The following is a 54,573-nucleotide window of genomic DNA, read 5'->3' as shown; positions in this document are numbered from 1 at the left end:
CTGGGGGGAGCCTGCGGCAGCGCCCGTGAGGGGCGCGGGGAACGCGCGAGCGGCCAAGGCTCAAGGGCACCGAACCCGAGCGGGCCCGCAACGCGGGACACTACTCGCATGCGCCGCAGACTGATCAACAGCACCCTCGCCGTCGTCCTCGTGGTGATCGCCGTCTTCGGCGTGAGCCTCGTCATCGTCGAGACGAGGACGATCAGCAGCAGCGCCCAGGAGCGCGTGGACTCCGAGGCCCTGCGCCTCGCCAGCATCGTCGACAGCCGGCTGATCAGCGAGGAGCGGATCACCGGCGACATCCTGCGCGACCAGGTCGCCACCGACCGCTACGCCCGCATCGAGTTCCCCGGCCGGGACGCCATCGAGATCGGCACCCGCCCGACCGGCGAGGTCATCAGCGCCACCCGCCCCGGCGAGCAGGGCGAGCGAGTCACCGTCCAGGAGCCGAAGGCCGCAGTCACCCGCGAGGTCGGCCGCACCCTGCTGATCATCGCCGCCGTCGCGCTGCTCGCCATCGTCGCCGCCGTACTCCTCGCCGTACGCCAGGCCAACCGCCTCGCCTCGCCGCTCACCGACCTCGCGGAGACCGCCGAACGCCTCGGCTCCGGCGACCCCCGCCCCCGGCACAAGCGGTACGGCGTCCCCGAGCTCGACCGCGTCGCCGACGTCCTGGACTCATCGGCCGAGCGCATCGGACGCATGCTGACCGCCGAGCGGCGCCTGGCCGCCGACGCCTCGCACCAGCTGCGCACACCGCTCACCGCGCTCTCCATGCGCCTGGAGGAGATCACGGTCACCGAGGAGCTGGACACGGTGAAGGAGGAGGCGACGATCGCGCTGGCCCAGGTGGAGCGGCTGACCGACGTCGTGGAGCGGCTGCTCACCAACTCCCGTGACCCGCGCACCGGTTCGGCCGTCGCCTTCGACCTGGACGAGGTCGTCAAGCAGCAACTGGAGGAGTGGCGCCCGGCCTACCGCAGCGCGGGCCGCGCCATCGTCAGCTCGGGCAAGCGGCACCTGGAGGCCGTGGGCACGCCGGGCGCGGTGGCGCAGGTGCTCGCCGCGCTGATCGAGAACTCCCTGATGCACGGTGGCGGCACGGTCGCACTGCGTACCCGCGTCACCGGCAATCAGGCGGTCATCGAGGTCACGGACGAGGGCCCCGGCGTCCCCGCCGACCTCGGTGCGCGGATCTTCGAGCGGACCATCAGCGGCCGGAACTCGACGGGAATCGGCCTCGCGGTGGCCCGGGATCTGGCCGAGGCGGACGGCGGCCGTCTGGAGATGCTGCAGACGCAGCCGCCCGTCTTCGGCCTGTTCCTGTCGCGTACGCCGCTGTCGAAGGAGACGGACCACGAGCCGGAGGACAACCCGGTGCGCTAGCCGGTCGGCAGCCAGCAGCCAGCAGCCAGCAGCCAGCAGCCAGCAGCCGGCAGCCGGCAGCCAGCAGCCAGCGGCCACTCAGCCACCCGCCCGCCCCGACCCCCGTCCGGCGCCTCAGCTCGCGCGTCGTACGACCGGCGGTTCGCCCGTCTGCTCGTCCTCCAGGAACGATTCCGCATGCGCGACGGTCTCGCGGGCGGGCAGCGCCTTGAACACCCAGGAGCGGTAGGACCAGAAGCGGAAGAGCGTCGCGATGCCCATGCCGAGGAACTTGAAGAAGTTCGCCTGCAGCTTGCCGTCCCAGCCGAACCAGTACGTCGCCGCGTAGAGCACGCCGTTCTCGATGACGAGGCCGACCACGCTGAACAGCAGGAACAGCGTGAGTTCCTTGGTGCGGCCGCTCTTGTCACGGTCCCGGTACGTGAAGTAGCGGAACCCCACGTAGTTGAAGACGATGGCGACGACCGTGGCGATCACGCTCGCCCGCACCACGTGCAGGTCCGTCATGTGCCGCACGAGGTTGAAGACCCCGAAGTTCACCAGAGTTCCGACCGCCCCCACGGCTCCGAACTTGGCGATCTCGCGCGTGAGGCTGTCCAGCCGCACCCGCAGTGCGCCCCGTTCCGTCATGGTGGTCGCCCCAGCCCCCGTCGATTCGTACCGGTCGGTTCGTACCGGTTGTTTACGCGCCGACGGATTGGTGTTTCGGTCGTGTCGACCCAGCCATGCTAACCAGCGGCTCTCTCCGGCGCGCGCGGGCGCCCGGACACTGTGGCGCCGCTGTGACAGGAGCGGCCCAGGGGGCGCTGGTATCCGGCCGTTCCCGGGTGGCCGGTACCGGCCGATACCCTGGGGGTGTGACGTTCCCGGTAGTCGGCATGGTCGGCGGCGGTCAGCTCGCCCGCATGACCCACGAGGCGGGCATCCCCCTCGGCCTGAAATTCAAGCTCCTCAGTGACACCCCGCAGGATTCCGCGGCCCAGGTCGTCGGCGATGTCGTCATCGGCGACTATCGCGACCTGGACACGCTGCGTGACTTCGCGCGGGGCTGCGACGTGATCACCTTCGATCACGAACACGTACCCATCGAGCATCTACGGGCCCTGGAGGCGGACGGCATCCCCGTGCGCCCGGGGCCCGACGCGTTGGTGCACGCCCAGGACAAGGGCGTGATGCGCGAGAAGCTCACGGAGATCGGCGTGCCCTGCCCGCGCCATCGGATCGTGAGGGACCCGGCCGACGTGGCCGCCTTCGCGGCCGAGGGCGCGGCGGACGGCGGCGACGGCTTCCCCGTGATCCTCAAGACGGTGCGGGGCGGCTATGACGGGAAGGGGGTGTGGTTCGTACGTTCCGTCGAGGACGCCGAAGACCCCTTCAGGGCCGGTGTCCCCGTGCTCGCCGAGGAGAAGGTCGACTTCGTGCGCGAACTGGCGGCGAACGTCGTCCGCTCGCCGCACGGCCAGGCCGTCGCGTACCCCGTCGTCGAGTCCCAGCAGGTCGACGGCGTCTGCGACACGGTGATCGCCCCCGCCCCCGGCCTCTCCGAGGAACTGGCGGGCCAGGCGCAGGAGTTGGCGCTGAACGTGGCCAACGAACTCGGTGTGGTCGGCCACCTCGCGGTTGAGCTCTTCGAGACGCGCGACGGCCGCATCCTCGTCAACGAACTGGCGATGCGCCCGCACAACTCCGGCCACTGGACGCAGGACGGCGCGATCACCTCGCAGTTCGCCAACCACGTCCGCGCCGTCCTCGACCTGCCGCTCGGCGACCCGCGCCCGCGCGCCAGGTGGACCGTGATGGCCAACGTCCTCGGCGGGGACTACCCCGACATGTACGCCGCGTACCTGCACTGCATGGCGCGCGACCCGCAGTTGAAGATCCACATGTACGGCAAGGACGTGAAGCCCGGCCGCAAGGTCGGTCACGTGAACACCTACGGCGACGATCTGGACGAGGTCCTCGACCGCGCCCGCCACGCAGCCGGCTACCTCAGAGGAACGATCACCGAATGACCTCCCCCGTTATTGGCATCGTCATGGGGTCCGACTCGGACTGGCCCGTCATGGAGGCCGCCGCCCAGGCCCTCGCCGAGTTCGAGATCCCCTTCGAGGTCGACGTCGTCTCCGCGCACCGCATGCCGCACGAGATGATCGCGTACGGCGAGCAGGCCGCCGAGCGCGGCCTCAAGGCGATCATCGCGGGCGCGGGCGGCGCCGCGCACCTGCCCGGCATGCTCGCGTCGGTGACCCCGCTGCCGGTGATCGGCGTGCCGGTCCCGCTGAAGTACCTGGACGGCATGGACAGCCTGCTCTCCATCGTGCAGATGCCGGCGGGCGTCCCGGTGGCGACGGTCTCGGTCGGCGGCGCGCGCAACGCGGGCCTGCTCGCGGCCCGCATGCTCGCCGCGCACGACCCCGAACTCCTCGCCCGCATGCGGGAGTTCCAGCAGGAGCTGAACGACCAGGCGACGGAGAAGGGCAAGCGGCTGCGCGCCAAGGTCGACGGCGCGAAAGCCGGATTCGGCTTCGGTTCCGGCTTCGGTTCCGGCTTCGGTTCGGGAAAGTGAGCGCATGACGTCACTCGACGAAGCCCGCGCCCTCCTCGCCGACTTCCCGGTGGTCGACGGCCACAACGACCTGCCGTGGGCGTTGCGCGAGAAGGCGGGCTACGACATCGACCGCCTCGACATAGCCGCCGACCAGACGGGCCGCCTGCACACGGACATCGCCCGGCTGCGCGCGGGCGGCGTCGGCGCGCAGTTCTGGTCGGTGTACGTACGCACCGACCTGACCGGCGACTCCGCGGTGAGCGCGACCCTCGAACAGATCGACTGCGTCGAGCGGCTGCTCGCCCGCCACCCCGCCGACCTGGCCCGCGCCCTGACAGCGGCGGACATGGAGGAGGCCCGCTCCCAGGGGCGCGTCGCCTCCCTGATGGGCGCCGAGGGCGGCCACTCCATCAACAACTCCCTCGCCACGCTGCGGGCCCTGCACACCCTCGGCGTCCGCTACATGACGCTCACGCACAACGACAACATCGCGTGGGCGGACTCGGCGACGGACGAGCCGGGCGTCGGCGGCCTCTCGCCCTTCGGCCACGAGGTCGTACGTGAGATGAACCGCGTCGGCATGCTGGTGGACCTCTCCCACGTGGCGGCGACGACGATGCGGGCGGCCCTGGACACCTCGGTGGCCCCGGTGATCTTCTCGCACTCCTCGTCGCGGGCGGTGTGCGACCACCCGCGCAACATCCCCGACGACGTCCTGGAACGCCTCCCCGCCAACGGCGGCGTGGCGATGGCGACCTTCGTCCCGAAGTTCGTCCTCCAGGCGGCGGTCGACTGGACGCTGGCGGCCGACGAGAGCATGCGGGCCCACGGCTTCCACCACCTCGACACGACCCCCGAGGCCATGAAGGTCCACGAGGCGTTCGAGCGGTCGACCCCGCGCCCGATCGCCACCGCGGCCACGGTCGCCGACCACCTGGACCACATGCGTGAGGTGGCGGGCATCGACCACATCGGCATCGGCGGCGACTACGACGGCACGGCGTTCACCCCGTCCGGCCTGGACGACGTGGCGGGCTACCCCAACCTGATCGCGGAACTCCTCGACCGCGGCTGGTCGAAGCCCGACCTCGCGAAGCTGACGTGGCAGAACGCGGTACGGGTCCTCGGCGCGGCGGAAGACGTGGCGCGGGACCTCCAGTCCCGCAGGGGCCCGTCGATCGCGACTCTCGCCCAGCTGGACGGCTAGCCGCTCCCGCACACACGGATGGGGTGCTGCCGGCCCGGGCAGCACCCCACCGACGTAAGAACACCTACCTGACAGCTACGGCAGGTTCCTCGCCACGACGATCCGCGGTTTCCTGTTCCGGCAAGCGTGATCGCTTGACCGCATCCCGGTTCGCCTCCGAGTCCGACCGTGACAGCACGCGGCTGGCGCTGCTGGTCCACTCCGCTGCGGAACGGCTGGGCTGGGGCGGAGACGTGTCCCACGGCTTCTACCTGGAGCGGCCCGCATTCCTGTCCGTAGCCCTGGTGACGTGCTCCCCGAACCGTGCCGCACCGGACGTTGCCTGCGAAGTCGCCTGACAGAGTCGACGCGAACGGCCCCCGGCAGAGTGCCGGGGGCCGTTGCGTTCATGCAGGTGAGACCAGTTCAGTTACGGCAGGTTCCGCGCCATCACGATCCGCTGGACCTGGTTCGTGCCTTCGTAGATCTGCGTGCTTTACGGCATGTAACGCCCTGACCTGCATGAACACCCCTCCTGCGGAGGGCATCCCCCAGCATTTCCCCATGATCATCAGGGAGTCACCGGGCCTGGCCGCTTCGGACCGTCTGGTCGTGCGTTGGGCACGTGGCCAAGCAGTGTGGGCCCTAACTGACCAGACTCTCTGCGATGGCCTCGAAGATGTCCGCGTCGGTTTCCTGCTGCCACTTCGGGAGATCGGCCCAGTCAGCGACGTATCCCGGCTTCGGGTCCTCAAAGTGCTTGAACATCTGCGCAGTCCAGCAAGTCGCCACGAACCGGCTCTTTTGCTCCCGAGAGAGCCTGGACGCGTGACCACCGCTGATCTCGACGAACTGGCGGACCTGCTCATACACGGCGTCTGCGGCTTCGCGTTCCCATTGGGGCGTGTCATCCCAGGGGGTGACGTACCCGGCTTTGGGCTCTCCCGGGAAGTGTCGGTGAACTCCTGCGATCCACGCTTCCCGGAACAGTCGTGCACCTGCGATCTGCGACATGCCATCCCTCTCGTTACGGCGTGCTCAGCATGGCGATGGCCGCCCCCAGCTCCGCCACACGATGGTCGTTGCTCAGGGGGCCGAACTTCTCGCACAGGGCTTGGAGTCTACGGGCGACGTATCCGGAGGCTGAGGCTTGGGCCAGGCCGAGAGCTTCCCGGCCGTACGTGACGAGCTGCTCGGGGTCGCGTCGCTTTGCACCGATAGCCGCAAGGTCGGTTAGCACTGCCCCCCTTCGGCGGTATGAGTGTCCTGCTGCCAGAGCGGTCTGGTTCAGCGCCCGCTTGAGGGTCTCTTCCGCCAAGTCGAGGCGGCCAAGCTGGACGTATCGGGCCCCACGCTCTTCACCCAGCCGGTCGCCGTCGAACCGAAGCCAGCCACCGTTCGTGCAGTCTGTGGTGAGGTGCTGAACTTCCTCAGCTCGGTCCAGTGCCCGTTCGCATGCTGACAAGTCGCCGAGTCCAGCATGCGCTTCGGCCTGTACTGATGCGACCCAGTACCGGGTAGCTAGGCCGCTATCACCCCGATCTGCGACGCGTTCAGCGGCTTCGAGGATTTGGGCGGCTTCTTGGCAGCGGCGCTCGGACATGTCCACATAGGCGTGCCGAACGAGGGCGCAGGCCCACATGTCATACGCCCTAGCGTCCTTGCTGACGGAAGCTGCCAGCGAGTACGCGGCGGCTGCGTCGGTGTACCGATTGGCGTCGAAGGAGACTTCACCAGCCAGTTGGAACAGGTCGGCCGCCGCATTCAGGAGCGGGCGGAAGTTGCCCTGAGTCCCCGCAGCCAGGGCTTCGTTCAGAGTCGTGAGCTGGTCACGGACGATGGGATAGACGGCGCCCTTGGATCGGGTCATCTGATAGACCTGCCAAAGGTGGCTGTTCATCCGCGCGAAGTCTGCCGGCGCGCCCCGGCAGACCCCCTCGGTAAGGGCTTCTGCCTCATCGAGTGGCAGGGCAGTCAAGACCCCACTGACGGTGAGGATGCGGAGGAACTCGCGGCGGATCATTTCGTCGGGGTCTCCCGCGCCTGTCTGGTCACTGGACTGACGTTCGGCAGCTTCCTGGTCCGTGGCTCGTGGCGGCGCCAGGAGGGCGTCAAGCTCGGTGAGGCTGACTTCGAGGGCGGCGGCCAATCCTCGTCGCTGGGGTGGCCGAGGTTTGATTTTGCCACCTTCCCAGCGTCCGACCGTCGTGCGGTCCACGCCGAGCAGCTCGGCCAATTCCTCCTGACTGTAGCCCAAGGCCTTGCGCCGTTCCGCCAGTCCCATGACGGCCCCTTCCTGTGCCCTGGACCTGCTGCATTCGCGTGCATGGAACTGCCTCAAGAGTGCCGCATTGATGCCGTGGAGCGCTTGAACTCCCTGCGCTTTCCTTGGGGTTGCCGCAAATGAACGCGGTGGCGAACCTGCTGAAGGGTGCGGACATGACTGCGGAGTGGGAGCCGGGTGCTGCGGTGTTCGACAAAGGCAGCCAGATGGTCGGAGTCGTCCACGAGCAGCGCGGCACCAAGCTGACCTTGAAACGACCATCGGGCCTTCGCTGGCATACCCGCGCCGTGGCTGTCCGAGCAGCCAGTGACAGAGAGCTGATCCAACTTCGAGCCTTGGTCAGGCACCACCGCAATGTGCGCGGCCTCACCTCGCCCGGTGTCAGTCGGTGAGCCGATTACGGGGCTGGAAGGTCAGCCGCGACGGGTCTTTCTGGGGGCGCAATCCTGGCCCTGCTGACGTGGGGTACAGCCGTGGTGCTCCTGGTCATGGCGGCTGCCGGGAAGCTCACCTCAGCGCATCCATGAGTTCCCGCTCCCCGCTGGCCAGTCAGGCTACCCAGCGGGGAGCGGGTCAAGTCCCCGGCCGGTCACACGCCACCGTGAAGCGGAGTCGGCCGTCCGGGGCAGCAAGTGCAGTGCACCACTCCACAGCAGGAGGAGACGCACGATGAGCGCAGCAGTCCAGACGCGGACCCGCGATCCGCGCATCATCCTCAACGCAGTGCAGGAGCGCGTTGCGCATCTCGTCGCGGACGTAGGTGTGGCCGACCTGTGGGAGCGGGAAGTGGCGCTCCTGCTCCGGGACAGCGTGGCCGTGCCGAGCCTTGCTGAGCGCATCCTCGGTCAGGGCATCGCGTACCTGATCACCGCCATGGAATGCCCCGGTGTGGACATGGGCGTCGGCAAGACCGTGGACGTAGGTGTCCATCAGCTCATCCTCGACACGCCCCTCTACTTCGCGCTGTGCGAGGAGTACAACGGCGGGCGGTACAAGCACCATGCCCCGCTGATCGAGCGTCGCCGGGACGGCACCGTAATGCGCACGGCCGAGCTGCTGCGCAAGAACGGCTTCGCCGTCGATGACGAGCTGTGGGCGGTGGACGAGTCCGACTGCTCACCGTGTGACAACAAGGTCCCCGACAGCCACTGACCCGGGACTAGAGTGCCCTCGCCCCCGACTTCGCACGAGGGGCGGGGGCACCCTCTTGCCCGCTCCGACACAGAGGAAGCCCCGTTGCCCGCACGACACGACATCGACAGCGAACGCGAACTTTGGGACACCTTCGCGCAGAGCACCAAGGACAAGGTCCTCGAATCCGACCCTGTTTTCTGCTGGACGCAGTACTCCGGGCACGGGCCCGGCCCCGAACTTCTGGGCGATCCGGCAACCGTGCTGGAAATCGGATGCGGCACGGGACGAGCGCTCGCCTACCTCGCACAGAACGGTGTGAAGGCAACCGGTGTGGACCTCTCACCCGTCATGGTCGCGAACATCACGGAACGGTGGGGCCCGTTGGGAGCGCGGTTCGTCTGCGCTGAGGTACTGGACCACTTGAGCAGCGCAACGGAGACGTACGACGCCGTGTACTCAATCTTCGGGGCCGTGTGGTTCACCGATCCGGCCAAGCTGCTTCCTTTGATTGCTGAGCGGCTGAACCCTGGCGGTGTGCTCACGTTCTCTCACCCCCCGGCCATCCCTGGCGCGTACGGCCCGCAGGGTATGTACAAGGGCGGGTTCGCGGGCAAGGCCATGTACACCTACCGATACGGCTACACACCCCGGAAGTGGGCAAGCCTCCTGCTCAAAGCTGGATTCAGGGAAGCGGACGTACAGATCCTGGACGCTCCGGAACCCGATCACATCGGAACTCTGATCGCCCATGCCCAGGTGGCCTGAGCATCGAAGCAAAGCAAGAACGCCCCGGCCCATTCGGCCCGGGGCGCTTCTGGCGCGGTTCACGTCGCGGTCCGGAGCGGCCGGCGTGGGTTCCCGAGAATGGGCGCCCGGTGCCTGGAGGTGCGTGGAACTGTCATCGCGCAGTGTGCACCGGGTATCTGTACGCCTCGTACTTCTACCGCCAGATTTGGCTCGTGGCCCTGACCAAGGGAGGGGTGGCGTACTGCAAGCCGCACTCCATGCGGCACTACTACGGATCACGGCTTCTGTACGCGGGCGTCCCCGAGAACGACGTTGCCGACTGGATGGGCCACAGCAGCACGGACGTACTGCGCGAGCACTATCACTACATCTTCGAAGGGGCCGAGCAGCGCGGGCGGGCAGCCATCGCGACGATGCTGACGCCAGGTGCAGACGACCCCACCGCGCGAACCGAAGTCGCCTGAAAAGAGCACACACGAACGGCCCCCGGCGTCACGCCGGGGGCCGTGGTGTTTGTGCAGGTCGGAGGCAGTTTCCCGCGCGGCGTCAGCCCAGGATTTCCCCAGCATGACGCCCATGACCGGCCCGAAAAGGGCCCGAACGGACCGGAAGCCGATCACGGGCCGCGAGCCATCGAAAGTGGCCGCTGACCTGCGAAAACCTTGCTACGGCAGGTTCCGCGCCATCACGATCCGCTGGACCTGGTTCGTGCCTTCGTAGATCTGCGTGATCTTCGCGTCGCGCATCATGCGCTCGACGGGGTAGTCCCGGGTGTAGCCGTAGCCACCGAGCAGCTGGACGGCGTCCGTCGTGACCTCCATCGCGACGTCCGACGCGAAGCACTTGGCGGCCGCGCCTTGGAAGGTGAGGTCCTTGTCGCCGCGCTCGGACTTGGCCGCGGCGGCGTAGGTGAGCTGACGGGCGGCCTCGATCTTCATCGCCATGTCGGCGAGCATGAACTGGACGCCCTGGAAGTCGGCGATCGGCTTGCCGAACTGCTTGCGCTCCTTGACGTACCCCTTGGCGTAGTCGAGGGCGCCCTGCGCGATGCCGAGGGCCTGCGCCGCGATGGTGATGCGGGTGTGGTCCAGGGTCTTCATGGCGGTCGCGAAGCCCGTGCCCTCCTCGCCGATCATGCGGTCGGCGGGGATGCGGACGTTGTCGAGGTAGACCTCGCGGGTGGGGGAGCCCTTGATGCCGAGCTTCCGCTCCGGGGCGCCGAAGGACACGCCCTCGTCGCCCTTCTCGACGACGAAGGCGCTGATGCCCTTGGAGCGCTTCTCCGGGTCCGTCACGGCCATCACCGTGTAGTACTCCGAGACGCCCGCGTTGGTGATCCAGCGCTTCACGCCGTTGAGCACCCAGAAGTCTCCGTCGCGGACCGCGCGCGTCTTCATGCCCGCCGCGTCCGAACCGGCGTCCGGCTCGGAGAGGCAGTACGAGAACATGCCCTCGCCGCCCGCGAGCGGCGTCATGTACTTCTTCTTCAGCTCCTCGGAGCCGGAGAGGATGACGGGCAGCGAGCCGAGCTTGTTGACGGCGGGGATCAGCGAGGAGCTGGCGCAGACGCGGGCCACTTCCTCGATGACGATGACGGTCGCCAGGGCGTCGGCGCCCGCGCCGCCGTAGCTCTCCGGCACGTGCACCGCGTGCAGGTCGTTCGCCACCAGCGCGTCGAGGGCCTCCTGCGGGAAGCGGGCCTCCTCGTCCACCGCGGCGGCGAACGGCGCGATCTTCGCCTCGGCCAGCGAACGGATCGCGTCGCGGAGCATGTCGTGCTCCTCGGACGGGCGGTACAGGTCGAAATCAGCCGATCCGGCCAAGGTCTCTCACGCTCCAAGGACGCTAATTACCGTTAAGTAACCCGAATTTTAGTGGTGCGTCCGCCGGACGGATACGTGAGCTTGCCGACAGCGCCGAACGTGCCCGGTGAGCGCCCCGCGAAGGCCCGACTATGCTCGGTCGCGCACCGCAGCCCGCAGACCTCTGGAGCACCGCATGGCCCTCAAGATCACCGTGATCGGTACCGGCTATCTCGGGGCCACACACGCCGCGGCCATGGCCGAGCTCGGCTTCGAGGTGCTGGGTCTTGACGTCGTGCCCGAGAAGGTCGAGATGCTCCAGCGGGGCGAGGTCCCCATGTACGAGCCCGGCCTGGAGGAACTCCTGCGCAAGCACGTCGCGGGCATCGAGGGTTCCAGCGGGCGCCTGCGCTTCACGATGGACTTCGCCGAGGCCGCCGACTTCGGCGACGTCCACTTCCTCTGTGTGAACACCCCGCAGAAGCACGGGGAGTACGCGTGCGACATGTCGTACGTCGACTCCGCCCTCGACTCGCTGGCCAAGCACCTCACCCGGCCCGCGCTGGTCGTCGGCAAGTCCACGGTGCCGGTCGGCAGCGCGGACCGCCTCGCGGCGCGCCTCGCCGAACTGGCCCCGGCGGGCGACGAGGTCGAGCTGGCCTGGAACCCCGAGTTCCTGCGGGAGGGCTTCGCCGTGCAGGACACGCTGCACCCCGACCGCATCGTCGTCGGCGTACGCGGCGAGCGCGCCGAGAAGCTGCTCCGCGAGGTCTACGCGACGCCGCTCGGGGAGGGGTCGCCCTTCGTCGTCACCGACTTCCCGACCGCGGAACTGGTGAAGACCTCCGCCAACTCCTTCCTCGCCACGAAGATCTCCTTCATCAACGCCATGGCCGAGGTCTGCGAGGCCGCAGGCGGCGACGTCGTGAAGCTGGCGGAGGCCCTCGGCCACGACGACCGGATCGGGAAGAAATTCCTGCGGGCCGGCATCGGCTTCGGCGGCGGCTGCCTGCCGAAGGACATCCGCGCGTTCATGGCCCGTGCGGGCGAACTGGGCGCCGACCAGGCCCTCACCTTCCTGCGCGAGATCGACTCCATCAACATGCGGCGGCGCGGCCAGATGGTCGAGATGGCCCGCGAGGCGCTGGGCGGCGGCTCGTTCCTCGGCAAGCGGGTCGCGGTGCTCGGGGCGACGTTCAAGCCGGACTCGGACGACGTACGCGACTCCCCGGCGCTCAACGTCGCGGGTCAGATCCACCTCCAGGGCGGCCAGGTCACGGTGTACGACCCCAAGGGCATGGTGAACGCCCGCCGCCTCTTCCCCACCCTCGGCTACGCGGACACGGCCCTCGACGCGGTCCGGGGCGCGGACGTCGTCCTCCACCTCACCGAATGGCGGGAATTCCGCGACCTGGACCCCGCGGACCTGGCCGCGGTGGCGGCAACCCCCACCATCCTGGACGGCCGCAACGCCCTGGACCCCACGGCCTGGCGCACCGCGGGCTGGACCTACCGGGCCATGGGCCGCCCGTCGGCCTGACCCACCGCCCGAAGAGGCGCGGGGAACCGCGCGAAGAGGCGCGAAGAGGCGCGAAGCGGCGCGAAAAATCGCGCGGAAACCGAGCCGGTCGAGGATCATGAAGCAATAGTCGGAGATCAAGGCTTCCGTCGATTGGAGGTCGAGGCTTCCATCAGGCAATCCTCACGGGAGAACAGATGCCCCTCGCCGCCTTCCGCGCCGTCGTCCTTGATTGCCCCGACCCCCACGCCCTCGCGGAGTTCTACGCGAAGATCGTCGGCGGCACCCCCGTCCCCGACCCCGCCGACGAAGAGGCCTGGGTCGGCATCGAAGGCCACGGCGGCCCGCCCATCGCGTTCCAGAAGGCCCCGGGCCACCGCCCGCCGCGGTGGCCCGCCCCCGACGGAGGCCAGCAGTTCCACCTCGACTTCACCGTGGACGACATGGACGCCGTGGAGAAGGAGATCCTGACCTTCGGCGCCACGGTCCTCGACGCCGCCGACCGCGACCGCTCCTGGCGGGTTTACGCGGACCCCGCCGGGCACCCGTTCTGTCTCTGTGCCAGTTGAGAAGGAGCGAGACATGGCTGACCCCCATGGCAACACCAGCACCTCTAGCACCACAGGCACCTCCGACGCCGCCCCCATCGCAACCCTGCGCAACGTCGTCCTCGACTGTCCGGAACCGCGCAGGCTCGCGGAGTTCTACGCCCAGATCATCGGCGGCACGATCGAGGGGGACGGCGACTGGGTCGACCTCGTCATGCCCGGCCGCGTCAAGGTGTCGTTCCAGCGGGTGAGCGACCTGCGTCCCCCGCAGTGGCCGCGCTCGGACGTGAACGCCCAGCAGGTCCACCTGGACCTCGACGCGGGGCGCACGATCGAGGAGATCGACGCCGCGGAGGAGAAGGTGCTCGCCCTCGGCGCGCGCCCCCTCGACCTGGACGACGACGGCGGGAAGCGGGACTTCCGCGTGTACGCGGACCCGGTGGGCCACCCCTTCTGCCTCTGCAAGATCCCCTGACCGACGTCACGCGACCGTCACGCGACCGGGCCCCGCCCGAGGCAGGGGCCCGGCCGGTCAGCCGTCCAGATGCTCTATCCGCGCCGTCGACGCGGCCCGCCGCTCGCGCGTGGCCCGCGCAGTGAAGTCCGCACCGCGCAGGGCGCGCTGCACGTTCCCCCAGGTGAGCAGGGAGAGGTCGGCCTCGGGCCAGCCGCGTTCGACGAGCTCGGCGATCAGCCGCGGGTAGCTCGCCGTGTCGGTCAGGCCCTCCGGGTGCGCTTCGGCGGTGTCGTACGTCCCCGAGAGGCCGACGCACTCCGGCCCGGCGACCCGGCGTACATGATCGAGATGGTCCGCCACCTCGGGTACGGAGGAACCGGTCCGGTCGGCGGCGAGCGGCACCAGGCACAACCCCTTGGCGGCGCCCACCGCGCCAAGGAGCGCGTCCGAGAGGTTCGCCGGATGGTTACGCAGGGCCCGCGCCCCGGAACGGGTGAAGATCACCGGCGCCTTGGAGACGGCGAGGACGCGCCGCGCCGTCGTCTCGGACGCGCCGGAGAGGTCCGCGATGACCCCGAGCCGGTTCATCTCCCTGACGACCTCCTCGCCGAACGGGGTGAGACCGCCGGGACCCGCCCACGACGTACCCGAGAGGGTGACCGCGCACAGGCCCAGGCCGTGCAGCGCGCGCAGGGCGCCCAGCGAGTCGCCGAGCGCGGCGCCGCAGGCCGGGCCGAGCAGCGTGGCGACGCGGCCGCAGTTGCGCGCGTCGGCGGCCTCCGAGGCGTTGCGCACGAGCCGCAGGGCCTCCGGGTGGGCGTCGATGACGTGCCTCGCGAAGTCGATCTGTTCGAGCGTCGCGCCGACGGGCCGGTCGGCACACGGCCCTTCGGGCACGTGCATGGACCAGAACTGCGCGCCGACCTGCCCCGCGCGCAGCCGCGGCACGTCGCTCTCCAGGCCGCTGTCGCCCGTCTCGAAGTCGTACCAGGGCAGCTCGCGCAGCGCCCAGGGGAGCCCGCTGTAGCCGTCGGCGACCGGATGCGAGGCGAGCAGCGCACGGGCCCGCTCCGCCGGGCCGGACGCCGTTTCGCGCTCGGGCAGCGGCTCGTGCTCGTGCACGGGCAGCGGTTCCGGCACGGGAAGCCGCTCCGGCGGGGGCAGCGGTTCCCGGCCGGGCAGGGGCTCGCGGCGGGGGAACGGCTCGGGGCCCGGCAACGAGGCCCGCGCGGGCGGCGGCTCGGCGGTCGCGTGCGGCGCCCCGGGTGCCCCGGGTGCCCCGGACGCCCGGGGCTCGTCGGGCGAGAGGGCGGGTTCGGTCGGGGCGGGGAGCGCGTCGAGCTCCCCCGCCTCGGCGGGGGTGGAGAGTTCCTCCTGCAGATCTGCCATGGCAGGTGCTCCGGACGTCGGCGGGCGGCAGTTCCCATCACGGTGGCACGGCACGGCTGTTGCTTCGCGGCGGGCGGAGCGTTCGGGGTACGCGGCGGTCCACGGGGGAGGCGCATGGCGCGCCGCGCGGAACGCGGAAGGGCCCCGCCGACCGAAATCGGTGGAGCCCCTTCTCGTACGCGACGGAGAGCGTTCCCGCCGCGCGAACGACCTCGTTGCCGCCCGAGAGCCTCGTTGCCCGGGACCGGCCTCAGTGCCCGGGACCGGCCTCAGTTGCCCGAGACCGTCACCTCGTCGTCGTTGTTCAGCTCCTCGACCAGCTTCTTGACCTTGGCCTTGTCCCAGAGGAGGTTGCCGCCCGTCTGGCCCGCGAGCGGCATGTTCATGGACTTGCCGTCGCCGCCGGTGACGCCCTTCATGGCCCAGAACATGGAGGCCACGTCCATCAGCCCCATGTCCTTGTCGACGATCAGGGTGTCCAGGCCCGCGCCCATCATGGGGTAGAGCTTGAAGGGGTTCATGACCGTGCCGGGCGTCGCGGCCTGGCTGGCGAGGGCCGCGAGGAACTTCTGCTGGTTCTTCGTACGGTCCAGGTCGCTGCCCGGGAGTGCGTAGCGGGTGCGGACGAAGGCGAGGGCCTGCTCACCGTCGAGCGTCTGCTTGCCGGCCTCGAAGTCGGCGCCGGACTTCTTGTCCTTGAAGCCCTTGGGGATGTCCATCTCGACGCCGCCGACCGCGTCCACGATCTTGGCGAAGCCGCCGAAGCCGATCTCGGCGTAGTGGTCGATCTTCAGACCGGTGTTGAACTCGACGGTGCGGACGAGGAGTTCGGGGCCGTCCTCCGCGTACGCCGCGTTGAGCTTCGTCTGGCGGCCCTGGTTCGGGTAGAGCTTGCCGGACTCGGCGCCCTTGAAGGAGGGGATCGTGACGTTCGAGTCGCGGGGCAGCGAGATCATGGTGTTCCCGCCGTCGTCGGCGACGTGCAGGATCATCATCGAGTCCGTGCGCTTGCCCTCGGCGGAGCCCGTGTGCAGCTTCTTCTTGTCCTCGGCGGTCATGCCCTCGCGGCTGTCGGAGCCCACGATCAGGTAGTTCGTGCCGGCGCCGCCCTCGGGCCGCTCGATGACCTTGGAGAGGTCGACCTCGCGCTTGAGCTTGGAGTCGGCCCAGAAGTACGTGACGACGGACGTCACGAGGAGGACGCTGACGACCGTGATCGCGCCCCACTTGATCCGCTTGCGCCAGTTCGGCGCGGGGCGCGGGGCGCGCGGCGGCTGTCCGGTGCCGCCCTGGCCGCCGTTGCCGCCGTTGGGCTGGCCGTAGACCTGGCCGGTGTTGTAGCCGCTGTCGTACGCGTTGCCGGGGCCCTGGCCGTACGGGTCCTGGCGCGGGGTCCGCGGCTCGAAGACGTCGTCGCGGGCGTCGCCGTACGGCTGCCCGTTCCCGTACTGGTCGCCGTACCCGTCGTCGTACGCGGGCTGCGGCGGGACCCCGCCGGGCGGCGTACCGGCCGGACGGGAGGGCTGGCCGCGCTGGATGTGCCGCATTACGCGGGCTCCCTCGGGCTGGGAGTCGCCGCGGCCGCGGCCGTATCCCCGGCCGCCGCCCTGATCGTCAGGCCAATCGCTCATGTGGCCCAGTGTGCCGCCTGGAGGCGTGCGCCTTACAGGGCGGTCGGGAATTCGGGTCAGGGCTGTTGCAGAGCTGATGCAAAACGGGCGGGGGAAGGGTCGGACATACGTCCGGCATAGGGTGGAGGGCATGACAGACCAGGCCCCCGGCTCGGAGTCGGAAATTCCGGGCAAGCCGACTTCGGCGTCCCGCACCACACTGAGCCACATCATGACCCACAACGACACCAACCTCCTCGGTACGGTGCACGGTGGGGTGATCATGAAACTGGTGGACGACGCGGCGGGGGCGGTCGCCGGACGCCACTCGGGTGGTCCCGCGGTCACCGCGTCCATGGACGAGATGGTCTTCCTCGAGCCGGTCCGCGTGGGCGACCTCGTCCATGTGAAAGCGCAGGTCAACTGGACCGGACGCAGCTCCATGGAAGTGGGCGTCCGGGTCCTCGCCGAGCGCTGGAACGAGTCGACGCCCGCGCAGCAGGTGGGCTCGGCCTACCTCGTCTTCGCCGCGGTCGACGCGGACGGCAAGCCGCGGACGGTGCCGGCGGTCGTACCGGAGACGGACCGCGACCGGCGCCGCTACCAGGAGGCGCAGATCCGCCGTACGCATCGGCTGGCCCGCCGCCGCGCGATCAAGGAACTGCGGGAGGCTCGGGCGGCGGAGGGCTTCGACGAGTAGGCGTGGCGGGGGCGCCTTGGGCGGATTCGTGCGGGTGCGGGTGAGCGGCGGCTTCTCGCGCAGTTCCCCGCGCCCCTTATGGGGCCTGTGCCGGTTGGGTTTTCGATTGCGGGTGACAGGTGGCTGGTCGCGCAGTTCCCCGCGCCCCTTTGGGGTGGGCCCGGTTGGGTTTTGTCTGCGGGTGATACGTGGCTTGTCGCGCAGTTCCTCGCGCCCCTTAAGGGGCCTGCGCCGGTTCTGCGGCTCCCCGGGAGGCCAGGGCCTAGGGGTGGCAGTGGCCAGGGTGACCAGGGGCGCGGGGAACTGCGCGACCAGCCACAACGCACCCGCAGACAAGAACCGCAACGCCCCCCCCGCAGGGAAGCCGCGAGTCCCCCTGACCCCCAAGGTCAGGAACAAACCACCTCGTCCCCCGTCACCGCTCCGAACTCCCCCTGCCGAGAATCCTCCGCCCGAACCCCCCGCACCGCCCTGAAATCCGTCCCCGCGATCACCTTCAGCGTCGGCCCCTGCCCAGGCACCGCCCGCATCTCCGCCCCCGGAAGCGCCGTCGCCAGGGACTTCGCGGACCGGTCCCAGCGGGGGTCGAACGTGACCACGGTGCGCGGAGCCGGCCGCGCCGCCGCGCCCGGCACGTCCACCGGCGCCCCCGTGGTCTGGAACCCCGTCGCCCGCAGCCCCGCGTCGACCCGCTGCCCGAGCCCCGGCGTCCCCGTGCCGTTCTCCACCTGGACCCGGATCTGCTGCGGCGAGACGTCGACCATCGTGGCCCTGGACTTCCTGCGGTGCTGTGCCAGCGGCCGGTCCTCGCGCAGCGCGTCGAACAGCCGGCCGGACTTCGACGGGTCCCACTTCAGCGTGGCGCCGATGCCGGGCACGTTCTGGCCCATGGGGCTCAGCGGCACGGTCGTGAACTCCGAGGACGAGGGCGAGAAGCCCCGCATGGCCTGCCCGAGATCCAGCATGTCGCCCGTCCCGAAGCCCTTGTCCGCCCGGACCGAGCCGAGCAGCGTCCGCGTCACGTCGCGGAACTTGACCGGGTTCAGCAGCACTCCGCTGCTCGTCGCCTTCGCGATGAGCGCCGCGAGGAAACGCTGCTGACGCTGCATGCGGCCCAGGTCGGAGGCCCCGTCGACGTACCGGGAGCGGACGAACTGCAGCGCCGCGCCGCCGTCCAGCTGGTGCTTTCCCTCGGTCAGGTTCAGTCCGGTGTGGGAGTCCTGCAGTGGCCGCGGCGTGCAGATCTCGACCCCGCCGAGGACGTCCACGGTCTTCATGAAGCTCAGGAAGTCGACCTCCAGGTAGTGGTCGATCTTGACCTTCGTCATGTGCTCGACGGTGCGCACCGTGAGGTTCGGGCCGCCCTCCGCGTACGCCGCGTTGATCTTGTTGGGGTGCTCGTGATGCTTCTCGCCGGTGCTGATGTCGGTGTGCGCGGGCAGATCCGCGTAACTGTCCCGGGGCAGGCTCACGACGCTCGCGCGGTCCCGGTCCTCCGAGATGTGCACGATCATGATCGTGTCCGTGCAGTGGCAGGGCGCGCCGCCCAGGCGGTACTTCGCCTTCTCCTTGGGAGTGATCTTGTCGCGGCCGTCGGTGCCGACGAGCAGGACGTTCATGCCGTTGCCCGACTCGGGCCGGTTCTTCATGTCCTTGAAGGCGTCCACCCGCTTGATGCCCGTGTCGAGGCTGGTGACGACGGAGTGCCCGATGCCCGCCGCCGCGAGGACCACCACGGAGAACGTGGTCGCCGTCCGCATCGCCCACCGCGGCCGTTTCCCACGCCTCGGCCGCCGTGCGGACGTTCGGGCCGGTGGGCGGGGGTGGCGCGGCGTGGGGGCGGGGGAGCGGGGCGGTGCGGGCACGTGCGGAACACCTCCGCGGAGACGGCGGCCGGGGGCGGTAGACGGGCGGGCGGACGGGCCTGGGAACCCGAGAAAGGTAATGCCATACGAAATGCGGACCGGGGTAGCGACCCGGACGGCGCGCGTCCGTGTCCCCCATTCGCGGTAACGTGACGCGTGATGAACGCGAAGTCTGAGGCGCAGCCTCCAGCCGTATCCGTGATCATGCCCGTCCTCAACGAGGAGCGGCATCTGCGCGAGGCCGTGCACGCGATCCTGCAGCAGGAGTACGCGGGCGAGATGGAGGTCGTCGTCGCGCTCGGCCCCTCCACCGACCGCACGGACGAGATCGCCGCCGAGCTGGTCAGGGAAGACCCGAGGGTCCACACGGTCCCCAATCCGACGGGGCGTACGCCCGCGGCGCTGAACGCCGCCATCAAGGCGTCCCGTCACCCGATCGTGGTCCGCGTGGACGGCCATGCCGCGCTCTCGCCCGGCTACATCACGACCGCGGTCCGCCTCCTGGAGGAGACGGGCGCGATGAACGTCGGCGGCATCATGCACGCCGAGGGCCAGAACGCCTGGGAGCAGGCGGTCGCCGCCGCCATGACCTCGAAGATCGGCGTGGGCAACGCCGCCTTCCACACCGGCGGCGAGCCCCAGCAGGCCGAGACGGTCTACCTGGGCGTCTTCCGCCGCGAGGCCCTTGAACGGCAGGGCGGCTACAACGAGGAGTTCATCCGCGCCCAGGACTGGGAGCTGAACTTCCGCATCCGTGAGGCCGGCGGCCTGATCTGGTTCTCGCCCGAGCTGAAGGTCTCCTACCGCCCGCGCCCGAGCGTGAAGGCGCTGGCCAAGCAGTACAAGGACTACGGCCGCTGGCGGCACGTCGTCGCCCGCTACCACGAGGGCTCCATCAACCTGCGCTACCTCGCGCCGCCGACCGCGGTCTGCGCGATAGCCGCGGGCATCGTCGTGGGTGCGGCGCTCACGCCGTGGGGCTTCGTCATCCCGGGCGGCTACCTCGCGGCCATCGCCGCCGGGTCCGTCCCCGCGGGCAAGGGCCTGCCGCTCAAGGCGCGCCTGCAGATCCCGGTGGCGCTCGCGACCATGCACATGTCGTGGGGCTGGGGCTTCCTCACCAGCCCGCGCGCGCTGGCCAGGAAGGTCATCGCCTCGCGCCGCCCGGCCGTGCTGGGGGAGACCCAGGAGGCCTGAGCGCCCCGCATCCGTACGAACGGCCCGGCCCCACCTCAGCGGTGGAGCCGGGCCGTCGTCGTGAAAGCCGCTACCAGCTGAAGTTCGGGTCGACCTTCATGCACGCCTTCTTGTCGGAGCCACTGAGCGCGTCCGCGGAATCGGGAGTCCTGTCGTCCTTCTTCTTCGGCTTGGGCGGCATGTCGCCCTCGCGCCAGTCCGCGCCGACGACGAGCGTCACCCCGGAGACGTCCGTCGACTTCTTCGCCGAGCTCAGCGGCAGGCCCAGGGCCTTGGCGACCCGCTGGGCGTCGCCCTCCAGTTCCTTGCTGGGGTAGCGCACGACCGTCTTCTTCTCGGTCAGCGCGGCCGACGCGTCCGGGGCCGCCTTCGTGAAGCCCTTGCCGGCCAGGAGCTGCGCCACCGTGTTGGCCCGGCCGCTGACCGGGGGTTCGACGTCGGTACGCGTGCCGTTCTGGACCTGCACCGCGATCTTGTCGTCCGCGGCGGCCGGGTCGTCGGACGGCTTCTCCTTGGCCGGCTTCTTGTGGCCCTTGCCGTCCAGCGGGATGTCGTCGCGGACGAGGCGGAAGAGCTGCTCGGCGTCGCCGGGCTTGGGCACGACGCGCTCACCGGCGTACTCGAACGGCATGGTCGTCATCGTCGTGCGCGACGGCGAGACCTTCTTCAGCTCGTTGCCGAGGTCGTACAGCTTCACGAGGTCGCCGAGCCCGTTGTCGACCTTCAGCGCCCTCGTCGCCTTGTCGGCGAGCTTGCGCAGCTTGTTGGGGCTGCTGAGGCCGGTGTTCTCGCGGAGCTTGCGGACCAGCGCGTTCATGTACATGTGCTGGGCCTTGGCGCGGCTGATGTCGGTGCCGCCCTCGAAGCCGTACCGGGTGCGCAGCCACTGCAGGGCCTGCTTGCCCTCGACTTCCGTGGTGCCCTTCTTCAGCTTCAGGCCCGAGCCGTGGCCCTGGCTGTCGCGCGAGTGGATGTTCCTGTCCACACAGACGGGTACGCCGCCGATGGCGTCCGCCATGGAGACCACACCCGAGAAGTCGACCATCATGAAGTGGTCGATGTGGATGTTGGTGAGCTTCTCCCAGGTGGCGACCGTGCAGCCGGGGCCACCGCGGCCGAGGGACTCGTTGGTCATGTACCGCGGGCCGGTCTGCGGGTAGACCTTGCCGTCGTCGGGGTCGGTGCACTTGGGAATCTGCAGCAGCGTGTCGCGGGGCATGCTGACGACCGACATGTTGGAGCGGTCGGCCGAGAGGTGCAGCAGCATCTGCACGTCAGCGAGCGGCGGCGAGCCGAAGGTTTCCTTGGCGCCGCCGAGCTTCTGGTTCGCCTTGGAGTCGCGGGCGTCCGAGCCGATGAGGAGGATGTTCAGCGGGGTCTGACCTGCGGCGTTGGGGGTGGGCGCGGGGGCCCGGTGCTCGCCGAGGTTCAGGTCGTCCGTCTCGATATTGCCGTTGAGGTACTGGTAGTAGAGGTATCCGGCGCCGGCCGTCCCGAGTATCAGTACCGAGAGGATCGTCGCCGACCAGCGCAGTACGCGGCGTTTGCGACGTGGCGCTCGCGCGCCGCCGCGCGTGCCGCGGCCCCCGCGCCGGTGCCGGGCGTCGGACTTCGCGGCTTCGCCGCCGGCGTGCGCGGAGTCCTCGGGGCCCGCCTCGCCGTCGTGCGCGCCGCCGTCCCAGCCGTGATCACTGGCGTGCGGAGCGCGTCGTCGCGCCCCCTCCTTACGCACGCTGTTCTGCCTCATCCCCAGCCCCTCCCCGCCCCTGTTCCTGAAGTGCGGCCGCACCGCGGCGCCTTGGCGCATTGTTAGACGCAGAACGACCGCTTCAGGTCACTTGGCACACACAGTCTTGTCCGCTTCGACTTTCTTGATGTCCTTCGGTGCCTTCGACGAGGCATCAATGGGCACCCCCGCGCCCTTGAAGTCGCCGCCGAGCGTCAGCTTGACGGCCGGCAGACCCTGTGCGTTCTTCTCGCTCTTGCCCTGCTTCAGGGCGGATCCGGGCAGACCCATGATGTCGGCGAGCCGACGTGCCTGGTCCGCCTCCGCCGCCCCGTACTCGAGCGTCGTCTTCTTGAGCTCCGCGGGCGCGTTCCCCAGCTGGCTGGACTTGAGCACGCCCTCGTCGTTCTGCAGCCAGGTGAGCGTCGTCTGCGCGGCGCCGGTCTTGCCGCTGCCGTTGTAGATGTCGACGCGCACCTCGGAGGCGTCGGCCTTGGGACCCTTGAGGCGGGCGGCCACCGCGGCCTTCTCCTTCTTCTCCTTCTTCTTCACCTCGGTCAGCGACTGGTCGGCGCGCATCAGCGCGAAGAGCTGCTCGGCCTTGGACCGGTCGGGCACGACCGTGACCGGCGTCTTCTCGGCGGGGTTGTCGACCACCGGCACCGTGGTGAAGCTCAGGTTCTTCATGTCGAGCTTGCCGAGCTCCATGCCGAGGTCCTTGAGCTTCATTATGTCGGCGATCTTGGAGTCGACGGTGAGGGCCTCGGTGCCCGCCTCCGCGAGCTTGACCATCTTCGTCGGGCTGGTGAGGGTGTCGCTGGACTTCAGCTTGCGCATCAGGGAGCTGAGGAACTGCTGCTGGAGCTCGATCCGGCTCAGGTCGCCGCCGTTGCCCACGGTGTGGCGGGTGCGGACGAACGCCAGCGCCTTCTCGCCCTCGACCACGTGCTTGCCCTTGGGCAGCTTCAGATGCGACTTGGGGTCGTCGATGTCCTTGGCGAGACAGACCTCCACGCCGCCGACCGCGCTGGAGAGCGTCTTGACCGCGTTGAAGTCGGCCACCATGAAGTGGTCGGGCGTGATGCCGGTGATCGCCTTGACCGTACGCATCGTGCAGCTCGGCGTGCGGTCGTACTGGCCGAGGCTTTCGTTGAAGCGGACCTTCTGCGAGCCCTGGATGTTCTTGGTGCTGCCGTCCTTCTGCTTCGTCGGGCAGACCGGGATGTCGACGATCATGTCGCGCGGGATGCTCAACGCGGTCGCGTTCGTGCGGTCCTTGGAGACGTGCAGCAGGATCGTTGTATCGGCGTGGCCGACGCTGCCCTCGTCCCCGTACCCCTCGTTGCCGTCACCGCTGCGCTTGTCGGTGCCCATCACCAGGATGTTGATGGCCCGGTCCTTGCTGAAGCCGCCGGTGCCCGCGCCGTCATCGTCTATCGACGTGATGTTGTCGTTGAGGTGCTGGTAGTAGAGGTAGCCGCCGGTGCAGCCCGCGACGAGCAGGAAGGCGAGCGTGCCGCCCGTCCAGATCATCACCTTCTTGCCCTTGGACTTGCGCGGCTTCTGCTTGCGCCGCCCGCCCGGGACCACTTCCGGTTCCTTGACGCGCCGCCGGCGCTGCCCCGGCACCTCGCGGCGCTCGTCGCGCCCGTCCTGCCGGGAACCTTGCCGGGAACCCTGACGGGGTCCCTCGCGCGCGTCCTCACGGCCCGGCCCCGGACGGCCACGGCCGCCCCTGCGGGGTGAGGAGCCACGCGGCTTCGGCACCGTCGACTGCTCTGCGGAAGGGCTCAGTCGCAGTTCGTAATCACCGGTATCCGGGTTGAGCACCCACTGGTCTGCGGGGTCGATGTTCTCCGCCCGCCCACGGCCTTGCGCGTCCACGGTTGTTTGCGTCCTCCGTCGGGGCCACGCGGCGCCTTACCCCCCTCAGAAGGCGCTCGGTCAGTCGGTCCAGCGGTGCGTGGCCGAGATGGCCCGGCGCACCGGATCGCTCACACTATCCGCCCAGTTCAGCGTCGAACGACGCCGGTGACAAATTCCACTCCCCTACAACTGGGCAATCCGCCCTATTTCTTTGTGGGGGGCACTCTTCCCTTGGGGATCGCTTTACTTACAGGTGGATCCGGCGGCCGTGTTGCCCCGGAATGTGGGCACGGGCGACGGGGTGGGGCCGGGGTCGTCCGGCTTCTCGTCACTCCATCCCTCACCGGCTCCGTCGTACTCCTCCTCGGCAGGGGACTGCTCTTCGGGAGAGGTCCCTTCCTCTCGGGCAGCCCCTTCTTCGCGAGAGGCCCCTTCCTCTTCCTCGGACGACGAGTTCCGGCGCGCCTGTTCCTCGCCGGGCCCTGCTTGCTGTGACCGCCGCGGGTCCACCACGACCGGACTGTCCGTGCGCAGCCGGGAGAAGAGCTGGTCCGCCGCGGGCTCCACGAGTTCGTCGCGGTTGGCGTCGTAGGTGTACGACTGCCGGGGGACCGTGAGGAACTGCACCCGGTCCGTGGGGATATCGCGCATGCCACGCACCAGTTCGTACAAACCCCGCAGACTGGCGAGTCCGGGGTCGGTGGTCAGTGAAGAGGTCGCCGCGTCGAGAACGGGATAGAGCTTCGTCGGATTCAGCAGGACGTCATTGCTCTGCACCTTGTTGACGAGCGCGCCGAGGAACCCCTGCTGGCGGTCGATCCGGTCGGTGTCGCTGCCGTCGCCGAGGCTCTTTCGCGCGCGTACGTAACCCAGCGCCTGTTCGCCGTCGAGGCTCCGCAGGCCCGGGTCGAGCTTCACGCGGGCGTCGGTGTCGTCGATCGGATTCCGAATGCAGACCTGCACGCCGTCGACCGCGTCGACCATGTCCTTGAAGCCCGCGAAGTCCACGACCATGTGGTGGTCGACGCGGATCTTGGTCAGCTTCTCGACGGTACGGATCGTGCAGGCCGTACCGCCGAGCTCGAAAGCCGAGTTGAACTGGGTGAGTTGCGACTCCGTCCGCGAGCCGTCCTGCCTTCGGCAGTCCGGCACCTCCACCATCAGGTCGCGCGGGATCGACACCGCCGTCGCGCTCTTCCGGTCGGCCGCCAGGTGCAGCAGGATCGTGGTGTCCGAGCGCTGGGTGCCGGGGTCCTTGCCGTACTCGCGGTTGCCCGGTCCCGCGCGGGTGTCGGAGCCGAGGAGCAGGATGTTCTGGGCGCCCCGCACCAGCGCGGTCGGCCGCTCCTTCTCGAAGCGCGCCAGCTCGGCGGCCGCGTCGGTGTCCTCGGTGATGTTCCCGTTCAGCTTCTGGTACGCCGCCCAGCCCGCGCCGCCCGCACCGAGCACCAGGACGGCCCCGCCGAGCGCGGCGTACCGCAGCCAGCGGCGCCGGCGCCGGACGACACCCGTACCGGTGGGACTCGCACCCGACCCGGGCCCGAACGTGCCCTTCGGCTCGGGCGAGGCGCCCCCCGCCCCGGAAGACGTGCCTGCGGTTTCGGTCACGTGAGCGTCCACCCCTCATGGCTACGTCGGTCCGTCCGTTATCCGTACCTAAGACCATGACCCGCCACGGCACGCCTGGCCTCCGGTCCGGGTCACGGGTGCGCCGAACGGGGGAGGAGGGGGGTGGTTCGGGGGAGGGGGGGAAGGGCTGGGGGTGGGGGTGCTGAACAGGAGTCCGAGCCCCGCCTCCCTCAGAGGTGCAGGGCGCTGAACGGGAGGCCGAGCCCCGCCTCCCTCAGGGGCGCGGGGAACTGCGCGCTCAGCCACGACGGCCCCGCACGGGAAGCCGAGGGGACACAGGCTGAGACCGGGACGCGGGGCGCGCCATAGGGAGGCCGAGCCCGGCCTCCTTCAGAGGTGCAGGGCGCTGAACGGCGAGCCGAGCCCCGCCTCCCTCAGGGGCGCGGGGAACTGCGCGCTCAGCCACGACGGCCCCGCACCGAAAAGCACGCCCCGCCCCCCATCCCCCCACCGCCCAAGGCCCCCGGCCAGACCGCTCACCGCAGAGTGAGACCCACCTTCTCCTCCACGACCCGCCTCTCCAGCCGACCGTCAGACCCAGACCCCTCCTCCAAATGACGGCAAAGCACCACAGATCCCCCCACCGCCAACGCCCCGTAAAGCCCCGCACTCAGCCCCTGCCACGTGTCGTACGGCAACCCGGACAGCACCCGGCTCCCCGCACCGACCCCGAGCCGCCCCGCATCCGCCCGAGCCCGCTCGACGACCTCCGCCCCGGTCAGCTCCTCACCCTCCACCACAAGGGCGACCTCGTCCGGGTCGACCGGAGCGAAGGGAGCGAACCGGTCCCCCTGCCCCGGCACTTCGACCGCGTAGTCCGTGAAACCGGCCGGCGGCTGCGGAAAGCGTCCGCCGAGCGGCCGCAGCGCGAGCGCCACCCGCTCGCCGGAGCAGCCCCGCGCGGCGTCCAGCGAGTCAGGACCGCTCACGACGAGATCGGCGGACGCCGGGTCGCCGCCCACGTCGGCGACGACTCCCACCGACGAACAGGCCAGCAGCCACACGGCCGTCTGCCAGTGCGCGGGCAGCAGCAGCACGGCCCGGTCACCGGGCTCGGCCGCGAGATCTCCCTGGAGCAGATTGGCGGTCTTGGCCACCCAATTGGCGAAGGTGGCCACGGACAATTCCACGCGTTCACCGGTGGCGTCGTCGTAGAAGGTGACAAGGGGGCGGGCCGGGTCCGAGGCGAGCGCGGATCGCAGCAGGTCGGCAGGGGTGCGGTCATTGGCGTTCACGGGCGCAAGGGTACGCGGGCGCCCGCCCGGCCCCCCGGCGTGGCGGCGAAGTGCGGCACCCGGATCGCCCGCTCAGGGCCGACGACCCGTCAGTTCCCCAATGGACAGATGTGTACCGGTATGCCAACTATCAGCTGTATGCGTGGATTCCTTGCTTCCTCGATCGGCGTCACGTGCGCGGCCGCTCTGGCCCTGCCCCTCACTCTGCAGGCGTCCGGCGCCCGAGCCGCAGCGCCCGACGGACCGCCGTCCGCCGGGTCCGCCACGGAGGCGGTCCCCGGCAGTACCCAGTCCCTACCGCTCGCCCCACTCGCCTCCGACCGCTCGCTCGGCCCCGCCGGGGTGAGCGAACAAGGCCTGACCCGACGCGATGTGCACCCCTTCTCCCTGGTGGGCGTCGTCTGGAACGACCCCGACGCCGAACTGAACGGCACGGTCCAGGTCCGCACCCGCGCGACCGGCACCGCCGCCTGGTCCGGCTGGCAGTACGTCGAGACGCACAACCACGAACACGCCCCCGACCCCGACGACGCCGAGCGCGGCGCCGGCACGGTCCGCGGCTCCACCGCGCCGCTCTGGGTCGGCGCCTCGGACGGCGTCGAGATCCGCGTACGGCCGGAGCGGCCCGCGGACCGGCCCGCCGCGGCCCCGCTCCCCGAGGGCCTGCGCCTCGAACTGGTGGACCCGGGCGACGAGCCCCCGCCGCAGAGCGCACAGACCGACCCGGAGCGCTCCACAGCACCGGCTGCGAAACCCCCCGCCTCCGCGGCTTCCTCCGCCTCCGCCTCCGCCGAATCCTCAGCCTCTGCCGAATTCCCCGCCTCCGCCGAATCCTCAGCCTCTGCCAAATCCCCCGCCTCTGCCGAATCCCCGGCCTCCGCCGAGGCTCCCGCCAACGAGGCCTCCCCCCTCTCCGCGGCCGCCCCCGTCTCCGGAATGACGGCCGCCTCGGACGCCACCGCCGCCACCGCCGCCTCCGCGGCCTCCGCCTCGGACGCCACCGCCGCCAACGCCGCCTCCGCGGCGAACGCCGATCTCGTGCCGATCGGCGCCACCGTCATTCCCGAACTGACGAAGCAGCAGACGGAGGACGAGCTGATCGCGGCCCGCGGCGGCCCGGAAGTGGCAGGTCAGGAACGGCCCTACGTCGGCCCGCGCCCGCGCATCGTCACGCGCAAGGGCTGGGGCGCCGACGAGGGGCTCCGCGAGAAGAACTTCGCGTACACCAAAACCGTGAAGGCCGCCTTCCTGCACCACAGCGCGTCCGGCAACAACTACCGCTGCTCACAGGCCCCGTCGGTGCTGCGCGGCATCTACCGCTACCACGTCAGGAGCAGCGGCTGGCGCGACTTCGGCTACAACTTCGCGGTCGACAAGTGCGGAACCATCTACGAGGGCCGTGCCGGAGGTGTGGCCAAGCCGGTCCTCGGGGCCCACACTCTCGGGTTCAACAGCAAGAGCATGGGCATCGCCGTCCTCGGCTCGTACAACACCGTCAGCCCGCCGAAGGCGGCCGTGCGAGCCGTCGCCCGGCTGACCGCGTGGAAGCTCGGCCTGTTCGGCGTGAACCCGCGCGGTACTACGCACCTGAAGTCCGGCGGTGGCAATCTCTTCAAGAAGGGCACGAAGGTCCGGTTCCACGTGATCTCCGGGCACCGGGACGGATTCGCCACCCAGTGCCCCGGCAACCGCCTGTACAAGAAGCTTGGCAAAACCCGGACCTCGGCCGCCCGCTACCAGGGCCGCTGAGTCCCGGGCCGCCGAGTCCCGACGCACCACCCGAACCGCACGATCTGCACATCCGTCTGCATACACTGGCCGGCCGAAACTCAAAGTTCGGCCGGCCCCAGCAGGAAGCAGAGACGACAGGTGACAGAAGCGATCCTCCTGGTCGGCGGCAAGGGGACCCGGCTGCGGCCCCTCACGGTCAACACCCCCAAACCGATGGTCCCGGCGGCAGGCGTCCCGTTCCTCACCCACCAGCTCGCGCGGGCCCGCGCCGCAGGCGTCAACCACATCGTCCTCGCCACCTCCTACCTCGCCGAGGTCTTCGAGCCGTACTTCGGCGACGGCTCGGCGCTCGGCCTGCACATCGAGTACGTCACCGAGACCGAGCCACTCGGCACCGGCGGCGCCATCCGCAACGTGGCCCCGCACCTGCGCTCGGCCCCCGACGAGCCCGTCCTGATCTTCAACGGCGACATCCTCACGGGCCTGGACATCCGCGCCCTGGTCGCCACGCACGAGGAGTCCGGCGCCGACGTCTCCCTGCACCTCACCAAGGTCGACGACCCGCGCGCGTACGGCCTGGTGCCCACCGATCCGACCGGCAGGGTCACGGCCTTCCTGGAGAAGCCGCAGACCCCCGAGGAGATCGTCACCGACCAGATCAACGCGGGCGCGTACGTCTTCCGCCGCTCGGTCATCGACACGATCCCCGCGGGCCGCCCCGTCTCCGTCGAACGCGAGACCTTCCCCGACCTCCTCGCCTCCGGCGCCCACCTGCAGGGCATGGTCGACTCGACGTACTGGCTGGACCTGGGCACGCCCCAGGCGTTCGTACGGGGCTCCGCCGACCTGGTCCTCGGCCGCGCCCCCTCCCCGGCGGTCCCGGGCCGGTGCGGCGAGAGCCTGACCCTGCCCAGCGCCACCGTGGCCGCCGACGCCAAGCTCACCGGCGGCACGGTGATCGGCGAGCACGCCCGCATCGGCGAGGGCGCGCGCATCTGCGGCAGCACGGTCCTGTCCGGCGCGGTCATCGAACCGGGCACGGTCATCACGGACTCCCTGATCGGCGCGGGCGCGCGGATCGGCGCCCGCTCGGCGCTCTCGGGGGCGGTGATCGGCGACGGCGCGACGGTCGGCGCCGACAACGAGCTGCGCGAAGGCGTACGAGTCTGGTGCGAGGCCACGTTGCCGGCGGGGGCGGTGCGGTTCTCGTCGGACCAGTAGGGCTCGGATCTCCCTCGGACCAGTAGTGACCGGGCGTCCCGGTTCTGCCCGGGCCGGTAGTGGGCGGGCGTCCCGGTTCTGCCCGGGCCGGTAGCGTCTGGCGCCCCGGCTCTTCCTGGGCCAGTAGCGCCCTGGCGCCCGGTTCCTCTCGGACTGACCGACCGCGCCCCGGGGGTCCCACCCGTCGCCTACCCTCGTACAGATGTCCTCCCGTTTCGCCCCGCGCCCCACCCGCACCACCGTGCGCGGTGGCGAAACGGCCGTACCGGCGGGCGTCCCGCGCGCTGCGTCCGAGGCCTCCCGTTCCCATACCCCCGCCCCCACCCCTGCCCGCACCCGTACGTGGAAGCCGCCCTTCCCCCTGGACCTCGCCCTGACCCTCGGCCCGCTGCGCCGGGGCCCGGCCGACCCCGCCTTCCGGGTGACCCCCGACGGTGCGATCTGGCGCACGAGCCGTACGCCGGAAGGCCCGGGAACGCTCCGGGTGACCGCCCGCTCGGGGACGGTGGAGGCGACGGCGTGGGGCCCGGGAGCGGACTGGTTCCTGTCCCGGCTTCCCGTCCTCCTGGGCGAGTCGGACGACCCTTCGCTCTTCGTCCCGCGCCACCGCCTGGTCGCCGCGACGGCGCACCGCCGCCCCGGCCTCCGGCTGGCCCGTACGGGTCTGGTCCTGGAGTCCCTGATCCCGTCGATCCTGGAACAGAAGATCACCGCGGACGAGGCCTACCGGGCCTGGCGCCTCCTGCTCCGCACGTTCGGCGAGCCCGCGCCCGGCCCCACGCCTCCTCACATGTACGTGATGCCGGCGCCCCGTACCTGGGCCCTGATCCCCTCCTGGGAGTGGCACAAGGCGGGCGTGGACAACAAGCGGGCGTCCACGATCCTGCGCGCGGTCGCGAGGGCGTCCCGTCTTGAGGAGGCGGCGACGATGGCGCCCGCGGACGCGCAGGCCCGCCTGGAAGTGATCCCCGGCATCGGCCCCTGGACGTCCGCGGAAACGGTCCAGCGCAGCAATGGTGCGCCCGATGCGGTGACGGTCGGCGATCTCCACCTTCCCGGCATCATCGGGCACGCCCTCGCGGACGACCGTGACGCGGACGACGCGGAGATGCTGAGGCTTCTGGCGCCGTACGCGGGGCAGCGGCACCGGGCGACGCGCCTGCTCCTCCTGAGCGGCCGCGTGCCGCTCCGCCGGGCTCCCCGAATGAGAAAAACGAACATCGCGACGTGGTGAACGCGGCGGGGTCCGCTGCGGGTACGCGGTGACCGTTCGCGCAGTTCCCCGCGCCCCTGCACCACCCCCGCGCCCCTGTCGGCTGCGGCTACCCGATGGTTGCTCGCGCAGTTACCCGCGCCCCTAGGGGTGGCCCCGCCTCGTTGTCCGCTGCGGGTGCGCGGTGGTTGCTCGCGCAGTTCCTCGCGCCCCTAATGCCCTGGCTCGTCGCTAACCACCACCCGCGGACGAACGACGGACGGAAACCCCCTCCAAGGGGCGCGGGGAACTGCGCGACCAACCCCGACGCACCCGCACCAAACAACGCACGGGGCCCACCCCTAGGGGCGCGGGGAACTGCGCGACCAGCCACGACGGGCCCGCACCGGACAGCGCACCCTCGCCCCCCCCCACACACATAGACGTCACCGCACCACAACAAACTCCCCCACAACCCGCGAACCCCGAGCCGGCGGCTCAACCGCAGGGTGTCCCACCGCCACCGCCCCCATCGGCTCCCAGGACGACGGCAGCCCGAGGACATCCCGTACGACATCCCGGCAGAACATCGTCGAGGAGACCCACGCCGACCCCAACCGCTCCCCGACCAGCGCCACCAGGAAGTTCTGCACCCCCGCCCCCGCCGCGACCACGAACATCTCCCGCTCGGCCGCATCCCGCCGCGCGTCCCCGTACGCGTGCGCGCCGTCCAGCACCAGGCACGGCACCACCAGATAGGGGGCCTTGCGCAGTACGTCACCCCGGCGGACCCGCTTGGCGATGGACTCCTCCGACCTCCCGTCCCGCCGGAGATCCGCGATCCACGCGTCCCGCATCGCGTCGAGCAGTTCGACTCGCGACGCGGCGGACTCCAGCAGGACGAAGCGCCACGGCGTCGTGTGGTGCGGCGCGGGCGCGGTGAGGGCCGCGGCCACGGCCCGCCGCACGGCACCGGGATCGACCGCCTCGTCCGCGAACTCACGGACGGTACGGCGCCGCGTCACCGCTTCCCGTACCGCCTCGGACGTACCGAGCCGGAACATGTCGTCCCGCGCACCGCGCACCAGCGCCCGGGCCCCGGTGTCCGGCGCGTCCGCCGCCTCACCGGCCACCACGTGCGGCAGCCCGCGGACCACCGCGACCGGCAGCCCCGCGGCCTTCCCCTTGACGAGGTCGCCCGCGGCGGCCAGCTCGTCCGCCGTGGCGACGACGGTCGCGCTCAGCGGGTTGCCGTACGCGTCGACGCCGCCCCGCAGGTCGTCCAGGACCCGCACCCCGGCCGCCCCGATGGCGACGTCGGTGAGCCCGGCACGCCAGGGCCGCCCGAAGGTGTCGGTGACGACGACGCCGACGTCCACGCCCAGCGCGTCCCGCAGCCCGTCCCGCACGGCACGGGCCGACGCGTCGGGGTCGAGGGGCAGCAGCAGCACGGTCCCCGCCGGGGTGTTGGACGCGTCGACCCCGGCCGCCGCCATCACGAGCCCCTGCCGGTTCTCGACGATGCGCAGGGTTCCGCGCCGCGCCACCACCCGTACGGTCTCCTCGTCGATGGCCGCCTCGCGGTCGGCCGCCTCGACGATCCGCCCCTCGGCCTTGCTGACGATCTTGGACGTGACCAGGACCACGTCACCGTCGGCGAGCCCCGGCTCGGCGGCCGCGATCAGCTTGGCCAGGTCGTCGCCCGGCCGCACCTCGGGCAGTCCGGGCACGGCCCACACGCGGTAGGAGGGTGCACTCACGCGCGTACCTCCGAGGCGAGCGTGAGAGCCTGCCGCGCCATCTCGGCGGCGGCGTCGACGTCGGTCATCATCAGCGGCACGGCGCGGCACCGGATCCCGGCGCTCTCCACCCGCTCCACCACGCCCGCGTCGACACTGTCGACGAGCCAGCCGTCGAGAAGGCCGCTGCCGTAGTGCTCGGCGACGGCGGCGGCGCTGGTCTCCACGCCCACGGCCGCGAGGACCTTGTCGGCCATGCCCCGCACGGGGGAGTCGCCCACGATGGGGGAGAGCCCGACGACCGGCACGCCCGCGTCGGCGATGGCCTCGCGGATGCCCGGCACGGCGAGGATGGTGCCGACGCTCACCACCGGGTTGGACGGCGGGAAGAGCACGATGTCGGCCTCGGCGATGGCTTCGAGGACGCCGGGCGCGGGCTTGGCCTGCTCGGCGCCGACGGGCACCACGGCGTGCGCGTCCACGGAGGCGCGCAGCCGCACCCAGTACTCCTGGAAGTGCACGGCCTTCTGCTCGCCGTCGACCGTGACGGCGACGTGCGTCTCGACGCGGTCGTCCGACATGGGGATGAGCCGCACGCCGGGCCGCCACCGCTCGCACAGTGCCTGCGTGACGGCGCTGAGCGGATAGCCGGCGCCCAGCATCTGCGTCCGCACGATGTGCGTGGCGAAGTCCCGGTCGCCGAGCCCGAACCACTCGGGTCCGACGCCGTAGGCCGCGAGCTCTTCCTTGACCTTGAACGTCTCATCCGTACGCCCCCAGCCCTGCTCCTCGTTGATGCCGCCGCCGAGCGTGTACATCACGGTGTCCAGGTCGGGGCAGACCTTCAGCCCGAACAGGTGAATGTCGTCACCGGTGTTGCCGATGACCGTGATGTCCGCGTCAGGCGCGGCTTTCTTGAGCCCGCGGAGGAAACGGGCGCCGCCGATACCGCCGGCCAGGACCACAATGCGCATGGACCCCAGCATGTCAGGCGGATACGACAGTGCGTCAGGCGGTTACGGCATCCTCGGTGGTGCCGGGGGCGACGGCGGCGGCGCACCGGGCGGCGTGCATCGGCATCTCGGTCAGGCCGGGGTAGTAGATGTGCAGGCTGACGGCCGGTTCCAGGGAGTCGTTGACGACCTCGTGGACGTACCCGGGCGCGAAGGCGCGCTGCGCGCCCGCGCCGAGCGCCCGGGTGCCCCGCTCGGTGTGTTCGGTCAGCTCACCCTCAAGGAGGGTGAGCACGCCGGAGGAGCGTCCGTGGTCGTGCGTGCCGCTGCCCTGTCCGGGCACCCAGGAGAGCAGCCACACCTCGTAGCCCGGCCCGGTGCGCAGCCGGTGGTACCAGCGGGTGGTGGCGTCGTACTTGACGAGGTGGGCCCATTGGGCGCGGTCGGCGGCGATGGCGCGCCCGAGTCCTGCGAACTCGGCCACGGTGACGGGGTGCTCGCGGGCGGGCTGCAGGAGGTGCGGGACTTCGAGGAGGTCGCCGGCGATCTGGAGGTCGCTGTCGCTGTTCATCGTGCGGTGGTTCCTCAACGTAAGAGTGCTGGGGTGTCGCGAGAATGGTGAAGCGCGGGGGATGCGGAGAGAGCGAGAAACACGCGGGCCCCGGGAGAGTGGGCTCCGCGGCTCAACAGCTGGAGTGGCTCAACAGCTGGAGCAGGAACAGCGACAGCGCGCGTGGGCAGCACCGATGGACCCGCAGGTGCGGGTCATCGAAAGAGCCTGGTTCGCGAGCATGCCCACCAGAACAGCCGCTCACACCCTTCTGTGTCAACTCGCCGTCCGCTATGCGAGAGATGTTTCACCTCATCCGGTTGATCGTTCAGGCGAAAGGTTTGTGCACCCGCCTCTCGGGACACATGGCGCAGCAACCGGCACGCAAACGTCGACGTCCTCCCTATTGAGGCCTCGTGAGGTTCCTGAGGTTCTCCGGTGGGGGGAACGTTCGACGGGGCGTCGGACGGGCCATCGACGGTGTCATGGTTTATGCCGATTTGAACACTTTCCGCATACCCTTGGTTCCGCAGAGTGAATAAGGGGCCCAATAGCAGATCTCGGCTTGACTGGCCCGGATCGGCACACTTGTAATTTCACTCGTGTCGTTCAGTCGAAATCGGTAACGACAGCACCACGGGGACGCACAAGACAGACGAGGGGTGCACATGACCGAGCTGGTTCAGGAACTGCTGGTCGAGGACGCGGACGAAGAACTCGGCTGGCAGGAGCGCGCGCTGTGCGCCCAGACCGACCCCGAGTCCTTCTTCCCCGAGAAGGGCGGCTCCACTCGCGAGGCCAAGAAGGTCTGCCTCGCCTGCGAAGTCCGCTCCGAATGCCTCGAGTACGCACTCGCGAACGACGAAAGATTCGGTATCTGGGGCGGCCTGTCGGAGCGTGAGCGGCGCCGGCTGAAGAAGGCCGCGGTCTGAGCACGAGCGCTCTCGCCCGCGTACGAGAAGGCGGTACGCCAAGGCAGTACGCGAAGGCAGGACGAAGGAAGCACGTGAAGGAACCGGACCCCTGCGGGGCGTGCCGCCCGTCCAATTCGGCACACACCTCCCCCAACCAATGCGCAACGAACGGCCCGTCACCCGTGGGTTATCCACAGGCGGCGGGCCGTCCTCATGCCAGCCGTTAGTGTGGGGCCCCGTCCGAGACACCCCCGTGCCCCCGCAGGGCGCAGGCGTCCACCGCAGTCCATCGAACCGGGGCCCGTACCTCGATGTCCGTGCACAGCCATTCGGCAGCCAGTCACCACGACGCTGCCGCTCCCGAGTTCCCGCGGCACGTCGTGACCGCCGTCCTCGTCACCCACGACGGCGCCCGCTGGCTGCCCGACGCCCTGGCCGGGCTCCTCGGCCAGGAGCGCCCCGTGCAGAACGCGGTGGCCGCGGACACCGGCAGCGGCGACGACTCCGCCCGACTGGTCACCGAGGCCCTCGGCGCCGACCGCGTGCTGCACCTCGCGCGCCGCTCCGGCTTCGGCACCGCCGTCGACGAGGCCGTCCGCTCCGCCGACGTGCTCACCCCCGAAGAGCTTCCGTACCTCAAGCGCCCCAGCGGCTGGGACCCGGTCAGCCGGAGCTGGCGCGACGACGCGTACGACCTGCCCGACCTGCCGCACGGCGAACCGGTGCAGTGGCTCTGGCTGCTGCACGACGACTGCGCGCCGGACCCCGACGCGCTCGCCGAACTGCTCCGCGTCGTGGAGAACGAACACGAGCTCGGCAAGGACGTCGCCGTCGTCGGCCCCAAACTCCGCGGCTGGTACGACCGCAGGCAGCTCCTGGAGGTCGGCGTCTCCATCGCCAACAGCGGCCGCCGCTGGACCGGCCTCGACCGCCGTGAGCAGGACCAGGGCCAGCACGACCACGTACGGCCCGTGCTCTCCGTCTCCACCGCGGGCATGCTGATCCGCCGCGACGTCTACGAACAGCTCGGCGGCTTCGACCGCCGCCTGCCACTGATGCGCGACGACGTCGACCTCTGCTGGCGCGCGCACGCAGCGGGCCACCGCGTCCTCGTCGCCCCCGACGCCGTCGTACGCCACGCGGAGGCCTCCTCGCGCGAGCGCCGCACCGTCGACTGCGTCGGCCGCACGGCGACGTCGCCGCACCGCGTGGACAAGGCGGGCGCGACCTACGCCCTGCTCGTCAACGCCCGCACCGCCGTACTGCCCTGGGTCCTCTTCCGGATCGTCGTCGGCACGCTCCTGCGCACCGTCGCCTGCCTTGTCGGCAAGGCGCCCGGCCAGGCCCTCGACGAGATCGCGGGCCTGCTTGCGACGCTGCTGCGCCCCGGGCGCATCCTGAGCGCCCGGAAGCAGCGCGGCAAACCGCTGCCCGACGCGGGCGAGATGCGGGCCCTGTTCCCGCCGCCCGGCGCCACCGTCCGGGCCACCGTCGAACAGACCGCGGGCAGCCTCTTCGGCACCACCGACGCCGAGGCACCCGCGGGCGCGGGACGCCACGGAGCCGTCGAGTCCGGACCCGGCGGCGACGACGCCGACTTCCTGGAGATCGAGCAGTTCGCCCGCCTCAAGCGCATCGCCCGCAAACCGGGACCGGTGCTCTTCGTCGTCCTCCTCTTCGCGTCGCTCATCGCCTGCCGCGCCCTGCTCGGCACCGGCGCGCTCGCGGGCGGCGCGCTGCTGCCCGCGCCCGCCGACTCCTCGGGCCTGTGGGACCGCTACCTGGACGGCTGGCACCCCGTAGGAACCGGCGGCACCCAGGGCGCACCGCCCTACCTCGCACTCGTGGCGGGCCTGTCCACCCTGTTCTTCGGCTCCACCGGACTCGCCGTCACCGTGCTGCTCGTCGGCTCCGTGCCGCTGGCCGGCTTCGCCGCGTACTTCGCCTCCCGCCCGCTCGTCACCTCGCGCCTGCTGCGCGCGTGGGCCTCGATCGCGTACGCCTTCCTGCCCGCCGCCACCGGCGCGCTCGCGGGCGGCCGCATCGGCACCGCGGTCCTCGCCGTCCTGCTGCCGCTCATCGCGCGCGCGGGCATCGCGGCGAGCGGCCTCGCCTCCGACGGGAGCAACCGCGGCACCTGGCGCGCCACCTGGGCGTACGCACTGCTGCTGACCCTCGCCACGGCCTTCACGCCGATCGTCTGGCCGATCGCCCTCGTGCTCGGCCTCGCCCTCCTCGTGGTGCGCCGCGGCGACATCAGCGCCTACGGCCTGCGCTTCCTCGCCGCGCTCGGCACCCCGCTGCTCGTCCTCGCGCCGTGGTCCCTGACGCTGCTGCCCTTCGGCTTCTTCAAGGAAGCGGGCCTGGAGTTCGGCGCGGGCTCCGCCTCCGCCCTCGACCTGCTCGGCGCCAGCCCCGGCGGTCCCGGCACCGTGCACGGGCTGCTGCTCATCGGCATCGTCCTTGCCGCCCTCGGCGCCCTGCTGCGCCGCGAGCGGCAGCGGGCGGTGCGCACGGCCTGGGCGGCCGCCCTGGTCTCCCTGGTCTTCGCCGTCCTGTCGAACCACTCGGCCTGGGCCGGCCCCGCCACCCTCGGCTACGGCATGGCCCTCCTCGCCGCCGCCGCGCTCGGCGCCGACGGTGCGCGCTCGCGGGTGGCCGAGCAGAGCTTCGGCTGGCGCCAGCCGGTGGCCGCGCTCATCGCGTTCGCCGCGGCCGCAGGGCCGCTGCTCGTCGCCGCGGGCTGGATGATCGGCGGCGCCGACGACCCCCTGGAACGGCGCGACCCGGTGCAGGTGCCCGCGTTCGTCGCGGAGGAGAGCGGCACGCAGGACCAGGCCCGCACCCTGGTCCTCGCCGGCGACTCGGCCGCCAAGGTCTCCTACACGCTCGTACGCGGCTCCGGCGGCCGGCTCGGCGACGCGGAACTCGCCGCGGCGGCAGCCAAGGACGAGCGGCTCGACAAGATCGTCGCCCGCCTTGTCGCCGGTTCCGGCGCGGACCAGGCCGACCAGCTCGGCGGCTTCGCCGTGCGCTACGTACTGGTGCACGACGGCGCACCCCGCCGGATGAGCCGCACCCTGGACGCGACCCCGGGCCTGACCCGGCTCAGCCAGGAGGACGGCAGCGCCCTGTGGCGCGTGGACCGGCAGGTGTCGCGCGCCGCCGTCGTCCCGAAGACCGGCGACCCCGAGCCCGTCGCGGCAGGACCCGTAGAGCTGCACACGAAGATCGACTCGGGCGACGGGGGCCGGATCCTGCGGCTCGCCGACTCGGCGGACCCGGGCTGGACGGCGACCCTCGACGGACGCCTGCTGCCCCGCACCACCGTGGACGGCTGGGCGCAGGGCTTCGAACTGCCCACCGTCGGAGGTCGCCTGGACGTCACCTACGACACCCCGTTGACGCACACGGCATGGCTGTGGGCGCAGGGCGCGCTCGCCGTCGTCCTCGTGGTGCTCGCCCTGCCCGGACGCCGCCGCGACGTCGACGACGACCTCCCCGAAGAGGCCGTCGTACCGGCCCAGGCGGTCGAGGGCGAGGGCCGCAGGGCGCGCAGGCTGCGCGCCCAGAGCGAGCTGGCCGCGCAGGAGGCGGGCCAGGACGTGCCGCCTCCTCCTTCGGAGGAGGCCCTGGCCGCCGTCCCGCAGCAGGCGCGGTCCTACGAGGAGTGGGACACCCCGGCCCCCGTGGGCGCCGAGCACGACGCGTACGGGGACGGGCAGCAGTACGAGGACGGGCAGCAGTACCAGGGCGGTCACCAGTACCAGGGCGACGAGTACCCGGCCGGACCGTACGAGCAGCCTGCGTACCAGCAGGACCCCTACCAGGGCGGCCAGTACGACCCGTACGGGTCCTACGGCGGCGCGGGCACGGTGGGCGGTGCCTACGGGAGCGAGCAGTACGGCGGCGATCAGTACGGGGGCGATCGGTACGGCGGTGAACAGCAGGGCGGCGAGCAGCAGTACGCGCAGCCCTACGACCCCGCGTACGACCACCAGCGGCCCCCGATGCCGCCGCCACCCCCGCAGCCGCCCCACGGCCCCGACAGCGAGCGCCCCGACGGGAGCCAGCAGTGAACCGCACCACCCAGTCCCTGATCGCCGTGGTCGTCGCGCTCGGCGCCGTCACCGGGTACGCCGCGGCCGGCGGCCCGGACGACACCGGCGACGACACGGCGAAGACCGCGGCGCGCCAGCCCGTCGAGCGCACCAGCCTGCTCTGCCCGGTACCCAGCGGCTCCGACCTCGCCGAGACCTCGTACACCGCGTTCACCCCGAAGGGGAGCGGTGGCGAGGCCGCGGGCAAGGCGGAGCTGCTGCCCGTGGCCAAGGCGCTGACGGACGCGCCCAAGAACGACGGCAAGAACACCAAGCCCTTCCTCACACAGAAGACGCCGGGCGAGCCGGTCGCGGGCGAGGAGTCCGGCGCCGAGGCGCCCGCCCTCATCGGCACGGCCGACGGCGGCCTGGCCCCCGGCTGGATCGTGCAGCAGACCACGACGTACGCGGCGGGCAGTGGCCGCGGCATGCACGGCACCAACTGCACGGCGCCCGACACCGACTTCTGGTTCCCGGGCGCGAGCACCGCCAAGGACCGCAGCGACTACATCCATCTGACGAACCCGGACGACTCCGCCGCCGTCGTCGACGTGGAACTGTTCGGCCCCGAGGGCGAGGTCACCTCCCAGGTGGGCGACTCGATCCAGGTGCAGCCGCACTCCAGCGTCCCGGTGCTGCTGTCCACCCTCGCCGACAAGCGGTACGCGAACCTCACGATGCACGTGACCGCGCGCAGCGGCCGGGTCGCGGCGGCCGTGCAGTCCTCCGACGAGAAGCTGGGCGGCGACTGGCTGCCCGCCTCCGCCGACCCCTCGGGCAGCCAGGTCATGCCCGGCATCCCGAAGGACGCCACCGCCGTACGCCTGGTCGCCTACGCGCCCGGCGCCGAGGACGCGGACCTCAAGGTCCAGCTGGTCTCGCCGACCGGCACCATCACCCCCGCCGGACACGAGAGCCTGCACGTCAAGTCCGGCATGACGGCCGCCGTCGACCTCGGCGACCTCACCAAAGGCGAGGCCGGCTCGCTGCTCCTGACGCCGACCGACACCGCGGTGCCCGTGGTGGCCGCGCTGCGCGTCACCCGCGGCAAGGGCGGCAAGCAGGAGACGGCGTTCATCCCGGCGACGGGCGCGGTGGGCGCGCGGGCGACGGTCGCCGACAACCGGGCCAAGGGCTCCACGCTCTCCCTGGTCGCCCCGGGCCGGACGGCGCGGGTGAAGGTCACGGCGTCGGCCGGCACCGAGGGCGGCTCACCCGTCACGAAGTCGTACACGGTCAAGGGCGGCACGACCCTGGCGATCGACCATCCGCCGGTGCCCGACGGCCTCAAGGGCACCTACGCGCTCACGGTGGAGCAGGTCTCCGGAGGCGAGGTCCACGCGGCGCGGACACTGTCGGCGCAGGAGGAGGGCATCCCGATGTTCACCGTCCAGACGCTGCCGGACGACCGGGGGACGGTCGAGGTGCCGGAGGCGGAACGGGACCTGTCGGTGCTGCAGAAGTGACGGCGCCTCATGTGGCGGCGGCTCAAGTGGTGGCCGTCGGGAGGCGGCAGGAGGCCACCCGCGCGTGGGGGAGTGCGGGAAGTGGTTCTCAGTCCTCGTCCCCGTAGCGCGGGTCCACCGACTCGGGGGAGAGACCGAGCAGTTCGGCGACCTGCTCGACGACCACCTCGTGCACGAGCGCCGCGCGCTCCTCGCGCCCCTTGGTGCGGATCTCCACCGGTCGGCGGTAGATGATCACGCGGGCGGGCCGCTCCTCGGACGCGGACGCCGCGATCGTGCCGCCCAACGGCACCACCTCGTCGTGCCACTCCCCGTCGGGCCGCCCCAGGGGAGGCACTTCGAGCACCATGAACTCCATCTCGCCGAGCTGCGGCCAGCGTCGCTCCAGGCGCTCCACGGAGTCCTGCACGAGGTCGGTGAAGGCCTCGCCGCGGCTCGCCGAGAGCGGAACCTGGGGCGGCGCCACGGGCCCGCGCATGCCCCTGCCGTGGCGGTCGCGGCGACGGGGCCTCGGGTCTGCGGAACGTGGCTGTACGGGGTCGTCCATCACTGACGAAGCGTAGTCCCCGAGATCGGCCTTTCCGCGTGGTGCGCGCCATGTCGCTCGGTGACCGTTCCGGCACCCTTCCAGCAATCTTGGACTCAATTCCGTATCTCTCCCGGACCGCCGATCTCGCGCCGAATGACGTGACCCGCACCATGTGGTGACCGGATTCACCACGGTCCACCCCTACAGTCACCGGTGTCCACGCAGGTCAGCGCGGTGTCCGTCCGGCATGGCGGGGCACGGGGTGCGGCACGACACGGTGGGGTGACCTCGTGGAGAGTCGTCGCGGCCCGCTCAAGAGTGCGGTACCGTCCAACGCTGTGAGCCCTGTACGTCGCTGTTCGCGCACCGCTTGCGGCCGTCCCGCCGTCGCGACGCTGACGTACGTCTACGCCGACTCGACCGCGGTCCTCGGCCCCCTCGCCACCTACGCCGAACCCCACTGCTACGACCTGTGCGCCCAGCACTCCGAGCGCCTCACCGCGCCCCGCGGCTGGGACGTCGTACGGCTCGCCGACGCCTCAGGCCCGGCCCGCCCCTCCGGCGACGACCTCGAAGCCCTCGCCAACGCCGTGCGCGAGGCGGCCCGCCCGCAGGAGCGCACGGCCGAGGCCGGCGGTGGCGGCGCGCGCTCGGCGGACCCGATGGAGGTCGCACGCCGCGGCCACCTCCGCGTACTGCGGTCGCCGGACTCCTGAGGCAGCGGCTCTAGGGGACGCGGCCTCAGGGAAACGTGGTCCTACGGAGCGCCCGGTTCTCCGGAACGTGGTCCTACGGAGAGCCCACTTCTCCGGAACGTGGTCCTACTTCTCCGGAACGCGGTCCTACGGAGAGCCCACTTCTCCGCTCCCTCACCGGATCTTCGCCTTCCGCCTCGTTGACGCGCCCGCGCCGGGGCCCTGACGATTTCGCCACCCCACAGCCGGGAGGCGCCCCGTGTTCACCCAGCAACTGGAGCCCGTGGCCGACTCGCTCGGCCTGTCCGCGCTCGTCGCGACCCTGCCCCTCCTGACCGTCCTCTTCCTGCTCGGCGCCGTCCGCATGACGGCGCACCTGGCCGGGCTCACCGGCCTCGCCGTCGCCGTCCTCGTCGCGTGGCTCGCCTACGGCATGCCGCTCGGCCAGACAGCGTCGAGCGCCGCGCAGGGAGCCCTCTTCGGCCTCTTCCCCATCCTGTGGATCGTCGTCAACGCCCTGTGGATCCACCGCATGACGGTCCGCACCCGGCACTTCGACATCCTGCGCCGCTCCTTCGGGCGGTTCTCCGACGACCCCCGCATCCAGGCGCTCGTCGTGGCCTTCTGCTTCGGGGCGCTCCTGGAGGCGCTCGCCGGTTTCGGGGCGCCCGTCGCGATCAGCGCGGTCATGCTCGTGGCCCTCGGCTTCGACCCGGTGCGTGCCGCGGTCGTCTCCCTCGTCGCCAACACCGCGCCGGTCGCCTTCGGCGCCCTGGCCACCCCCGTGGTGACGCTGGCTCAGGTGACGGGCCTTCCGCTGGACACCGTCGCCACGGTCGTCGGCCGCCAGACACCGCTGCTCGCCCTGGTCGTGCCGCTGCTCCTGGTGGTGCTCGTGGACGGGCGGCGCGGGCTCCGCGAGACCTGGGTGCCCGCCCTGGCCTGCGGCCTCGCCTTCGCCGCCGCCCAGTTCGCGGCCTCCAACCACGTCTCCGCGCAGCTCGCCGACATCGGCGCGGCCCTCGCGGGCGCGGGCGCCCTCCTCGCGGCGCCGCACGCCCGCAGGCCCGCCGCCGAGCCCGTCCGCGCCGCGGCCCTCACCGGCGTACGCAGCGAGGACCTCGACCGCGCCGACCCGCGCCCCGAAGTGCTGCGCGCCTACGCCCCGTACGCCCTGATCGTCGCCGTCTTCTCCCTCGCCCAGCTCCCCGCCGTCAAGCACCTCCTCGCCAAGGCGACGCGCACCTTCGACTGGCCCTTCCTGAACGTCGGCGACCCCTCGGGGCACCCGGTCGGCGGCAACGTCTTCACGCTGCCGCTCGTGTCGACCGGCGGCACGCTCGTGCTGCTCGCGGGTGCGGGCACCGCGGCGGTCATCGGGGTGCACGCGCGCGTGGCGGTACGGGAATGGGCCGCGACCGTCCACGAGATGCGCCACGCGATCCTCACCGTGACGTCCGTACTGGCGCTCGCCTACGTCATGAACCTCTCCGGGCAGGCCGCCACGATCGGGCACTACGTGGCCGCCGCGGGCGCGGGCCTCGCCTTCCTGTCACCGGTACTCGGCTGGTTCGGCGTCGCGGTCACCGGCTCCGACACCTCCTCCAACGCCCTCTTCGGCGCACTCCAGGTGACGGCGGCCCAGCAGTCCGGGCTCTCCCCGGAACTCCTCGCGGCCGCCAACAGCTCGGGCGGAGTCCTCGGCAAGATGATCTCCCCGCAGAACCTGACGATCGCGTGCGCCGCCGTCGGACTCGCGGGCAAGGAGGGCGACCTGCTGCGCAAGGTGCTGCCCTGGAGCCTCGGACTGCTGCTGGTGATGTGCCTGATCGTGGTGGGGCAGAGCACGGCGGTGCTGGGCTGGATGCTGCCGTAAGAGCCTGTCTTCGAACCCCCGTCTGCGCCCCGACGCCCGGCACGCGCCCGCGCTTCGCGCGGACGACGGGGGTTCAAAGACAGGCTCTGAGTGTGCGGGCCCGACGCCGGGGTACAGGCTGTCGCGACGCGCGGCCGGGTGTCGGTCGCAACGGGTAGTTTTGTGACGACGGAGGGCTCGACGGAGGGCTCTGTCGTACTCGCTGAACTCGCAGAACTTGCAGAGAGGGTTGGCCGTGACTGCTGATCTGTCCCAGATCGTGAAGGCGTACGACGTCCGCGGGGTGGTCCCGGACCAGTGGGACGAGTCGCTCGCCGAGCTCTTCGGGGCGGCCTTCGCGCAGGTCACGTCGGCGGACGCGATCGTCGTCGGGCACGACATGCGCCCCTCGTCGCCCGGCCTCTCGCGGGCCTTCGGACGCGGCGCGGCCGCACGCGGCGTGGACGTCACGGAGATCGGGCTCTGCTCGACGGACCAGCTGTACTACGCCTCCGGGGCGCTGAACCTGCCGGGCGCCATGTTCACGGCGTCGCACAACCCCGCCCAGTACAACGGCATCAAGATGTGCCGCGCCGGAGCCTCCCCCGTGGGCCAGGACACCGGCCTCGCGGAGATCCGCGCCCTCGTCGAGGGCTGGCAGCGCACCGGCGCCCCCGGGCCCGCCGCGACCACGGGCACCCTCACCAAGCACGAGACCCTCACCGAGTACGCCGCCCACCTGCGCGGCCTCGTCGACCTCACCGCCATCCGCCCGCTCAAGGTCGTGGTGGACGCGGGCAACGGCATGGGCGGCCACACCGTCCCCACCGTCTTCGAGGGCCTGCCCCTGGAACTCGTGCCGATGTACTTCGAGCTGGACGGCACCTTCCCCAACCACGAGGCCAACCCCCTGGACCCGGCCAACATCGTGGACCTCCAGCGGCGGGTGCGCGAGGAGGGCGCCGACCTCGGCATCGCCTTCGACGGCGACGCGGACCGCTGCTTCGTCGTCGACGAGAACGGCGACCCGGTCTCCCCGTCGGCCGTCACCGCCCTGGTCGCCTCCCGCGAGCTGGCCAAGCACGGCGGCAAGGGCACGGTCATCCACAACCTCATCACCTCCTGGTCGGTCCCCGAGGTCGTCAAGGAGAACGGCGGCACACCGGTACGCACGCGCGTGGGCCACTCCTTCATCAAGGCGGAGATGGCGAGGACCGGCGCGATCTTCGGCGGCGAGCACTCCGCGCACTACTACTTCAAGGACTTCTGGAACGCGGACACGGGCATGCTCGCCGCGCTCCACGTCCTCGCGGCCCTCGGCGGCCAGGAAGGACCGCTCTCCGCGCTCGTCGCCCAGTACGACCGCTACGCGGGCTCCGGCGAGATCAACTCCACGGTCGACGACCAGACCGCCCGCCTCGCCGCCATCAAGGCGGCGTACGGGGACCAGGACGGCGTGACCCTCGACGAGCTCGACGGCCTCACCGTGACCGCCGCCGACTGGTGGTTCAACGTACGCGCGTCGAACACCGAGCCCCTGCTGCGCCTGAACGTGGAGGCGCGCGACGAGGCGACCATGGCCAAGGCGCGCGACGAGGCCCTGGCGATCATCCGCGGCTGAGCCCCGGCGCCCGAGGACCCTCCGCGGCCGGCCCCCGCACCCACCGCGGAGGGGCCCGTTCACCGGCCCCTCCGCATCCCCCACGCCCCACCTCTCACGGAGGTAGGCTGACCAGGCCGCATCCGCGCGGCGAAAGCGCGGAGCCCGCGCGAAGCGCGAACACGCCCAGCACGACATCACGTCAGCTCGAAGGGACCCACCCCATGCCGCTCGAAGCCGGCCTCCTGGAGATCCTCGCCTGCCCGGCCTGTCACGCCCCCCTCAAGGAGACGGACACCGAGCTGATCTGCACGGCGAACGCCAAGGAGTGCGGCCTCGCCTACCCGGTCCGCGACGGCATCCCCGTACTCCTGGTCGACGAGGCGCGCCGCCCCGCGTAAGGCAGGACACGCAGGACCCGCACGCAGTACACCGTGCACGGCGAATCGGAGGCCCGACCCCCATGCTCGACGAGTCGCTGCTTGACGCCCCGGAGGCGCTGGCCCGAGCCGACCGCCGCGGACTGCTGCGCGGCGCGGCGGAGGCGGGCGCCCGCGTCCGCACCGCCGTCCGGCACGCCGCGGAGGCCGGCCTCACGGAGCTCAAGCCCGACGGCAGGCCCCGCGCCGTCCTCATCGCGGGCCCGGGTACCGCCGCGGCCTGCGTCGCCGACCTCCTGGACGGCCTCGCGGGCGCCGGATGCCCCGTCATCCGCCTCGCCCCGACCGGCGTAGCCCCCGCCGCGGGCGCCCTGCGCTGGGCACTGCCCGGCTGGGTCGGCCCCGTCGACCTGCTGCTCATCGCCACCCCCGACGGCACCGAGCCCGGCCTCTCGCTCCTCGCCGACCAGGCGTACCGCCGCGGCGCCACGGTCGTCGCGGTCGCCCCCGCACGCACCCCGCTGGCCGAGAGCGTGGACGGCAGCCACGGCCTCACCGTCCCCATGGCCTGCTCGCCCTACGGCGCGTACGAAGGCGCCCACGACGAATCCGACCGCGACTCCGCCACGTACGAGGCACGCCGCGTCGAGGACGAAGCCGCCCCAGGCGCCCCCGGCACCCTCTGGGCCCTCCTCGTCCCGCTGCTCGTACTCCTGGACCGCACCGGGCTGCTCGCCGCCCCCGTCGACACCCTGCAGAAGGTCGCCGACCGCCTCGACCACGTCGCGGAGCGCTGCGGTCCGGCCATCGCGACGTACAGCAACCCGGCCAAGACCCTCGCCGCCGAGCTGGCCGACTGCCTGCCGCTGATCTGGACCGAGGGCCGGTCCGCCGGTGTCGTGGGCCGCCGCTTCGCCGCCACCCTCGCCGAGCTGGCCGGGCACGCGGCGCTCGCCGCCGAACTGCCCGAGGCGCTGCCCGCGCACGGCGCCCTCCTCGCGGGCAACCCCGCGGGCGGCGACGACACCGACGACTTCTTCCGCGACCGCGTCGACGACCCGGCCGCCCTTCGCGCGCGCGTGGTGCTGCTCCGCGACTCCCCGGTGGACGCCGGGGGCCTCACCGCGGCCCCCGCCGCCCGCGAGCTCGCGCACGGCCACGACATCGCGCTCAGCGAGCTGGAGCCGGAGGACGGTGAGGAGCTGGAAGCACTCGCGGAGCTGATCGCCGTCACGGATTTCGCCGCCGTTTACCTGGCACTCGCCGCGGGGGACCGATCATGACCCCGCAGGCCGCACCGCCGCCCGCCGCGGCAGTGGTCCTGCGCCACTCGCGGCAGTAGTCCAGCATTCGCGTACGTAAGGGAGAACCCCTCCGTGGACCGCCTCAGCAACACCATCCGCCCCTACGCCTGGGGTTCCCCCACCGCCATCGCGGAGCTCATAGGCGCCGAGCCGAGCGGCGAACCGCAGGCCGAGATGTGGATGGGCGCCCACCCGGGCGCACCCTCGCGCACCGCACGCGGCGCACTGAACGAGGTCATCGACGCGGACCCGGAGCGCGAACTCGGCAAGGCGGCAACCGACAAATTCGGCCCGCGCCTGCCCTTCCTCCTCAAGATCCTCGCCGCCGGCGCCCCGCTCTCCCTCCAGGTCCACCCCGACTTCATCCAGGCGCAGGAGGGGTACGCGGACGAGGAGCGCCGCGGCGTCCCGATCGACGCCCCGCACCGCAACTACAAGGACGCCAACCACAAACCCGAACTGATCTGTGCCCTCACACCGTTCGACGGCCTCTGCGGCTTCCGCGCCCCCGCCGAGACCGCGGACCTCCTGGCGGCCCTGGACGTCGACTCCCTCAAGCCGTACGTCGACCTGCTGCGCGCCCAGCCCGAAGAGGCCGCGCTGCGCGAGGTCCTGACGGCCGTACTGAGCGCCGACCCCGAAGAGATGGCAGAGACGGTCACCGACGTCACGGCCGCCGCCCGGCGCCTCGGCGGTGTCTACGAGCCGTACGCGGGCATCGCCCATCACTACCCCGGCGACCCCGGCGTCATCGCGGCGATGCTCCTCAACCACGTGCGACTGCAGCCCGGCGAGGCCCTGTTCCTCGGAGCGGGCGTCCCGCACGCCTACCTCGACGGCCTCGGCGTCGAGATCATGGCCAACTCCGACAACGTCCTGCGCTGCGGCCTGACCCCGAAACACGTCGACGTCCCCGAGCTCCTGCGCATCGTCCGCTTCGAGGCGACCGAGCCCGGCGTGCTGCGCCCGGAAGCGTCCGCCGCGGGCGAAGAGGTCTACGAGACCCCGATCGACGAGTTCCGCCTCTCCCGCTTCGTCCTGCCGGAGGGCGCCGCTCCGCACGACCTCACCGCCACGACCCCGCAGATCCTGCTCTGCACGGCGGGCTCCGTCCAGGCGGGCGAACTGACCCTGGCGCCCGGCCGGTCCGCGTTCGTCCCGGCGAGCGAAAAGGTCGAACTGTCCGGTACCGGCACGGTTTTCCGGGCCACTGTGGTGGCCTGACGCACCAGCACCCTCCCGTGCTGCAACAATGACCCACCGTAAACGGCGGGCAAAGTGCTGCCCGCCGACGACGGCCGACAACGTACGAAGGCGAAGGGACCCCGGGCACTTATGAGCGCGTCAGGCGGAACAAAGGCGATTGTCGCGGCACTCGGCGCGAACCTCGCGATCGCGGTGGCGAAATTCGTCGCGTTCATCTTCAGCGGCTCGTCCTCGATGCTCGCCGAGAGCGTCCACTCGCTCGCCGACTCCGGCAACCAGGGGCTCCTGCTCCTCGGCGGCAAGAAGGCCCAGCGCGAGGCGACCCCGCAACACCCCTTCGGCTATGGCCGCGAGCGCTACATCTACGCCTTCCTCGTCTCGATCGTCCTCTTCTCGGTCGGCGGCATGTTCGCGGTCTACGAGGGCTACGAGAAGATCAAGCACCCGCACGAGCTGGAGCACTGGTACTGGCCCGTCGGGGTCCTGGTGTTCGCGATCATCGCGGAGGGCTTCTCCTTCCGTACCGCCATCAAGGAGTCCAACGAGACGCGCGGCCAGCTCAGCTGGACGCAGTTCGTCCGCCGCGCCAAGGCCCCCGAGCTGCCCGTCGTCCTCCTGGAGGACTTCGGCGCACTGGTCGGCCTGGTCCTCGCCCTCGGCGGCGTCGGCCTCGCCCTGGCCACCGGGGACGGCGTCTGGGACGGCATCGGCACGCTCTGCATCGGTCTCCTGCTCATCCTGATCGCGATCGTCCTGGCCGCGGAGACCAAGTCGCTGCTGCTCGGCGAGGCCGCGGGCACCGAGGAGGTCAGGAAGATCGAGCAGGCCGTGGTCGACGGCGAGACGGTCACCAAGGTCATCCACATGCGCACGCTCCACCTCGGCCCCGAGGAACTGCTCGTCGCCGCCAAGATCGCCGTCCAGCACGACGACACGGCCGCAGAGGTCGCCTCCGCGATCAACGCCGCCGAGGAACGCATCCGCGCCGCGGTCCCGATCGCCCGTGTGATCTACCTCGAACCGGACATCTACAGCGAGACGGCGGCAGCCGCGGGCGCGAACCCGGCGAAGTCGCCCGGCGGCCACTGAGTCTTGCTCGTACGTACGTCGATGGGGCCCCGCACCGGTGTGGTGCGGGGCCCCATCGACATGTCAGTCCATGAAGGCGGGCTGGGGCCAACTGGGCCAACCGGTGTAGCTTGGGGATGAGCCAGACGTCGCTGCTGATGGCGGTCGGGCGGTCCACGCACGGACTGTCCGAGGGAGAGAGGGCCTCCGACGGACTGCGCTGCGCGCGTCTGTGCACCCTTGTGCCCGACGCCGCAGGTCAGCCATGTCCACCCTCGATCGATCCCACGAGGAGCAGCTCACTCATGACTCTCATCAACGGCCAGGACTTCAAGGTCGCCGACCTCTCCCTCGCCGCGTTCGGCCGCAAGGAGATCACCCTCGCCGAGCACGAGATGCCCGGCCTGATGGCGATCCGCCGGGAATTCGCCGCCAGTCAGCCGCTGGCCGGCGCCCGCATCATGGGCTCCCTGCACATGACCGTGCAGACCGCCGTGCTCATCGAGACCCTGGTCGCGCTGGGCGCCGAGGTCCGCTGGGTCTCCTGCAACATCTTCTCCACCCAGGACCACGCCGCCGCGGCCATCGCCGTCGGTCCGAACGGCACGCCGGAAGACCCCCAGGGCATCCCGGTCTTCGCCTGGAAGGGCGAGACCCTCGAAGAGTACTGGTGGTGCACGGAGCAGGCGCTGACCTGGCCGAACACCCCCACCGGCGGCCCGAACATGATCCTGGACGACGGCGGCGACGCCACCCTCCTCGTCCACAAGGGCGTCGAGTACGAGAAGGCCGGCAAGGTCCCGTCCGTGGACACCGCCGAGAACGACGAGCACCGCGTCATCCTGCAGCTCCTCAACCGCACCATCACCGAGGGCTCGCAGAAGTGGACCCAGCTCGCCTCGGAGATCCGCGGCGTGACCGAGGAGACCACCACCGGCGTCCACCGTCTCTACGAGATGCAGCGCGACGGCGTCCTCCTCTTCCCGGCGATCAACGTGAACGACGCCGTGACGAAGTCGAAGTTCGACAACAAGTACGGCTGCCGCCACTCGCTCATCGACGGCATCAACCGCGCCACGGACGTCCTCATCGGCGGCAAGACCGCCGTCGTCTGCGGTTACGGCGACGTGGGCAAGGGCTGCGCGGAGTCCCTGCGCGGCCAGGGCGCCCGAGTGATCATCACCGAGATCGACCCGATCTGCGCGCTCCAGGCGGCGATGGACGGCTACCAGGTGACGACGCTTGACGAGGTCGTCGAGACGGCCGACATCTTCATCACCACCACGGGCAACAAGGACATCATCATGGCCTCCGACATGGCCAAGATGAAGCACCAGGCGATCGTGGGCAACATCGGCCACTTCGACAACGAGATCGACATGGCCGGCCTGGCCGCCATCGAGGGCATCGTCAAGGACGAGGTCAAGCCGCAGGTGCACACCTGGACCCACCCGGACGGCAAGGTCCTCATCGTGCTGTCCGAGGGCCGCCTGCTGAACCTGGGCAACGCGACGGGCCACCCGTCCTTCGTGATGTCCAACTCCTTCGCGGACCAGACCCTGGCCCAGATCGAGCTGTTCACCAAGCAGGAGGAGTACCCCACCGACGTCTACGTGCTCCCCAAGCACCTGGACGAGAAGGTCGCCCGCCTGCACCTCGACTCGCTCGGCGTGAAGCTGACCAAGCTCACCCCCGAGCAGGCCTCGTACATCGGCGTCGAGGTCGACGGCCCCTTCAAGCCCGACCACTACCGCTACTGACGGTCGGAGACCGAGGCCAGCAGCCACTCGCCACCGGCCGACAGTCCGCAGATCAGCGTCACTTCAGCAGGCCCTCGCCCCCGCGGCGGGGGCCTGCCCCTTTGAGGCGGCGCACCAGCGGACCCGTCACAGCCCGCCAAGCACCCCAGGACCAGGACCACGCCCATGCCCCGCGGCCGATATTCGCTCCACGATCCGCACGACCACACCCCCCTCGGCGAAGAACACTTCCACTGCGCGCCCGGCCCCTCCGGCTGGCGCTACGTCGCCCAACGGACCACCCCCTCAGCCACCCCCGCGGGCTCCGTCGACCTCGCACTCGACGACCGCGGCCGCCCCATCCGCCTGGAACTCCACGCGGGCGACTGGCAGGTCCGCGCAGGCGCCCTCAACGGCGTCACCTGGGTCCGCACCGACCCCACCGGCACGCACGCCACCGAAGACAACGCCCCCGCCCACGCCTTCACCGGCACGTCCCCCGCTTTCCTCATCGCGACGGCCCGGCTCCTGCGCCTGACCCCCGCTTCCCCCGCGACCCGAATCCGCCTGGTCGCCTTCACGGACCCGGTCCTCGCCCCCCGCACTCTCGACCAGTCCTGGGCCCTGCTGAAAAGAGAAGCACACGCCACTGACAACGGCCCACTGAACGTGGACGAATACCAGGTCACAGCCCTGGACACCGGCGAACAGCACGCCGTCCACATCACCGGCGACGTAGTCCTCGCGGCCCCCGGCATCGAGCTCGAACACCTCGAAACCCCACCGTCGAGCTTCACCTGAGACCGCGCCGCCCCCGCCCGGCCCGACGGACGCTCAAGCAGGCGGCACGAACCCCGTGCCCGCCGACGGAGACGGTGACTCACCTTCCGGCCCGGTCTGCTCCACGGGCTCAGACACAACAGCAGGAGTCCAGGCCGCCGAACCCCCAGAGCCCACGCCGGCACCAGCAGTGCCACGACCAGCAGCGTCGCCACCGGCAACCGGAAAAGCGGGAGCACCCGACCCACCCCCGGATTCCACCGCTCCACCAAATGCCCGCCGCGCGTCCCGAGCCTGCCGCTCATGCACGACAGCCGCCAGGTAGGCGGCCGGCGGAACTCCGTACGGCGCGGGAGCCCCGGTCCGCTCCACCAGATCACCGGCGAGCCGCTCGGCCATGGCCCAGCCGACCCGCGGATCCAGCTGCCCCATCCGCGTGAGGTACTGCCGGATCGCCAGCCACAGCCCCTCGGGCACCCCCGACAGATCCAGCCCGGCGAACCGCCCGGCCAGCCAGGGCGGAGGCGGCGGTACGAACGCCGCCCGCGCCGCGGGCACCCGCTCCCGCACGACCAGCGTCCCCGCGAACACATCGCCGAGCCGCCGCCCCCGGGCCGACACCAACGACGCGATACACGCGACGACCCCGAACGTCAGCAGAATCTCGACGACCCCGACGGCACCCCGCACCAGCGCGTGCCGGAACCGGATCGGCCCCCCGTCGTCCCGCACGACCCGCAGCCCGCACGCCAGCTTCCCGAGTGAACGCCCATGGCTGAGCGTCTCCACCGCTATGGGCCCACCGACCAGGACCAGTACGAAACTGGCGACCGCGACGGCCGCGGCGGCGGCGTCGTCCAACGAAGAGGTCGAGGCGATGATCCCGAGGGTCACCACGAGATAGACCGTCCACGCCACCACCATGTCGATCAACACGGCCAACGCCCGGCTCGGCAGTTTCGCGGGGCGCATCTCCAGCGCCACCGCCTCGCCCGTCACAAGCTCACTCACGCCCGCCGCCCTTCCCCGCCCTGCCGTAGGACTGGCCAGTCTGCCAAGCTGAACAGCCACGCGCCGCAGTACGAGGAGCAGCCACCCGATGGACCTCGACGTCTTCGTGTCCGCCCACCGAGCCGAGTGGGACCGCCTGGACGCCCTGCTGCGCCGCCGACGCCGCCTCACCGGCGCCGAGGCCGACGAACTCGTAGCCCTCTACCAACGCGCCGCCACCCACCTCTCCCTGATCCAGTCCAGCGCCCCGGACCCGCAACTCACCGGACGCCTGACACATCTGGTGGCACGCGCGCGAAGCGCCGTGACCGGCACGCGCCGCGCCTCCTGGCGCGACGTGACCCGCTTCGTGGCCCACGGTTTCCCCGCGGCGGTCTACCGCTCCCGTCGCTGGTGGATACCCACCGCCCTGCTCTCGACGGTCCTGGCAGCGGTCATCGGCTGGTGGGTCGCCACCCACCCCGAGGTCCAGTCCTCGATCGCGGCCCCCGGTGATCTCCGCGAGATGACGCGTCCGGGCGGTGAGTACGAGACGTACTACTCCAGCCATCCCGCGGCCTCCTTCGCCGCGCAGGTCTGGACGAACAACGCGCAGGCAGCGGCGATGTGCCTGGTGCTGGGGGCCTTCCTCTGCTTCCCCGTCCTATGGATCCTCTTCCAGAACATGCTCAACCTCGGGGTGGGCATGGGCCTGATGTCGTCTGCCGGACGCCTCGACACCTTCCTCGGCCTGGTCCTGCCGCACGGTCTCCTGGAACTGACCGCCGTCTTCGTGGCCGCGGGCACGGGTTTGCGCCTCGGCTGGACCGTCATCGACCCGGGTCACCGAAGTCGCCGCACCGCACTCGCGGAGGAGGGCCGCGCAGCCCTCGGTATGGCCATCGGTCTGGCCCTGGTCCTTTTCGTCTCCGGCGCCATCGAAGGCTTCGTCACCCCCTCGGGCCTCCCCACATGGGCCCGCATCGCCGTAGGAGTCGCAGCCGAGCTGCTCTTCCTCGTGTACGTCTACGCGGTGGGCGGCCGAGCGGCCCGCGCAGGCGAGACAGGCGACGTTGACCAGCAAGAACGCAGCGCGTCGGTACCCACAGCGGCGTGATGTGCGCAGGCCCCCGGCAACCTGCTAGTCTCCTTCTCGCCCCGGAAAAACCGTTGACACGGAAGGACCGGGGAGGTAGATTCGAACAGTTGCCTAGAGTTGGACAAGTCCAACGGCGACGGTTAACATTTACCTGCTTCTCGAATTACATCGATACGAGAAGCCACCCCCGATCAATCGGAATCCGAAGCCGGTAAGTCCGGCCGAAAACTTCTGATAAAGTCGGATCAGCCGAAAGGCAGAGGCCCTCCAACGGCCACCGGAAATGAAAGCCGAACCGGAAACGGAACGGAAAACGGATCTGGTAAGGTTGGAAACACGAAATACCGAAGGGAAGCGCCCGGAGGAAAGCCCGCGAGGGTGAGTACAAAGGAAGCGTCCGTTCCTTGAGAACTCAACAGCGTGCCAAAAGTCAACGCCAGATATGTTGATAACCCCGTCTCCAGCATCTGCTGGGACGAGGTTCCTTTGAAGTAAAACACAGCGAGGACGCTGTGAACGGACGGGATTATTCCTCCCGACCGTTCCGCTCTCGTGGTGTCGTCCCGATTACGGGAAAACATTCACGGAGAGTTTGATCCTGGCTCAGGACGAACGCTGGCGGCGTGCTTAACAC

46 protein-coding genes are annotated in these 54,573 nt (G+C 70.9%); 30 read left to right on the top strand and 16 right to left on the bottom strand.

The genetic code is table 11. The features are described from left to right. Window positions 1-108 precede the first annotated feature (108 nt). Window positions 109-1,386 carry an ATP-binding protein gene (locus AC07DI_RS05425; RefSeq protein WP_384261758.1) on the top strand — a complete coding sequence of 426 codons (1,278 nt, stop codon included), beginning with the start codon at window positions 109-111 and terminating at the stop codon, window positions 1,384-1,386. Window positions 1,387-1,500: 114 nt separating this feature from the next. Here the strand turns inward: AC07DI_RS05425 and AC07DI_RS05420 are convergent, their stop codons facing one another. After that, window positions 1,501-2,016 carry a GtrA family protein gene (locus AC07DI_RS05420; RefSeq protein ID WP_478902361.1) on the bottom strand — a complete coding sequence of 172 codons (516 nt, stop codon included), beginning with the start codon at window positions 2,014-2,016 and terminating at the stop codon, window positions 1,501-1,503. Window positions 2,017-2,264: 248 nt separating this feature from the next. On the opposite strand from AC07DI_RS05420, the gene AC07DI_RS05415 reads away from it, so the two are divergent. The 4 genes from AC07DI_RS05415 to AC07DI_RS05400 all read left to right on the top strand — a co-directional run bounded on the left by AC07DI_RS05415 (window position 2,265) and on the right by AC07DI_RS05400 (window position 5,479). Beyond that, a complete protein-coding gene (locus tag AC07DI_RS05415; protein ID WP_478902840.1) occupies window positions 2,265-3,398 on the top strand; it encodes a 5-(carboxyamino)imidazole ribonucleotide synthase in 1,134 nt (377 codons plus the stop codon). Next, window positions 3,395-3,952, top strand: a complete 558-nt coding sequence (gene purE / locus AC07DI_RS05410; RefSeq protein ID WP_478902359.1) for a 5-(carboxyamino)imidazole ribonucleotide mutase — start codon at window positions 3,395-3,397, stop codon at window positions 3,950-3,952. Before AC07DI_RS05415 ends, purE begins: the two co-directional genes overlap by 4 nt. A 4-nt stretch (window positions 3,953-3,956) precedes the next feature. Beyond that, window positions 3,957-5,141, top strand: coding sequence for a dipeptidase (locus AC07DI_RS05405; protein WP_478902358.1), 1,185 nt, complete (start codon window positions 3,957-3,959; stop codon window positions 5,139-5,141). 134 nt (window positions 5,142-5,275) lie between these two features. Continuing rightward, window positions 5,276-5,479 (top strand): hypothetical protein, encoded by a 204-nt coding sequence (locus AC07DI_RS05400; RefSeq protein ID WP_384261745.1) that lies wholly within the window; start codon window positions 5,276-5,278, stop codon window positions 5,477-5,479. Between the two features lie 286 nt (window positions 5,480-5,765). Here the strand turns inward: AC07DI_RS05400 and AC07DI_RS05395 are convergent, their stop codons facing one another. Both AC07DI_RS05395 and AC07DI_RS05390 read right to left on the bottom strand, forming a co-directional pair. Next, a complete protein-coding gene (locus AC07DI_RS05395; protein WP_467869121.1) occupies window positions 5,766-6,134 on the bottom strand; it encodes a hypothetical protein in 369 nt (122 codons plus the stop codon). A 13-nt stretch (window positions 6,135-6,147) separates the two neighbouring features. Continuing rightward, window positions 6,148-7,404 (bottom strand): helix-turn-helix domain-containing protein, encoded by a 1,257-nt coding sequence (locus AC07DI_RS05390; RefSeq protein WP_478902356.1) that lies wholly within the window; start codon window positions 7,402-7,404, stop codon window positions 6,148-6,150. 119 nt (window positions 7,405-7,523) lie between these two features. Between AC07DI_RS05390 and AC07DI_RS05385 the strand changes: the two genes are divergently transcribed. The 4 genes from AC07DI_RS05385 (at window position 7,524) to AC07DI_RS05370 (ending at window position 9,749) form a co-directional block, all read left to right on the top strand. Continuing rightward, a complete protein-coding gene (locus AC07DI_RS05385) occupies window positions 7,524-7,796 on the top strand; it encodes a hypothetical protein (protein ID WP_478902354.1) in 273 nt (90 codons plus the stop codon). A 277-nt stretch (window positions 7,797-8,073) separates the two neighbouring features. Then, window positions 8,074-8,556, top strand: a complete 483-nt coding sequence (locus tag AC07DI_RS05380; protein ID WP_478902353.1) for a hypothetical protein — start codon at window positions 8,074-8,076, stop codon at window positions 8,554-8,556. Window positions 8,557-8,640: 84 nt separating this feature from the next. Then, window positions 8,641-9,303, top strand: coding sequence for a class I SAM-dependent methyltransferase (locus tag AC07DI_RS05375; RefSeq protein ID WP_478902351.1), 663 nt, complete (start codon window positions 8,641-8,643; stop codon window positions 9,301-9,303). Between the two features lie 143 nt (window positions 9,304-9,446). Further along, complete coding sequence (locus AC07DI_RS05370) at window positions 9,447-9,749, top strand: tyrosine-type recombinase/integrase (RefSeq protein ID WP_478902350.1); 303 nt, start codon at window positions 9,447-9,449, stop codon at window positions 9,747-9,749. A 201-nt stretch (window positions 9,750-9,950) separates the two neighbouring features. On the opposite strand, the gene AC07DI_RS05365 is transcribed toward AC07DI_RS05370, so the two are convergent. Next, window positions 9,951-11,108, bottom strand: a complete 1,158-nt coding sequence (locus tag AC07DI_RS05365; protein WP_384261742.1) for an acyl-CoA dehydrogenase — start codon at window positions 11,106-11,108, stop codon at window positions 9,951-9,953. A 175-nt stretch (window positions 11,109-11,283) separates the two neighbouring features. Here AC07DI_RS05365 and AC07DI_RS05360 point away from each other — a divergent pair, with 175 nt between their 5' ends. The 3 genes from AC07DI_RS05360 to AC07DI_RS05350 all read left to right on the top strand — a co-directional run bounded on the left by AC07DI_RS05360 (window position 11,284) and on the right by AC07DI_RS05350 (window position 13,629). Continuing rightward, on the top strand, window positions 11,284-12,627 hold the full coding sequence (locus tag AC07DI_RS05360; RefSeq protein ID WP_478902349.1) for a UDP-glucose dehydrogenase family protein: 1,344 nt from the start codon (window positions 11,284-11,286) through the stop codon (window positions 12,625-12,627). Between the two features lie 176 nt (window positions 12,628-12,803). Next, complete coding sequence (locus AC07DI_RS05355) at window positions 12,804-13,175, top strand: VOC family protein (protein WP_478902348.1); 372 nt, start codon at window positions 12,804-12,806, stop codon at window positions 13,173-13,175. Window positions 13,176-13,188: 13 nt separating this feature from the next. Continuing rightward, window positions 13,189-13,629: a VOC family protein gene (locus tag AC07DI_RS05350; protein ID WP_478902346.1), complete on the top strand. Its 441-nt coding sequence runs from the start codon at window positions 13,189-13,191 to the stop codon at window positions 13,627-13,629. Between the two features lie 57 nt (window positions 13,630-13,686). Here the strand turns inward: AC07DI_RS05350 and AC07DI_RS05345 are convergent, their stop codons facing one another. Then, window positions 13,687-15,000: a dipeptidase gene (locus AC07DI_RS05345; RefSeq protein WP_478902345.1), complete on the bottom strand. Its 1,314-nt coding sequence runs from the start codon at window positions 14,998-15,000 to the stop codon at window positions 13,687-13,689. A 269-nt stretch (window positions 15,001-15,269) separates the two neighbouring features. Further along, the gene (locus AC07DI_RS05340; RefSeq protein ID WP_478902343.1) at window positions 15,270-16,631 is read right to left on the bottom strand and encodes an LCP family protein; all 1,362 of its coding nucleotides are present in this window, start codon (window positions 16,629-16,631) and stop codon (window positions 15,270-15,272) included. 130 nt (window positions 16,632-16,761) lie between these two features. Here AC07DI_RS05340 and AC07DI_RS05335 point away from each other — a divergent pair, with 130 nt between their 5' ends. Next, the gene (locus AC07DI_RS05335) at window positions 16,762-17,310 is read left to right on the top strand and encodes an acyl-CoA thioesterase (RefSeq protein WP_384261729.1); all 549 of its coding nucleotides are present in this window, start codon (window positions 16,762-16,764) and stop codon (window positions 17,308-17,310) included. Window positions 17,311-17,699: 389 nt separating this feature from the next. Here AC07DI_RS05335 and AC07DI_RS05330 read toward each other — a convergent pair whose 3' ends face one another. After that, on the bottom strand, window positions 17,700-19,175 hold the full coding sequence (locus AC07DI_RS05330; protein ID WP_478902342.1) for an LCP family protein: 1,476 nt from the start codon (window positions 19,173-19,175) through the stop codon (window positions 17,700-17,702). A gap of 159 nt (window positions 19,176-19,334) precedes the next feature. Here AC07DI_RS05330 and AC07DI_RS05325 point away from each other — a divergent pair, with 159 nt between their 5' ends. Next, window positions 19,335-20,372 carry a glycosyltransferase family 2 protein gene (locus tag AC07DI_RS05325; protein WP_478902341.1) on the top strand — a complete coding sequence of 346 codons (1,038 nt, stop codon included), beginning with the start codon at window positions 19,335-19,337 and terminating at the stop codon, window positions 20,370-20,372. A 70-nt stretch (window positions 20,373-20,442) separates the two neighbouring features. Here the strand turns inward: AC07DI_RS05325 and AC07DI_RS05320 are convergent, their stop codons facing one another. From AC07DI_RS05320 to AC07DI_RS05305, 4 genes are all read right to left on the bottom strand, one after another. Beyond that, a complete protein-coding gene (locus AC07DI_RS05320; protein ID WP_478902339.1) occupies window positions 20,443-22,119 on the bottom strand; it encodes an LCP family protein in 1,677 nt (558 codons plus the stop codon). 87 nt (window positions 22,120-22,206) lie between these two features. Beyond that, complete coding sequence (locus tag AC07DI_RS05315; protein ID WP_478902338.1) at window positions 22,207-23,982, bottom strand: LCP family protein; 1,776 nt, start codon at window positions 23,980-23,982, stop codon at window positions 22,207-22,209. Between the two features lie 225 nt (window positions 23,983-24,207). Next, window positions 24,208-25,572 (bottom strand): LCP family protein, encoded by a 1,365-nt coding sequence (locus AC07DI_RS05310; RefSeq protein WP_478902337.1) that lies wholly within the window; start codon window positions 25,570-25,572, stop codon window positions 24,208-24,210. A gap of 497 nt (window positions 25,573-26,069) precedes the next feature. Continuing rightward, on the bottom strand, window positions 26,070-26,828 hold the full coding sequence (locus AC07DI_RS05305) for a TIGR03089 family protein (RefSeq protein ID WP_478902336.1): 759 nt from the start codon (window positions 26,826-26,828) through the stop codon (window positions 26,070-26,072). A 138-nt stretch (window positions 26,829-26,966) separates the two neighbouring features. Here AC07DI_RS05305 and AC07DI_RS05300 point away from each other — a divergent pair, with 138 nt between their 5' ends. The 3 genes from AC07DI_RS05300 to AC07DI_RS05290 all read left to right on the top strand — a co-directional run bounded on the left by AC07DI_RS05300 (window position 26,967) and on the right by AC07DI_RS05290 (window position 31,014). Continuing rightward, complete coding sequence (locus AC07DI_RS05300) at window positions 26,967-28,577, top strand: peptidoglycan recognition protein family protein (RefSeq protein ID WP_478902334.1); 1,611 nt, start codon at window positions 26,967-26,969, stop codon at window positions 28,575-28,577. 120 nt (window positions 28,578-28,697) lie between these two features. Then, window positions 28,698-29,780, top strand: a complete 1,083-nt coding sequence (gene manB, locus AC07DI_RS05295) for a mannose-1-phosphate guanylyltransferase (protein ID WP_478902332.1) — start codon at window positions 28,698-28,700, stop codon at window positions 29,778-29,780. 202 nt (window positions 29,781-29,982) lie between these two features. Then, window positions 29,983-31,014 carry a DNA-3-methyladenine glycosylase family protein gene (locus tag AC07DI_RS05290; RefSeq protein ID WP_478902330.1) on the top strand — a complete coding sequence of 344 codons (1,032 nt, stop codon included), beginning with the start codon at window positions 29,983-29,985 and terminating at the stop codon, window positions 31,012-31,014. Between the two features lie 404 nt (window positions 31,015-31,418). Here AC07DI_RS05290 and AC07DI_RS05285 read toward each other — a convergent pair whose 3' ends face one another. The 3 genes from AC07DI_RS05285 to AC07DI_RS05275 are packed head-to-tail and all read right to left on the bottom strand — an operon-like array spanning window position 31,419 to window position 34,235. After that, complete coding sequence (locus AC07DI_RS05285) at window positions 31,419-32,732, bottom strand: coenzyme F420-0:L-glutamate ligase (protein ID WP_478902328.1); 1,314 nt, start codon at window positions 32,730-32,732, stop codon at window positions 31,419-31,421. Next, window positions 32,729-33,685 (bottom strand): 2-phospho-L-lactate transferase, encoded by a 957-nt coding sequence (gene cofD / locus AC07DI_RS05280; protein WP_478902326.1) that lies wholly within the window; start codon window positions 33,683-33,685, stop codon window positions 32,729-32,731. The genes AC07DI_RS05285 and cofD overlap by 4 nt, the downstream gene beginning before the upstream one ends. Before the next feature lie 34 nt (window positions 33,686-33,719). After that, the gene (locus AC07DI_RS05275; protein ID WP_478902325.1) at window positions 33,720-34,235 is read right to left on the bottom strand and encodes a cysteine dioxygenase; all 516 of its coding nucleotides are present in this window, start codon (window positions 34,233-34,235) and stop codon (window positions 33,720-33,722) included. 647 nt (window positions 34,236-34,882) lie between these two features. Between AC07DI_RS05275 and AC07DI_RS05270 the strand changes: the two genes are divergently transcribed. The 3 genes from AC07DI_RS05270 (at window position 34,883) to AC07DI_RS05260 (ending at window position 40,694) form a co-directional block, all read left to right on the top strand. Beyond that, window positions 34,883-35,146, top strand: coding sequence for a WhiB family transcriptional regulator (locus AC07DI_RS05270; protein WP_016642094.1), 264 nt, complete (start codon window positions 34,883-34,885; stop codon window positions 35,144-35,146). 293 nt (window positions 35,147-35,439) lie between these two features. Next, window positions 35,440-39,207 (top strand): glycosyltransferase family 2 protein, encoded by a 3,768-nt coding sequence (locus tag AC07DI_RS05265; protein WP_478902323.1) that lies wholly within the window; start codon window positions 35,440-35,442, stop codon window positions 39,205-39,207. Next, the gene (locus tag AC07DI_RS05260) at window positions 39,204-40,694 is read left to right on the top strand and encodes a DUF5719 family protein (RefSeq protein WP_478902322.1); all 1,491 of its coding nucleotides are present in this window, start codon (window positions 39,204-39,206) and stop codon (window positions 40,692-40,694) included. Before AC07DI_RS05265 ends, AC07DI_RS05260 begins: the two co-directional genes overlap by 4 nt. 88 nt (window positions 40,695-40,782) lie before the next feature. Here the strand turns inward: AC07DI_RS05260 and AC07DI_RS05255 are convergent, their stop codons facing one another. Continuing rightward, entirely contained in the window at window positions 40,783-41,241 is a 459-nt protein-coding gene (locus AC07DI_RS05255; protein ID WP_478902321.1) for a metallopeptidase family protein, read from the bottom strand. Window positions 41,242-41,513: 272 nt separating this feature from the next. Here AC07DI_RS05255 and AC07DI_RS05250 point away from each other — a divergent pair, with 272 nt between their 5' ends. The 9 genes from AC07DI_RS05250 to AC07DI_RS05210 all read left to right on the top strand — a co-directional run bounded on the left by AC07DI_RS05250 (window position 41,514) and on the right by AC07DI_RS05210 (window position 51,871). Further along, window positions 41,514-41,939, top strand: a complete 426-nt coding sequence (locus AC07DI_RS05250; protein WP_384261692.1) for a DUF3499 domain-containing protein — start codon at window positions 41,514-41,516, stop codon at window positions 41,937-41,939. Between the two features lie 238 nt (window positions 41,940-42,177). After that, window positions 42,178-43,794 (top strand): L-lactate permease, encoded by a 1,617-nt coding sequence (locus AC07DI_RS05245; RefSeq protein ID WP_478902319.1) that lies wholly within the window; start codon window positions 42,178-42,180, stop codon window positions 43,792-43,794. A gap of 235 nt (window positions 43,795-44,029) precedes the next feature. Next, window positions 44,030-45,394 carry a phosphomannomutase/phosphoglucomutase gene (locus tag AC07DI_RS05240; protein WP_478902317.1) on the top strand — a complete coding sequence of 455 codons (1,365 nt, stop codon included), beginning with the start codon at window positions 44,030-44,032 and terminating at the stop codon, window positions 45,392-45,394. Between the two features lie 203 nt (window positions 45,395-45,597). Beyond that, the gene (locus AC07DI_RS05235) at window positions 45,598-45,774 is read left to right on the top strand and encodes a Trm112 family protein (RefSeq protein WP_384261685.1); all 177 of its coding nucleotides are present in this window, start codon (window positions 45,598-45,600) and stop codon (window positions 45,772-45,774) included. A gap of 62 nt (window positions 45,775-45,836) precedes the next feature. Continuing rightward, window positions 45,837-47,036, top strand: a complete 1,200-nt coding sequence (locus tag AC07DI_RS05230) for an SIS domain-containing protein (protein ID WP_478902315.1) — start codon at window positions 45,837-45,839, stop codon at window positions 47,034-47,036. A 93-nt stretch (window positions 47,037-47,129) separates the two neighbouring features. Beyond that, window positions 47,130-48,281, top strand: a complete 1,152-nt coding sequence (manA, locus tag AC07DI_RS05225; RefSeq protein ID WP_478902313.1) for a mannose-6-phosphate isomerase, class I — start codon at window positions 47,130-47,132, stop codon at window positions 48,279-48,281. Between the two features lie 111 nt (window positions 48,282-48,392). Then, window positions 48,393-49,352: a cation diffusion facilitator family transporter gene (locus tag AC07DI_RS05220; protein ID WP_478902311.1), complete on the top strand. Its 960-nt coding sequence runs from the start codon at window positions 48,393-48,395 to the stop codon at window positions 49,350-49,352. A 284-nt stretch (window positions 49,353-49,636) separates the two neighbouring features. After that, on the top strand, window positions 49,637-51,091 hold the full coding sequence (gene ahcY / locus AC07DI_RS05215) for an adenosylhomocysteinase (protein ID WP_478902310.1): 1,455 nt from the start codon (window positions 49,637-49,639) through the stop codon (window positions 51,089-51,091). 165 nt (window positions 51,092-51,256) lie between these two features. Further along, complete coding sequence (locus tag AC07DI_RS05210; RefSeq protein ID WP_384261673.1) at window positions 51,257-51,871, top strand: hypothetical protein; 615 nt, start codon at window positions 51,257-51,259, stop codon at window positions 51,869-51,871. Window positions 51,872-51,904: 33 nt separating this feature from the next. Here the strand turns inward: AC07DI_RS05210 and AC07DI_RS05205 are convergent, their stop codons facing one another. Then, window positions 51,905-52,861 carry an RDD family protein gene (locus tag AC07DI_RS05205; protein WP_478902308.1) on the bottom strand — a complete coding sequence of 319 codons (957 nt, stop codon included), beginning with the start codon at window positions 52,859-52,861 and terminating at the stop codon, window positions 51,905-51,907. Window positions 52,862-52,949: 88 nt separating this feature from the next. Between AC07DI_RS05205 and AC07DI_RS05200 the strand changes: the two genes are divergently transcribed. Further along, window positions 52,950-53,957, top strand: coding sequence for a stage II sporulation protein M (locus AC07DI_RS05200; RefSeq protein ID WP_478902306.1), 1,008 nt, complete (start codon window positions 52,950-52,952; stop codon window positions 53,955-53,957). Window positions 53,958-54,573: the final 616 nt, after the last annotated feature.

This window comes from Streptomyces sp. NPDC044106, assembly GCF_056433985.1.
The sequence above is the reverse complement of the archived record's forward strand: the minus strand, read 5'-3'. Positions and strand labels throughout refer to the sequence as shown.

Excerpts from the sequence above, each read along its gene's own strand:
- AC07DI_RS05415 (WP_478902840.1), top strand. The coding sequence starts at position 2,265 with ATGGTCGGCGGCGGTCAGCTCGCCCGCATGACCCACGAGGCGGGCATC.
- AC07DI_RS05270 (WP_016642094.1), top strand. The coding sequence starts at position 34,883 with ATGACCGAGCTGGTTCAGGAACTGCTGGTCGAGGACGCGGACGAAGAA.
- AC07DI_RS05235 (WP_384261685.1), top strand. The coding sequence starts at position 45,598 with ATGCCGCTCGAAGCCGGCCTCCTGGAGATCCTCGCCTGCCCGGCCTGT.
- AC07DI_RS05420 (WP_478902361.1), bottom strand. The coding sequence starts at position 2,016 with ATGACGGAACGGGGCGCACTGCGGGTGCGGCTGGACAGCCTCACGCGC.
- AC07DI_RS05200 (WP_478902306.1), top strand. The coding sequence starts at position 52,950 with ATGGACCTCGACGTCTTCGTGTCCGCCCACCGAGCCGAGTGGGACCGC.
- AC07DI_RS05325 (WP_478902341.1), top strand. The coding sequence starts at position 19,335 with ATGAACGCGAAGTCTGAGGCGCAGCCTCCAGCCGTATCCGTGATCATG.
- AC07DI_RS05390 (WP_478902356.1), bottom strand. The coding sequence starts at position 7,404 with ATGGGACTGGCGGAACGGCGCAAGGCCTTGGGCTACAGTCAGGAGGAA.
- AC07DI_RS05255 (WP_478902321.1), bottom strand. The coding sequence starts at position 41,241 with ATGGACGACCCCGTACAGCCACGTTCCGCAGACCCGAGGCCCCGTCGC.
- AC07DI_RS05380 (WP_478902353.1), top strand. The coding sequence starts at position 8,074 with ATGAGCGCAGCAGTCCAGACGCGGACCCGCGATCCGCGCATCATCCTC.
- AC07DI_RS05385 (WP_478902354.1), top strand. The coding sequence starts at position 7,524 with ATGAACGCGGTGGCGAACCTGCTGAAGGGTGCGGACATGACTGCGGAG.
- ahcY (WP_478902310.1), top strand. The coding sequence starts at position 49,637 with ATGACTCTCATCAACGGCCAGGACTTCAAGGTCGCCGACCTCTCCCTC.
- cofD (WP_478902326.1), bottom strand. The coding sequence starts at position 33,685 with ATGCGCATTGTGGTCCTGGCCGGCGGTATCGGCGGCGCCCGTTTCCTC.
- AC07DI_RS05265 (WP_478902323.1), top strand. The coding sequence starts at position 35,440 with ATGTCCGTGCACAGCCATTCGGCAGCCAGTCACCACGACGCTGCCGCT.
- AC07DI_RS05405 (WP_478902358.1), top strand. The coding sequence starts at position 3,957 with ATGACGTCACTCGACGAAGCCCGCGCCCTCCTCGCCGACTTCCCGGTG.
- AC07DI_RS05345 (WP_478902345.1), bottom strand. The coding sequence starts at position 15,000 with ATGGCAGATCTGCAGGAGGAACTCTCCACCCCCGCCGAGGCGGGGGAG.
- AC07DI_RS05425 (WP_384261758.1), top strand. The coding sequence starts at position 109 with ATGCGCCGCAGACTGATCAACAGCACCCTCGCCGTCGTCCTCGTGGTG.
- AC07DI_RS05210 (WP_384261673.1), top strand. The coding sequence starts at position 51,257 with ATGCCCCGCGGCCGATATTCGCTCCACGATCCGCACGACCACACCCCC.
- AC07DI_RS05335 (WP_384261729.1), top strand. The coding sequence starts at position 16,762 with ATGACAGACCAGGCCCCCGGCTCGGAGTCGGAAATTCCGGGCAAGCCG.
- AC07DI_RS05340 (WP_478902343.1), bottom strand. The coding sequence starts at position 16,631 with ATGAGCGATTGGCCTGACGATCAGGGCGGCGGCCGGGGATACGGCCGC.
- AC07DI_RS05230 (WP_478902315.1), top strand. The coding sequence starts at position 45,837 with ATGCTCGACGAGTCGCTGCTTGACGCCCCGGAGGCGCTGGCCCGAGCC.
- AC07DI_RS05320 (WP_478902339.1), bottom strand. The coding sequence starts at position 22,119 with ATGAGGCAGAACAGCGTGCGTAAGGAGGGGGCGCGACGACGCGCTCCG.
- AC07DI_RS05360 (WP_478902349.1), top strand. The coding sequence starts at position 11,284 with ATGGCCCTCAAGATCACCGTGATCGGTACCGGCTATCTCGGGGCCACA.
- purE (WP_478902359.1), top strand. The coding sequence starts at position 3,395 with ATGACCTCCCCCGTTATTGGCATCGTCATGGGGTCCGACTCGGACTGG.
- AC07DI_RS05300 (WP_478902334.1), top strand. The coding sequence starts at position 26,967 with ATGCGTGGATTCCTTGCTTCCTCGATCGGCGTCACGTGCGCGGCCGCT.
- AC07DI_RS05355 (WP_478902348.1), top strand. The coding sequence starts at position 12,804 with ATGCCCCTCGCCGCCTTCCGCGCCGTCGTCCTTGATTGCCCCGACCCC.
- AC07DI_RS05275 (WP_478902325.1), bottom strand. The coding sequence starts at position 34,235 with ATGAACAGCGACAGCGACCTCCAGATCGCCGGCGACCTCCTCGAAGTC.
- AC07DI_RS05395 (WP_467869121.1), bottom strand. The coding sequence starts at position 6,134 with ATGTCGCAGATCGCAGGTGCACGACTGTTCCGGGAAGCGTGGATCGCA.
- AC07DI_RS05350 (WP_478902346.1), top strand. The coding sequence starts at position 13,189 with ATGGCTGACCCCCATGGCAACACCAGCACCTCTAGCACCACAGGCACC.
- AC07DI_RS05220 (WP_478902311.1), top strand. The coding sequence starts at position 48,393 with ATGAGCGCGTCAGGCGGAACAAAGGCGATTGTCGCGGCACTCGGCGCG.
- AC07DI_RS05290 (WP_478902330.1), top strand. The coding sequence starts at position 29,983 with ATGTCCTCCCGTTTCGCCCCGCGCCCCACCCGCACCACCGTGCGCGGT.